General features: G+C 67.0%; 52 protein-coding genes and 1 pseudogene (1 of these 53 only partly in view). 26 read left to right on the top strand and 27 right to left on the bottom strand.

Annotated elements, in window-relative coordinates; translation table 11 throughout:
- The 4 genes from CSW60_RS18395 to CSW60_RS18380 all read right to left on the bottom strand — a co-directional run.
- On the bottom strand, positions 1-1,624 hold the 5' end (the start) of the coding sequence (locus CSW60_RS18395; RefSeq protein WP_099538623.1) for an ice nucleation protein. It extends 5,777 nt beyond the left edge of the window; 1,624 of the gene's 7,401 nt are visible here — the first part of the coding sequence; the start codon lies at positions 1,622-1,624; its stop codon lies off the left edge, out of view.
- A gap of 382 nt (positions 1,625-2,006) precedes the next feature.
- Positions 2,007-4,301, bottom strand: a complete 2,295-nt coding sequence (locus tag CSW60_RS18390; RefSeq protein WP_099538622.1) for a glycoside hydrolase family 3 N-terminal domain-containing protein — start codon at positions 4,299-4,301, stop codon at positions 2,007-2,009.
- A gap of 71 nt (positions 4,302-4,372) precedes the next feature.
- Positions 4,373-5,719: a dicarboxylate/amino acid:cation symporter gene (locus CSW60_RS18385; RefSeq protein ID WP_099538621.1), complete on the bottom strand. Its 1,347-nt coding sequence runs from the start codon at positions 5,717-5,719 to the stop codon at positions 4,373-4,375.
- 156 nt (positions 5,720-5,875) lie between these two features.
- Entirely contained in the window at positions 5,876-7,234 is a 1,359-nt protein-coding gene (locus CSW60_RS18380; protein WP_099538620.1) for a sugar MFS transporter, read from the bottom strand.
- A gap of 210 nt (positions 7,235-7,444) precedes the next feature.
- Between CSW60_RS18380 and CSW60_RS23515 the strand changes: the two genes are divergently transcribed.
- Positions 7,445-7,597, top strand: coding sequence for a hypothetical protein (locus CSW60_RS23515; protein ID WP_161495660.1), 153 nt, complete (start codon positions 7,445-7,447; stop codon positions 7,595-7,597).
- A gap of 24 nt (positions 7,598-7,621) precedes the next feature.
- Here the strand turns inward: CSW60_RS23515 and CSW60_RS18375 are convergent, their stop codons facing one another.
- Together CSW60_RS18375 and CSW60_RS18370 are read right to left on the bottom strand one after the other, a co-directional pair.
- Positions 7,622-9,103 (bottom strand): NAD(P)/FAD-dependent oxidoreductase, encoded by a 1,482-nt coding sequence (locus CSW60_RS18375; RefSeq protein WP_099538619.1) that lies wholly within the window; start codon positions 9,101-9,103, stop codon positions 7,622-7,624.
- A gap of 120 nt (positions 9,104-9,223) precedes the next feature.
- Positions 9,224-9,853 carry a glutathione S-transferase family protein gene (locus CSW60_RS18370; protein WP_099538618.1) on the bottom strand — a complete coding sequence of 210 codons (630 nt, stop codon included), beginning with the start codon at positions 9,851-9,853 and terminating at the stop codon, positions 9,224-9,226.
- A gap of 145 nt (positions 9,854-9,998) precedes the next feature.
- On the opposite strand from CSW60_RS18370, the gene CSW60_RS18365 reads away from it, so the two are divergent.
- From CSW60_RS18365 to CSW60_RS18345, 4 genes are all read left to right on the top strand, one after another.
- A complete protein-coding gene (locus CSW60_RS18365; RefSeq protein WP_099538617.1) occupies positions 9,999-11,501 on the top strand; it encodes an MFS transporter in 1,503 nt (500 codons plus the stop codon).
- 193 nt (positions 11,502-11,694) lie between these two features.
- On the top strand, positions 11,695-13,005 hold the full coding sequence (gene purB / locus CSW60_RS18355; protein WP_099538616.1) for an adenylosuccinate lyase: 1,311 nt from the start codon (positions 11,695-11,697) through the stop codon (positions 13,003-13,005).
- A gap of 4 nt (positions 13,006-13,009) precedes the next feature.
- On the top strand, positions 13,010-13,753 hold the full coding sequence (locus CSW60_RS18350) for a 2OG-Fe(II) oxygenase family protein (RefSeq protein ID WP_099538615.1): 744 nt from the start codon (positions 13,010-13,012) through the stop codon (positions 13,751-13,753).
- Complete coding sequence (locus CSW60_RS18345) at positions 13,740-14,243, top strand: DNA-deoxyinosine glycosylase (RefSeq protein ID WP_099538614.1); 504 nt, start codon at positions 13,740-13,742, stop codon at positions 14,241-14,243. Before CSW60_RS18350 ends, CSW60_RS18345 begins: the two co-directional genes overlap by 14 nt.
- A 51-nt stretch (positions 14,244-14,294) precedes the next feature.
- Here the strand turns inward: CSW60_RS18345 and CSW60_RS18340 are convergent, their stop codons facing one another.
- Positions 14,295-14,717: a DUF1842 domain-containing protein gene (locus CSW60_RS18340; protein ID WP_099538613.1), complete on the bottom strand. Its 423-nt coding sequence runs from the start codon at positions 14,715-14,717 to the stop codon at positions 14,295-14,297.
- A 308-nt stretch (positions 14,718-15,025) separates the two neighbouring features.
- Positions 15,026-15,343 (bottom strand): DUF1476 domain-containing protein, encoded by a 318-nt coding sequence (locus CSW60_RS18335; RefSeq protein ID WP_041538493.1) that lies wholly within the window; start codon positions 15,341-15,343, stop codon positions 15,026-15,028.
- A gap of 284 nt (positions 15,344-15,627) precedes the next feature.
- Between CSW60_RS18335 and purC the strand changes: the two genes are divergently transcribed.
- Both purC and purS read left to right on the top strand, forming a co-directional pair.
- Positions 15,628-16,386 (top strand): phosphoribosylaminoimidazolesuccinocarboxamide synthase, encoded by a 759-nt coding sequence (gene purC, locus CSW60_RS18330; RefSeq protein ID WP_099538612.1) that lies wholly within the window; start codon positions 15,628-15,630, stop codon positions 16,384-16,386.
- 54 nt (positions 16,387-16,440) lie between these two features.
- On the top strand, positions 16,441-16,680 hold the full coding sequence (gene purS, locus CSW60_RS18325) for a phosphoribosylformylglycinamidine synthase subunit PurS (protein ID WP_099538611.1): 240 nt from the start codon (positions 16,441-16,443) through the stop codon (positions 16,678-16,680).
- Positions 16,681-16,692: 12 nt separating this feature from the next.
- Here the strand turns inward: purS and CSW60_RS18320 are convergent, their stop codons facing one another.
- On the bottom strand, positions 16,693-17,316 hold the full coding sequence (locus CSW60_RS18320) for a TetR/AcrR family transcriptional regulator (RefSeq protein ID WP_099538610.1): 624 nt from the start codon (positions 17,314-17,316) through the stop codon (positions 16,693-16,695).
- Between the two features lie 85 nt (positions 17,317-17,401).
- On the opposite strand from CSW60_RS18320, the gene CSW60_RS18315 reads away from it, so the two are divergent.
- The 6 genes and pseudogenes from CSW60_RS18315 to CSW60_RS18295 all read left to right on the top strand — a co-directional run bounded on the left by CSW60_RS18315 (position 17,402) and on the right by CSW60_RS18295 (position 22,325).
- On the top strand, positions 17,402-18,676 hold the full coding sequence (locus tag CSW60_RS18315) for a cytochrome P450 (RefSeq protein ID WP_099538609.1): 1,275 nt from the start codon (positions 17,402-17,404) through the stop codon (positions 18,674-18,676).
- A 7-nt stretch (positions 18,677-18,683) separates the two neighbouring features.
- Positions 18,684-18,863: a rubredoxin gene (locus CSW60_RS18310; protein WP_099538608.1), complete on the top strand. Its 180-nt coding sequence runs from the start codon at positions 18,684-18,686 to the stop codon at positions 18,861-18,863.
- A gap of 74 nt (positions 18,864-18,937) precedes the next feature.
- Positions 18,938-19,423, top strand: coding sequence for a DUF3291 domain-containing protein (locus CSW60_RS18305; protein ID WP_099538607.1), 486 nt, complete (start codon positions 18,938-18,940; stop codon positions 19,421-19,423).
- Positions 19,424-19,430: 7 nt separating this feature from the next.
- Positions 19,431-19,548, top strand: a pseudogene (locus tag CSW60_RS23240) (hypothetical protein); the annotation flags it as partial.
- Positions 19,549-19,624: 76 nt separating this feature from the next.
- A complete protein-coding gene (gene purQ / locus CSW60_RS18300) occupies positions 19,625-20,287 on the top strand; it encodes a phosphoribosylformylglycinamidine synthase subunit PurQ (RefSeq protein ID WP_099538606.1) in 663 nt (220 codons plus the stop codon).
- A gap of 106 nt (positions 20,288-20,393) precedes the next feature.
- Complete coding sequence (locus CSW60_RS18295) at positions 20,394-22,325, top strand: CocE/NonD family hydrolase (RefSeq protein ID WP_099538605.1); 1,932 nt, start codon at positions 20,394-20,396, stop codon at positions 22,323-22,325.
- A gap of 101 nt (positions 22,326-22,426) precedes the next feature.
- Here CSW60_RS18295 and CSW60_RS23730 read toward each other — a convergent pair whose 3' ends face one another.
- The gene (locus CSW60_RS23730) at positions 22,427-22,594 is read right to left on the bottom strand and encodes a hypothetical protein (protein ID WP_201723087.1); all 168 of its coding nucleotides are present in this window, start codon (positions 22,592-22,594) and stop codon (positions 22,427-22,429) included.
- Between the two features lie 226 nt (positions 22,595-22,820).
- Here CSW60_RS23730 and purL point away from each other — a divergent pair, with 226 nt between their 5' ends.
- Positions 22,821-25,028 (top strand): phosphoribosylformylglycinamidine synthase subunit PurL, encoded by a 2,208-nt coding sequence (gene purL, locus CSW60_RS18290; RefSeq protein WP_099538604.1) that lies wholly within the window; start codon positions 22,821-22,823, stop codon positions 25,026-25,028.
- 51 nt (positions 25,029-25,079) lie between these two features.
- Here purL and CSW60_RS18285 read toward each other — a convergent pair whose 3' ends face one another.
- From CSW60_RS18285 to CSW60_RS18275, 3 genes are all read right to left on the bottom strand, one after another.
- Positions 25,080-25,997 (bottom strand): sensor histidine kinase, encoded by a 918-nt coding sequence (locus tag CSW60_RS18285; protein ID WP_161495659.1) that lies wholly within the window; start codon positions 25,995-25,997, stop codon positions 25,080-25,082.
- A gap of 212 nt (positions 25,998-26,209) precedes the next feature.
- Complete coding sequence (locus CSW60_RS18280) at positions 26,210-28,027, bottom strand: ATP-binding protein (protein ID WP_099538602.1); 1,818 nt, start codon at positions 28,025-28,027, stop codon at positions 26,210-26,212.
- 104 nt (positions 28,028-28,131) lie between these two features.
- Positions 28,132-29,067 carry a M20/M25/M40 family metallo-hydrolase gene (locus tag CSW60_RS18275; protein WP_099538601.1) on the bottom strand — a complete coding sequence of 312 codons (936 nt, stop codon included), beginning with the start codon at positions 29,065-29,067 and terminating at the stop codon, positions 28,132-28,134.
- 123 nt (positions 29,068-29,190) lie between these two features.
- Here CSW60_RS18275 and CSW60_RS18270 point away from each other — a divergent pair, with 123 nt between their 5' ends.
- The 4 genes from CSW60_RS18270 (at position 29,191) to CSW60_RS18255 (ending at position 31,100) form a co-directional block, all read left to right on the top strand.
- Positions 29,191-29,427 carry a BolA/IbaG family iron-sulfur metabolism protein gene (locus CSW60_RS18270; protein WP_066685791.1) on the top strand — a complete coding sequence of 79 codons (237 nt, stop codon included), beginning with the start codon at positions 29,191-29,193 and terminating at the stop codon, positions 29,425-29,427.
- A gap of 11 nt (positions 29,428-29,438) precedes the next feature.
- Positions 29,439-30,281 (top strand): hypothetical protein, encoded by an 843-nt coding sequence (locus tag CSW60_RS18265; protein WP_099538600.1) that lies wholly within the window; start codon positions 29,439-29,441, stop codon positions 30,279-30,281.
- A 64-nt stretch (positions 30,282-30,345) separates the two neighbouring features.
- Positions 30,346-30,687 carry a Grx4 family monothiol glutaredoxin gene (gene grxD / locus CSW60_RS18260; RefSeq protein WP_099538599.1) on the top strand — a complete coding sequence of 114 codons (342 nt, stop codon included), beginning with the start codon at positions 30,346-30,348 and terminating at the stop codon, positions 30,685-30,687.
- Complete coding sequence (locus CSW60_RS18255; protein WP_099538598.1) at positions 30,684-31,100, top strand: thioesterase family protein; 417 nt, start codon at positions 30,684-30,686, stop codon at positions 31,098-31,100. Before grxD ends, CSW60_RS18255 begins: the two co-directional genes overlap by 4 nt.
- Here the strand turns inward: CSW60_RS18255 and CSW60_RS18250 are convergent.
- Complete coding sequence (locus tag CSW60_RS18250) at positions 31,084-31,455, bottom strand: hypothetical protein (RefSeq protein WP_099538597.1); 372 nt, start codon at positions 31,453-31,455, stop codon at positions 31,084-31,086. The two genes, CSW60_RS18255 and CSW60_RS18250, sit on opposite strands and share 17 nt — an antisense overlap.
- Positions 31,456-31,534: 79 nt before the next feature.
- On the opposite strand from CSW60_RS18250, the gene CSW60_RS18245 reads away from it, so the two are divergent.
- Positions 31,535-32,686, top strand: a complete 1,152-nt coding sequence (locus CSW60_RS18245; RefSeq protein WP_099538596.1) for a serine hydrolase — start codon at positions 31,535-31,537, stop codon at positions 32,684-32,686.
- Here CSW60_RS18245 and htpX read toward each other — a convergent pair.
- The 9 genes from htpX to CSW60_RS18200 all read right to left on the bottom strand — a co-directional run bounded on the left by htpX (position 32,683) and on the right by CSW60_RS18200 (position 40,337).
- Positions 32,683-33,636: a zinc metalloprotease HtpX gene (htpX, locus tag CSW60_RS18240; RefSeq protein WP_099538595.1), complete on the bottom strand. Its 954-nt coding sequence runs from the start codon at positions 33,634-33,636 to the stop codon at positions 32,683-32,685. The two genes, CSW60_RS18245 and htpX, sit on opposite strands and share 4 nt — an antisense overlap.
- An 11-nt stretch (positions 33,637-33,647) precedes the next feature.
- Positions 33,648-33,956 carry a zf-TFIIB domain-containing protein gene (locus CSW60_RS18235; protein ID WP_099538594.1) on the bottom strand — a complete coding sequence of 103 codons (309 nt, stop codon included), beginning with the start codon at positions 33,954-33,956 and terminating at the stop codon, positions 33,648-33,650.
- Positions 33,957-34,220: 264 nt separating this feature from the next.
- Positions 34,221-34,838, bottom strand: coding sequence for a 30S ribosomal protein S4 (gene rpsD / locus CSW60_RS18230; protein ID WP_013078362.1), 618 nt, complete (start codon positions 34,836-34,838; stop codon positions 34,221-34,223).
- A gap of 175 nt (positions 34,839-35,013) precedes the next feature.
- Positions 35,014-35,394 (bottom strand): hypothetical protein, encoded by a 381-nt coding sequence (locus CSW60_RS18225; RefSeq protein WP_099538593.1) that lies wholly within the window; start codon positions 35,392-35,394, stop codon positions 35,014-35,016.
- Positions 35,395-35,467: 73 nt separating this feature from the next.
- Positions 35,468-36,301 carry an S-formylglutathione hydrolase gene (fghA, locus tag CSW60_RS18220; RefSeq protein WP_099538592.1) on the bottom strand — a complete coding sequence of 278 codons (834 nt, stop codon included), beginning with the start codon at positions 36,299-36,301 and terminating at the stop codon, positions 35,468-35,470.
- Between the two features lie 135 nt (positions 36,302-36,436).
- Positions 36,437-37,546, bottom strand: a complete 1,110-nt coding sequence (locus tag CSW60_RS18215) for an S-(hydroxymethyl)glutathione dehydrogenase/class III alcohol dehydrogenase (RefSeq protein ID WP_099538591.1) — start codon at positions 37,544-37,546, stop codon at positions 36,437-36,439.
- Between the two features lie 67 nt (positions 37,547-37,613).
- Complete coding sequence (locus CSW60_RS18210) at positions 37,614-38,897, bottom strand: DUF1254 domain-containing protein (protein WP_099538590.1); 1,284 nt, start codon at positions 38,895-38,897, stop codon at positions 37,614-37,616.
- A gap of 123 nt (positions 38,898-39,020) precedes the next feature.
- Positions 39,021-39,437, bottom strand: a complete 417-nt coding sequence (locus CSW60_RS18205) for a host attachment protein (protein ID WP_099539181.1) — start codon at positions 39,435-39,437, stop codon at positions 39,021-39,023.
- Between the two features lie 93 nt (positions 39,438-39,530).
- A complete protein-coding gene (locus CSW60_RS18200; protein WP_099538589.1) occupies positions 39,531-40,337 on the bottom strand; it encodes an RNA methyltransferase in 807 nt (268 codons plus the stop codon).
- 76 nt (positions 40,338-40,413) lie between these two features.
- Here CSW60_RS18200 and CSW60_RS18195 point away from each other — a divergent pair, with 76 nt between their 5' ends.
- Positions 40,414-41,409, top strand: coding sequence for a serine hydrolase (locus tag CSW60_RS18195; protein ID WP_099538588.1), 996 nt, complete (start codon positions 40,414-40,416; stop codon positions 41,407-41,409).
- A gap of 44 nt (positions 41,410-41,453) precedes the next feature.
- On the opposite strand, the gene CSW60_RS18190 is transcribed toward CSW60_RS18195, so the two are convergent.
- Positions 41,454-43,880 (bottom strand): ATP-binding protein, encoded by a 2,427-nt coding sequence (locus tag CSW60_RS18190; RefSeq protein WP_099539180.1) that lies wholly within the window; start codon positions 43,878-43,880, stop codon positions 41,454-41,456.
- A gap of 337 nt (positions 43,881-44,217) precedes the next feature.
- Between CSW60_RS18190 and CSW60_RS18185 the strand changes: the two genes are divergently transcribed.
- From CSW60_RS18185 to CSW60_RS18160, 6 genes are all read left to right on the top strand, one after another.
- A complete protein-coding gene (locus CSW60_RS18185) occupies positions 44,218-45,432 on the top strand; it encodes an NADP-dependent isocitrate dehydrogenase (RefSeq protein ID WP_099538587.1) in 1,215 nt (404 codons plus the stop codon).
- Between the two features lie 210 nt (positions 45,433-45,642).
- Entirely contained in the window at positions 45,643-46,704 is a 1,062-nt protein-coding gene (locus CSW60_RS18180) for a type I restriction endonuclease (protein WP_099538586.1), read from the top strand.
- Positions 46,705-46,843: 139 nt separating this feature from the next.
- Positions 46,844-47,410: a DUF2939 domain-containing protein gene (locus CSW60_RS18175; RefSeq protein ID WP_201723086.1), complete on the top strand. Its 567-nt coding sequence runs from the start codon at positions 46,844-46,846 to the stop codon at positions 47,408-47,410.
- A gap of 12 nt (positions 47,411-47,422) precedes the next feature.
- Positions 47,423-48,367 (top strand): AEC family transporter, encoded by a 945-nt coding sequence (locus CSW60_RS18170; protein WP_099538584.1) that lies wholly within the window; start codon positions 47,423-47,425, stop codon positions 48,365-48,367.
- Positions 48,368-48,446: 79 nt separating this feature from the next.
- Positions 48,447-50,534: a TonB-dependent siderophore receptor gene (locus tag CSW60_RS18165; protein ID WP_099538583.1), complete on the top strand. Its 2,088-nt coding sequence runs from the start codon at positions 48,447-48,449 to the stop codon at positions 50,532-50,534.
- A 74-nt stretch (positions 50,535-50,608) separates the two neighbouring features.
- Positions 50,609-51,829 carry a PepSY domain-containing protein gene (locus CSW60_RS18160; RefSeq protein WP_236634311.1) on the top strand — a complete coding sequence of 407 codons (1,221 nt, stop codon included), beginning with the start codon at positions 50,609-50,611 and terminating at the stop codon, positions 51,827-51,829.
- 1 nt (position 51,830) lies between these two features.
- Here CSW60_RS18160 and CSW60_RS18155 read toward each other — a convergent pair whose 3' ends face one another.
- From CSW60_RS18155 to CSW60_RS18145, 3 genes are all read right to left on the bottom strand, one after another.
- Positions 51,831-52,349, bottom strand: coding sequence for a hypothetical protein (locus CSW60_RS18155; protein WP_099538581.1), 519 nt, complete (start codon positions 52,347-52,349; stop codon positions 51,831-51,833).
- A gap of 126 nt (positions 52,350-52,475) precedes the next feature.
- Complete coding sequence (gene alaS, locus CSW60_RS18150) at positions 52,476-55,118, bottom strand: alanine--tRNA ligase (protein WP_099538580.1); 2,643 nt, start codon at positions 55,116-55,118, stop codon at positions 52,476-52,478.
- Between the two features lie 223 nt (positions 55,119-55,341).
- On the bottom strand, positions 55,342-56,388 hold the full coding sequence (locus CSW60_RS18145; RefSeq protein ID WP_143324207.1) for a hypothetical protein: 1,047 nt from the start codon (positions 56,386-56,388) through the stop codon (positions 55,342-55,344).
- Positions 56,389-56,457: the final 69 nt, after the last annotated feature.

Genomic DNA, 56,457 nt, shown 5'->3' with positions numbered 1-56,457 from the left:
CCGAAAGCTGTTGCGCCTGAGGCTGGCTCAAGGCGCCGACCTGAGCGGCCGTCAGGGCCCCGACCTGGGTGGCCGACAGCTCGCCGATATCGGTCGTCGTCAGGTTCTTGACCTGCGTCGTCGTGATCGCGGCGATCTGGGTGTTGTTGAGGGCGCCGACCTGGGTGGCCGACAGCGCCGACAGGTTGGTGGTCGACAGATTCTTGATCTGATCGGCGGTCAGAGCTCCGACCTGGGTCTCTGACAGTTCGCCGATGTCGGTGGCGGTCAGGTTGGAGACCTGGCCGGTCGTCAGACCCTTGATCTGGGTCGTCGACAGCGCGCCCACCTGGGTCGCGTTCAGGGCCGAAACAGCCGCCGTGCTGAGAGAGCCCAGCTGCGACGCGCTCAGCGCCCCGACCTGGGTCTCGGATAGCTCACCGATATCGGTGGTCGAGAAATTCTTCAGCTGGGCCGCCGTCAGACCCTTGATCTGGGTCGTCGACAGAGCCCCGACTTGTGTCGCGTCCAGGGCCGAGACGGCGGTGGTCGTCAGGGCGCCCAGTTGGCCGGCGCTCAGCGCGCTCACCTGCGTCGCGGACAGCTCGCCGACGTCGGCCGCCGACAGCCCGCCCAGTTGCGCGGTCGTCAGACCCTTGATCTGCGTCTCGCTTAGCGCGCCGACTTGCGTCGCGTCCAGAACCGAGAAGTTCGCCGCGCCCAACGCCCCGACCTGGGTAGAGGACAGGACGGAGAGCTGGCCGGTGGAAAGCTGCTGAACCTGGGCGGTGGCCAGGGCGCCGATCTGCGCGACGGTCAGGGCGCCGACCTGGGTGTCGGTCAGTTCGCCGATATCGGTGGTGTTGAGACCCTTGATCTGGGTGGTCGTGATCCCCTTGATCTGAGTCGTCGAAAGGCCGCCCACCTGCGTGGAGTTGAGGGCCGAGACGTTCGCCGCCGACAAGGCGCCAAGCTGAACCGTCGAGAGCGCGCCAACCTGCGTGGCCGACAGCTCGCCGATATCCGTGGCGGTCAAGTCCTTGAGCTGGGTGGTCGTCAGCGCCGCGATCTGGGTGTTGCTCAGCGCCCCGACCTGGGTGGCGTTCAGGGCCGACAGGTTGGCGGCGGACAGAGCCGCGAGGCGGTCGGCGGCGAGCGCGCCGACCTGGGTGGCGGAAAGCTCGCCGATATCGTTGGTCGAGACGCCCTTCAGCTGGGTCGCGGTGATGCCCTTGACCTGGGTCTCGCTCAGTTGGCCGACCTGGGTGGCGTCCAGGCCCGAGAAGTTAGCGGCCGACAGCGAGCCGATCTGCGTGGCGCTGAGGACGGCGATATGGGAGGTGTCGAGCCCCGCAAGCTGGGTCGAGGTAAGCGCCGAGACCTGCTGGCTGGAGAATTGGGTGAGCTGGGTGACGTCGAAGGTCACCGATGCCGAGAACTTCGGGATCTGGGTGGCGGTAAGCGCCTTGACCTGGGTCGTGCTGAGCGCGGCGACCTGCGTGGTGTCCAGCGCGCCGATCCCGGTCACGCTGATCGCGGCGACCTGAGTTCCATTGAGGGACTGGATGTCCGTCGTCGTCAGTCCCTGGATCGCGGTGACCGACAGGTTCGAGATCTGAGCGGCGGAAAGACTCGAGATCGGCATACATCCATCCCCTGCTGTGCAGACGCGCCTTTTGCGCGCCACGAAGCAACATGGAGACGCCCCCCCAAACGCAAGCGCCTCGGCAACAAGCCACACTACGGCCCGTCGGGCATAACCTTATTTCGTTTCCAAGTCCTTTCAACGAGACATCCGGACGCAGGTCCGCGCCAGCCGAGGGCAGTTAATCGCCTACCTATGCCCCGGCCAACAGAATTGGATTTAAAACCTTTCAAGACAAAGACATGTCCTGAACCTGAATATTCCGTACACCGACCGGGCGCAGAGACCAGATTCGCTTGTCAGGCGAGTAAAAGCGGCCGTGAGGAACTGCGCGACGCCCCAATACGCCCGCAATCCAGCACGAAATGATTCGCGCTTCGCCTTATGCCGCCAGGAGTTCGAAGCTGGCGACGAGGCCGTCGGTCGCGCAATTGGCCAGCCAGACGTCGAATACGCCAGGCTCGGCGCCCCAATAGTCGTGATCGCCGACAAACATCAGGTTCTCGCGCCGCAGCTCGAACCGGACCTCGCGTTCGTTGCCGGGCGCCAGCGAGACGCGCTGGAAGCCCTTCAACTCGCGCACGGGGCGGGTGCGGCTGGCCACGCGGTCGCGAATGTAGAGCTGGACCACATGCTCGCCGTGGACCGACCCGGTGTTACGGACCTTGGCGGTGACATGGAGCGTCTGGTCCCAGCCGAGCTTTTCCGTGCTGAGACGCAGGTCGGTCACCGCGAACGGCGCATAACCAAGGCCGAAACCGAACGGATAGAGCGCGTCATTGCGGATCGACCGCCAGCGAGACTTGTACTCCTGGGCGTTGGGATCGGCCGGCGCGGGGCGGCCCGTGGGGCGGCCGTTGTAGAAGAACGGCTCCTGGCCGCTGTCGAGCGGGAAGCTGACCGGCAAGCGGCCGGACGGATTGACCGCGCCGAACAGCACGTCGGCGACGGCGTGGCCCATTTCGCTGCCGAGGAACCAGGTCGCCAGGATCGCCGGCGCGTCGCGGACCGGCCCTTCCAGCGCCAGGGCGCGACCGTGGCGCAGCAGCACGACGACCGGCTTGCCCGTGGCGGCGATCGCCTCGGCCAGACGCTGCTGGGCCGGCGGAATGCGGATGTCGGTGCGGGACTTGGCCTCGCCGGTCATGGTCTCGCTTTCGCCAATCGCCAGCAGCACGACATCGGCGGCCTGGGCGGCGGCGACCGCCCGCTCGATCCCGCCCGCGATCGGCGCTTCGACGTCGCAGCCGCGCTCGACCACAAGGCTGCCCGGATCGGCGAGCTGGCCCCGCAGGCCCGTGGCGAGGTCGACGTTCAGCGACTTGTCGGCGAAGAAACCGCCCCAGGCGCCCAGAACATTGTCGCGATCGTCGCCGAAGGGGCCGATCAGAGCCAAGCGCTTGCCCGCCTTGGGCAAGGGCAGCAGGCCGCCGTCGTTCTTGAGGAGGACGATCGAGCGCGCGCCGGCCTCGCGGCTCAGGGCGCGCAGGGCGGGCGTGGCGGTGCGCGCCTTCTCGGCGACCGGGTCCAGCGAGCGATAGGGGTTGTCGAAGAGGCCGATCGCCTCCTTCAGCGCCAGCACCCGGCGCACCGAAGCGTCGACCACCGCCATCGGCACGGCGCCCGAGGCGACCAGTTCGGGCAGATAGCGGACGTAGAGGCCGCTCTGCATGCTGATGTCGACACCGGCCAGGATCGCCAGGCGCGCGGCGTCGCGATCATCGGCGGCGTAGCCGTGGGCGACCAGCTCCTGGTCGGAGGTGTAGTCGGAGATGACCACGCCCTTGAAGCCCCACTCCTCGCGCAGCACGCCCGTCAGCAGGCGCTTGTTGGCGGTGGACGGGACGCCATTCACGTCGTTGAAGGCCGACATCACCGTCATCGCCCCCGCCGCGAAGGCGGCCTGGAACGGCGGGAGATGGACCTCGCGCAGGGTCGCCTCGGACAACTCGACTGAATTGTACTCGAGGCCGGCCGTCACCGCGCCGTAGGCGGCGAAGTGCTTGGGCGTGGCCAGCATGCTGTCGTCGGCCTTCAGGTCCTTGCCCTGGAAGCCGCGGACGCGGGCGGCGGCCATGACCTCGCCGAGATAGGGATCCTCGCCCGCCCCCTCGGCCACGCGGCCCCAGCGCTGGTCGCGGGCGACGTCGACCATCGGCGCGAAGGTCCAGTGCAGGCCCGAGGCGGAAGCTTCCGAGGCGGCGGCGCGGGCGGTGCGCTCGGCCAGATGCGGGTCGAAGCTGGCGGCCTCGGCCAACGGGATCGGGAAGACCGTGCGGAAGCCATGGATCACATCGGCGGCGAACAGCAGCGGGATCTTCAGGCGCGAGCCTTCGACAGCGGCCTTCTGCGTGTCGAGGGCGGCCTGGGCGCCCACGCCGTTCATCAGCACGCCGATCCGGCCGGCCTTGATCTCGGCGGTCAGGGTCTGGGCGTTGCGCAGATTGACCAGCGGGTTCATGTCGCCGATGGGCGGGCGGATCATGTCGGCGAAGCACGAGAGCTGACCCGCCTTCTCCTCGATCGTCATCTGGGCCAGCAGGGCCTCGACGCGGTCCGAAGCTCGGGCGAAGGCGCGGGGCGTGGCGACGGCCAGACCCGCGAGGGCGGCGGCGCCGGACAGGAATCCACGCCGGCTCGGCCCTTCCGGGCCGCCGTTCGCCGTCTTCAGAACCATGGAATCCCCCGGGGACGCTTTACGAGGCGCGCAAACTCGCCGCTAAAGCTTTCCGGCGCAACCGCGCAGACCTATTCCGCGGCGATCAGTCCCGCCTCGGCGGGGACCTGGCCGGCGTTGTAGGTCTCGAGGTCGAGGATGCCCTCACGCTTGGCGACAATGGTCGGGACCAGGGCCTGGCCGGCGACGTTCACGGCGGTGCGGCCCATGTCGAGGATCGGGTCGATCGCCAGCAGCAGGCCCGCGCCTTCCAGCGGCAGTCCCAGGGTCGACAGGGTCAGGGTCAGCATCACCGTGGCGCCGGTCAGACCGGCGGTGGCGGCCGAACCGATCACCGAGACGAAGACGATCAGGAAGTAGTCCGACAGCGCCAGATGCACGCCGAAGAACTGGGCCACGAAGATCGCCGAGATGGCCGGATAGATCGCCGCGCAGCCGTCCATCTTCGTCGTCGAGCCCAGCGGCACGGCGAAGGCGGCGTAGGCGCGCGGCACGCCAAGGCTCGTCTCGGTCACCGCCTCGGTCACCGGCAGGGTTCCGACCGAGGAGCGCGAGACGAAGCCCAGCTGGATCGCGGGCCAGGCGCCTTGGAAGAACTTGATCGGGTTGAGGCCGTTCAGGGCCAGGATGGTCGGATAGACGACCAGCAGCACCAGGCCGAGACCGATATAGATCGCGCCGGTGAAGGCGCCGAGCTGGCCCAGCGTCGTCCAGCCGTATTGCGCCACGGCGTTGCCGAACAGGCCGATGGTGCCGATCGGCGTCAGGCGGATCACCCACCACAGGACCTTGCGCACGATCGCCAGGGCCGAGGCGTTGAACTTCAGGAAGGCCTCGCCCGCCTCGCCGACCTTCAGAGCGGCGACGCCGGTGACCAGCGAGATGACGACGATCTGCAGCACGTTGAACGACAGCGAGGTCGTGGCCGCGCCGGCGTCGCTGATCTTGGTCGAGGCCGCCAGGCCCAGCACGTTGACGGGCACGAGGCCGGTCAGGAAGTCGAGCCACGAGCCATGGGTCTTGGGCGCCTTGGCGGCGGCGGCCTCGACCGTGGTGTGCAGGCCGGGCTGCAGGATCAGACCCAGGGCGATGCCGATCAGCACCGCGATCAGGGCGGTGACCGCGAACCAGAACAGCGTGCGCCAGACCAGGCGCGCGGCGTTCTGCAGCTGGGCGATATTGGCGACGCTAGCGACGATGGCGGTGAAGACCAGCGGCGGCACCAGGGTGCGCAGCAGCTGGACGAAGATCGCGCCGACCTGGTGCAGGGTCTCGGCCAGGGCGTAGCCGCCCTGCCCTTCCGCCGGCCCCAGCTGGCGGGCCAGCAGGCCAAGGCCCAGGCCGATCGCCATGGCGGCCAGGACCTGGACGCCAAAGCCGCTGATGAAGCGGCTGCTCTTGGGTTGGACGGCGGCCATGCGCGTTCCTTCGCTCGTGAGACCGCCAATGTCGTGCCGAGCACTGGGAATTACGACCGAGGTTTTTCGATAGACGCCTTCAGGAAAACTGATCGGCAAAAAGAAACCCCGGAAAGCCGAAGCCTTCCGGGGCGCTTGCAGGCGGGTCTCGAAAGGTCAGTGGCCGCCGGCCACCGCCTCGTCCTCGATCTCGTGGGTCGGGGCGTTCTTGGACACCAGCGCGAACCACAGGACGTAGACGTAGCAGATCAGCGGGGCGATGAAGGCCAGCGACTTGGAGCCGGTCATCTCCTCGATCTTGGCGAAGGCCAGCGGCAGGAAGGCGCCGCCGACGATGGCCATGCACAGCAGACCCGAGGTCGCCGAGGCCGGAGCCGACGAGCGCTGCAGGGTCAGGGTGAAGATGGTCGGGAACATGATCGAGTTGAACAGGCCGATCAGCAGGGCCGCGAAGGCCGGGATCAGGCCCGTCGTCATCGGGACCGTGGCCAGGAGCAGGTTGATGTCGCCGGTGTGGGCGCTCGGAACCATGTCCTTGGTCAGGATGACGACCAGGCTCAGCGCGATCGCGCCGACGGCCACGGCGGTCAGCAGCCAGTAGTCCTTGAATGACTTCAGCAGGGCCGAGCCGGCGAAGCGGCCGATCATGGCGAAGACCATGTAGAAGGTCGTCATCTTGCCGGCCTGTTCGGCCGGGATGTTCAGGATGTGCGCCTGCTCGATGAACAGCAGCAGGTTCAGCGAGATCGCGACCTCGGCGCCGACATAGAGGAAGATGCCGATCGCGCCCAGGTTCGCCCACTTCGACGACAGAGCCGCCAGCGGATTGATGAAGTGGCCGGTCTTGGGGGCCGCCTCGGTGATCTGGCGGCGCACGAAGAAGATGGCCAGGATGAACAGGGCCAGGCCCGCGCCGATCACGAAATAGACGTTGGACACGAAGCCCAGGGCCTGCTCGCGCATGGCCTCGGTGATCGTAATGCCCTTCTCGAAGATCTGGCCCTTGAGCAGGAAGTTGGCGCCGAACCACAGGCCGCAGGCCGCGCCCAGCGAGTTGAACGCCTGGGACAGGTTCAGCCGGAACGAGCTGTCCTCGGGACGGCCCATCGATGCGATCAGCGGGTTGGCCGCCACCTGCAGCAGGGTGATGCCCGAGGCCATGACGAACAGGGCCGTCAGCACCAGGGCGAAGGTGTGCAGCTTGGCCGCCGCGATGGCGATGAAGCAGCCGGCGACGATGCCGCCGAGACCCACCATCACCGACTTGGCGTAGCCGAACTTGGACAGGAAGGCGGCCGAGGGCATCGACATGACGCCATAGGCGATGAAGAAGGCGAAGCCGGTCAGGCTGGCTTCGACCGGGGTCAGGGTGAAGACCGTCTTCATGGTCTTCAGCAGCGGGTCCAGCAGATTGGTGACCAGCGCCCAGATGAAGAACAGGCACGTCACATAGACGATAGCCAGCTTGGAGCCCCCGCTCTTGGCCGGGGATTTGGCGATCGCGGCGTCACTCATCGAACGCCTCCGCGATTGAATTTGAGCACCGAAATCACTGGACCACTCCCTAGGCGACGATGTTCGCGAGTCCGTCTTTGCGCGGACGCGACATTCATTGGAAGCGCGACAACGTTGTCAACCATTTGTATGATTTTTTGCCGCGCCAACGGTCGTTTTCGGAACGGAAAACGCCCTCCCTCGCTTGGTCTTGAGAAGCGGGAGATTTCCATGTTGGCGTTGGCGGTTGTGGTGATTTCCGGGGTCTTCGTGCTGGCCGCGATGGCCGGACTCGCCGACGCGATCGTGTGCTTCGCCTGCGGCGGCGTGAGCCGGCTGATGAGCGAATCGAAGCGTCAAAAGCCGGAGCAGACGCCCGCCTAGAGAATCACCGCCCGGGACCCGAGCTCAGGCCGCGGCGCGTTGCGGCGCCGGTCGCTCGACGCGGACCATGGGACGGTCGTAGGCGGCGTTCTCGTCGACCTCCCAGACATCATGCACGCGCTCGCCGGCGATGATGTTCTCGGCGGTCAGAACGCCGGTCATCATGGCCCGGTCCTGGTCGCCATAGCGGTGCATGCCGTTGCGACCCACCAGGTGCAGGCCCGGATAGTGCATCTTCAGATCCAGGCGGATCATCCGGATGTGCTCGGCATAGGCCTCGTCATAGACCGGATAGGCCTTGCGCTGGCGGGCGACGCACGCGTCCTCGACCGCCTCGACATCCATCAGGCCTATGCGGGCGATCTCGGCCTTGGCCTTGGCGATCAGTTCGGCGTCCGAAAGGCTCCAGAGGGCGTCCCCCTCGAAGCAGAAATATTCCAGGCCCAGCGCCGCCTCGACGCCGTCGGGGATCATCTCGGGCGACCAGGCCCGCAGGTCGCGCACGCGGCCGACCTGCACCGAGGCGTCATGGACGTAGATCCAGGTGTCCGGCGGCGCCTTGCGCGGCTTGCCGATCAGCACGACCGTCAGGAAGTCGCGGTACATCAGCTCGCCGGCGTGGAAGACGCTCATCGGAGTCGGGCTGATCGACTGCATCAGCTCGCGGATCGGCGCCGAGGAGACCACGTTGTCGGCGGTGTAGATCTCCTTGCGGCCGTCGGCGCAGGCGACCGAGACGGTCCAGAGGCGCGCGAGCTTGTCGTAGTGCAGACCATCGACCCGTCGTCCCAGGCGGACGTCGCCGCCCAGCGCGACGATCTTCTCGGCGCAAGCCTCCCAGACCATGCCCGCGCCCTGGCGGGGATAGAGAAAGCGCTCGCTCAGGGTCTTGGTCGGCGCGGCGACCGGCGCCTTGCGTTGCAAGCCCAGCGACCGGCGGACGCCGTCCGCGATCGCGGTCCCCAGATGCAGCCCCCGGATCCGCTGGCGCGCCCAGTCGGCCGACAGGTCATCGCAGCTCATGCCCCACACCTTCTCGGCGTAGGACTTGAAGAAGGTCGTGAACAGCGTCTCGCCGAAATGATTGCGGACCCAGTCGCGGAAGCTCTCGGGCTGCTTGATCGGCTTGACCTTGGCCCAGGCGAACGACGCCAGGCACCTGGTCGCCATCCAGGGGCCAAGATTGGCCAGCGCCTGGAAAGCCCGCAGCGGAAACGCGTAGAACCGCCCTTGATAGTAGATGCGCGAGCGGCGCGACCGTTCGACGAAGCCCTCGGGCAGCATCTCGCGCCACAGGTCGAGAACCTCGGGATTGCGCGAGAAGAACCGATGGCCGCCGATGTCGAACTTCAAGCCCTTGTAGTCGAGCGTCCGAGCGACGCCGCCCACGCGGGCCGCATCCATCTCGAGCACGGTCACGCCCCGCCCGGCCTTGGCGAGGGTGTAGGCGGTCGTCAGACCGGCCGGCCCGCCGCCGATCACCAGGGTCTCCACGTGCTGGCCCATCCGCCCCTCCAAGGTCCCGTTTCGATACAGGATGGAGCGGCTTGGTTAAGGCCCTCTCGCGAGGCGTGGTGAAATGGGCGTTAATCGTGAATCGGGACGATTGGCCGCGCCTTCGCCGTTTCACCCCGCCCGCGCCGCCCGCTCCCACTCCAGGAACTCCGGCGTCTCGAGCAGGCGTTCGGCATAGGCCCCGGCCGCGCCGGCGTCGCCATAGTCGGACGGGTGGATCTCGTAGGTCCGGAAGCGCGTCGCCACCGGCGTGAAGAAGGCGTCGGCGATTGACCATTCGCCCAGCAGGAACGGCCCGCCCGAGCGCTTGAGCAGCTGGTTCCAGCGCTCGACGATCTTGCGCACGTCCTTCTGGGTGGCTTCGGAGATGTCCAGCTTGCGCGGTGCCTCGTCCAAGGCCATCGGGCACTCGCCGCGGAGGGACTGGAACCCCGAGTGCATCTCGGCGGCCGCCGAGCGCCCCAGCGCCCGCAACGCGGGATCAGCGGGCCAGAGCTTAGCCTCGGGAAATTTCTCGGCCAGATACTCGCAGATCGCCAGCGAGTCCCAGACCACCAGGTCGCCATCGCGCAACACGGGTACGAGCTTGCTCGGCGAATAGGCGGCGATCTCGGCCGTCGTGGCGTCACCCCAGCGCAACCCGATCACGGTCTCCTTGAAAGACTGGCCGGTGCGCTTCAGCGCCAGCCACGGGCGCAGCGACCAGCTTGACCACCGCTTGGTGCCGATCACGAGTTCCATGGCGCGCTCCTCTCGACGAAAGCCTTTACAATAACGCTTTAGCGCCTGGATCAGCGCGAGGAAATTAGCCTCTGGCGCTTTGGCTTCCGCTCCGTCACAGTCCCCTCAAAGAACTAGAACAAATGTTTGAAGGGAGAGAGTCAGGATGGCCGACGCGCGTGCGTCCGGCGGCGATCGGCCGCGTTATTCCAATGGTTACAAGGCCGCGGTGCTAAGCCTGCTGCTGGCGACCTACACCTTCAACTTCATCGACCGGACGATCATCGCCACCATCGGCCAGGCCATCAAGGTCGACCTCAAGCTGACCGACACCCAGCTAGGCCTGCTGGGCGGGCTCTACTTCGCCCTGCTCTACACGATCCTGGGCATCCCGATCGCCAGGCTGGCCGAGCGCTACAACCGCGTTACGATCATCTCGGTGTCGCTGGTGATCTGGTCGGGCTTCACCGCCCTGTGCGGCGCGGCCGCCAGCTTCGCGCAGCTTGCCCTGTTCCGCTTCGGCGTCGGGGTCGGCGAGGCCGGCTGCTCGCCGCCCAGCCACTCGCTGATCAGCGACTATTTCGAGCCCAAGAAGCGCGCCTCGGCCCTGTCGATCTACTCGTTCGGCATCCCGCTGGGCACCATGTTCGGCGCCGTCGCCGGCGGGTGGCTGGCGCAGGAGTTCAGCTGGCGCGTGGCCTTCGTGATCGTCGGCCTGCCCGGCATCCTGCTGGCCCTGCTGGTCAAGCTGGTGGTCAAGGAGCCCCCGCGCGGCCACTCCGAAATCGTCGAGCGCCCGATCGAGGCCGAGGACCTCGTGGTCGAGCCGGCCGCCAAGCCCCGGTTCTCGCTCGCCCAAGAGTTCTCCGAGCTCTGGGCGGTGACCAAGATCCTGTTTGGCAAGTGGCCCGTGCTGCACATGGTGCTGGGCGTCACCATCGCCTCGTTCGGCTCCTATGGCTCCGGCGCGTTCGTGCCGCCGTACTTCGTGCGGACCTATGGATTGGGCTTGGCGCAAGTCGGCCTGATCGTCGGCCTGATCGGCGGATTCTCGGCGGGGGTGGGCACCCTGGTCGGCGGCTTCCTCTCGGACTGGGCGGGTAAGAAGAGCGCCCGCTGGTACGCCCTGACCCCGGCGATCGGTCTGCTGATCTGCACGCCGATCTATATAGCCGCCTATCTGCAGACCAGCTGGCAGGCTACGGCCCTGATCCTGCTGATCCCGGGCATCTTCCACTATACCTATCTGGCCCCGACCTTCGGCGTGGTGCAGAACTCGGTCGAGCCGCGCCGGCGGGCCACGGCCACGGCCCTGCTGTTCTTCTTCCTGAACCTGATCGCCCTGGGCGGCGGGCCGGTCTTCACCGGCTGGCTGATCGACCACCTGGCGCAGTTCAACTTCAACCATCCGGGCTCGACCGGCATCGTCCACGCCCTGGCCGGATCGTTCGGCGACCCCGGCGCGGCCAGCTTCTCGGCCGAGTGCCCCGGCGGCCTGGCGCCCAAGGGCTCCGCGCCCGAACTCGCCAAGGCCTGCGCCGGCGCCATGGCCCGTTCGACGCAACAAGGCATTGTCATCTCGCTGTGCTTCTACGCCTGGGCCGGCGTCCACTACGCCTTGGCGGCCATCGGGCTGGTCAAGCACATGAAGGAGCGGGCGGGGGCGTAGGGCCAAAGATGCTCCCCCGCGTTGCGGGGGAGCTGCCGCGGAGCGGCTGAGGGGGCTAGCTGGACACCGGCCGCGCTCGCCCCCTCCGGCCCTCTGGGCCACCTCCCCCGCATCGCGGGGGAGGATCCATTTCGCGCCAAGTAATAACCCTCTTCCCTTGACTCCCCGGCTCGCCCGGCCGAAACGCCCGCCCATGATCAGCCGCTACGCCCGCCCCGAAGCCGCCGCCATCTGGTCCAGCCAGACCAAGTACAAGATCTGGTTCGAGATCGAGGCCCACGCCGCAGACGCCATGGCCGAGCTTGGGGTCATCCCCAAGATCGCCGCCGAGACGATCTGGGAGAAGGGCCGCGACGCGGTCTGGGACAGCGACCGCATCGACGAGATCGAGCGCGTCACCAAGCACGATGTCATCGCCTTCCTGACCCATGTCGCCGAGATCGTCGGTCCGGAAGCCCGCTTCCTGCACCAGGGCATGACCAGCTCGGACGTGCTGGACACCTGCTTCGCCGTGCAGCTGTCGCGCGCCACCGATCTGCTGCTGGAAGACGTCGATCTGGTTCTGGCCGCGCTGAAGCGCCGGGCGCTTGAGCACAAGATGACCGTCTGCGTGGGCCGCAGCCACGGCATCCACGCCGAACCGATCACCTTTGGCCTGAAGCTGGCCGGCTACTACGCCGAGTTCCAGCGCGCCAAGGAGCGCCTGGCGATGGCCAAGTTCGAGATCGCCACCTGCGCGATCTCGGGCGCCGTGGGCACCTTCGCCAATGTCGATCCGCGCGTCGAACAGCATGTGGCCGACAAGATGGGCCTGGCCGTCGAGCCGGTCTCGACCCAGGTCATCCCGCGCGACCGCCACGCGGCCTATTTCGCGGCCCTGGGCGTGGTCGCCTCGTCGGTCGAGCGTCTCGCCACCGAGATCCGCCACCTGCAGCGCACCGAGGTGCTGGAAGCCGAGGAGCCCTTCGATCCGGGCCAGAAGGGCAGCTCGGCCATGCCGCACAAGCGCAACCCGATCCTGACCGAGAACCTCACGGGCCTTGCCCGCCTGGTCCGCTCGGCCGTGGTGCCGGCGATGGAGAACGTCGCCCTCTGGCACGAGCGCGACATCAGCCACTCGTCGGTCGAGCGCGGCATCGGCCCGGACGCCACCATCCACCTCGACTTCGCCCTGCGCCGCCTGGCCGGCGTCATCGAGCGCTTCAATATCTATCCCGACAACATGGCCAAGAACCTGGACAAGCTGGGGGGCCTCGTCTTCTCGCAGCGCGTCATGCTGGCCCTGACCCAGGAAGGCGTGTCGCGCGAAGACGCCTACGCCGCCGTCCAGGGCAACGCCATGAAGGTCTGGCGCGGCGAAGGCCGGTTCATCGACTTCCTGAAGGCCGATCCGGTGGTGTCCAAGGCCCTGTCGGACAGCGTGCTCGAGGAGCTGTTCGACTACGGCTATCACACCAAGAACGTCGACGTGATCTTCAAGCGCGTCTTCGGCCAGGACGCGTAAGACCTTGGACGACGCGCCGATCCTGCGCCTGAACCCGGCGCTTGATCCGGCCGCCTTCGCGGCGGCCTACGCTCGCGAGGGCGTGGCGCGTATTCCGGACGTCTTCGAGCCCGCCGTGGTCGATCGGCTGGCCGGCATTCTCGAACAGACCATCGACTGGGACATCATCTGCTCGGACGAGCGCGGCAAGGCCGAGGTCCTGGACCGCGCGCGCCGGCAGGCCCTGGGCGGCGAAGCGGTGGCTCAGCGGCTGCACGCGGCCACGACCCGGGCCCGCGACGGCTTCGCCTATGTCTATCTCGGCTATCCGATGATCGACGCCTATCTGGCCGGCCGCGATCCGGGCCATCCGATCCACGCCCTGACCGAGTTCCTGAACAGCGAGGCCTTCATCGGCTTCTGCTCGGCGGTGACGGTAGAGACGAGCGTCACCAAGATCGACGGCCAGGCCACCTGCTACCGCCCCGGCGACTTTCTGACCCTGCACGACGACACCGGCGTGGGCGAGCGCCTTGCGGCCTACACCCTGGGCCTGACGCGGACCTGGCGACCGGATTGGGGCGGCCAACTGCTGTTTCATGACGCCAAGGGCGACGTCGAGCGCGGCTATGCGCCGGCCTGGAACACCCTGACCCTGTTCCGCGTGCCCCGCGTCCACTCGGTCGCGCCGGTCGCGCCCTACGCCGGCGCGGCGCGGTTGATGGTCACCGGCTGGCTGCGCAACGACCCGCCCCATGGCGGCGGTTAAGCGGGGCTTTCCCCCGGTCGTCGACGCGAACGTCCGCGTCCTGATCCTGGGCAGCCTGCCCGGCGAGGCCTCGCTGGCCGCGCGCCAGTACTACGGCAATCCCAGGAACGCCTTCTGGCGGTTGATGGAGCGGGTGCTGGACGTCTCGCTGACGCCCCTGCCCTATGAAGAACGCCTCGCCGCGCTGCTGGCCCGCGGCGTCGGCCTGTGGGACGTGATCGCGGAGGCCCAGCGCCCCGGCAGCCTGGACGCGGCCATCCGCGATCCGGCGGCCAACGACCTGCTGGCGCTGATCGAAACCCTGCCAAGCCTGAAAGGCGTGGCCTTCAACGGCGGGACCGCGGCCAAGCTGGGCGGCAAGCTGCTGGGCGACCGCGTCCCGACGCTGGCCCTGCCCTCCTCGAGTCCAGCCCACGCGGCGCGGACGTTCGAGCAGAAGCTGGAGGCTTGGCGGTCCTTGGCGTCGTTCCTCCAGCCCCACGGATCATAAGAAAGCCCGCGCCGCCGATCGAGGCGACGCGGGCCAAGCGCCTTGGAAGGGTCAGGCGATATTCTTGACCGGCACGTTCTCGACGTGGGTGGTCACGTAGTTGAAGCCGCCAGAACCGTTCCACTGCTGATCGACCGACAGGGCCGCGGTGAACTTGGCCAGGAACGAGCCGATCGCCGGCGGCGGCACCGTGTAGACGAACTCGCCCTGCAGCGAGACCAGTTGGTGATTGGGGCCAAGGCCGGTCTGATAGATCTGGCCGGTGACCGGGAACCGGTGATTGCCGCCAGGCACCGCCTGGGTGATCTCGGCGATGCCGGCGACGTGACCCGAGGCGGCCTGGACCGACAGCGCCAGATTGACCAGCGGCGCGCCGGGCGTCCCGGCGTTGCCGACCACGGCCTTGACGAAATAGAGGCCCAGCACATCGCTGGCGGTTTTTTGGGTATGAAGCGTACCGACATCAGCAGTCATTGGACGTTCTCCCTGCTCGAAGGCGACCGTCACGGCCGCCGGGCGGCACATTGATCCTCCGCGCCGGGGACGCCAGATAAAACCTGGGCGAAAATTTGAATTTCTAACAGCCTATGCTTGCATATCGATCCGGAACTCGCCTATCGCCATTAACCAAGTCCGGACATGGCAAGGCCTCGCGGAAAGCGGGCCGCGCCAGCTCCACCCCAGGTATTTTTAGAATAAATCGAACGCGGCGGGCGGCCGATCGCGCACGAAAAAGGCCGCCCCGAAGGGCGGCCTCATTCAATCGGCGATCAGGCCCGTGCTTACTCGCCGGCCTTGATCTGCTCGCGGGCCTGAGCCAGCAACTCGGCCATCTTCATGCGGACCTCGCCCTCGCCGATCGAGACGCCCGAGCCCTTCAAGTCCTCGTAAACCTTGCGGAAAACGTCGTCGTCGCCCGGCTGTTCGAAATCGGACTTGACCACGGCGCGCGCGTATTCCTCGGCGGTCGCCAGGCCCATCAGGCCGGCCGCCCATTCGCCCAGAAGGCGGTTGCGGCGCGCGGCCGCCTTGAATTCCAGTTCCTGGTCCAGCGCGAACTTACGTTCGAAACCCTGCTCGCGTTCGTCGAAGGTGGTCATGAAGGCCCCAAAGTCGTCTGAGCCGGCTGCATATATCGTGCCGCTTCGGTCCGCAATCTCGGGATCGTCCCGAGCGGCGTTTATAGTCCTTAGCATAAACCAAATTCGCCCGCCTTTGTTTGCGCCATCGCGCTCATTCGGGTAGGTTCCGACGGACATTTTTTAGTGAGCGGCCTTGAGTCGAAAGCCGCGCGCAGCTATCCGCCGCGCGCGCTTTTCGTTTCTCGGGAAGTTTTTCCGGGTATGGGCGGCGCGCGCTTCCAAAAAGGGCCTCGACGAGAGCCATGACGACCCGTCGCAAGAAGATCTACGAAGGCAAGGCCAAGATCCTGTACGAGGGCCCCGAGCCCGGCACCCTGATCCAGTACTTCAAGGACGACGCCACCGCGTTCAACGCGCAGAAGAAGGCGGTCCTGGAAGGCAAGGGCGTGATCAACAACCGGATCAGCGAGTACATCATGACTCGCCTGAACTCGATCGGCGTGCAGAACCACTTCATCCGCCGCCTGAACCTGCGCGAGCAGCTGATCAAGGAAGTCGAGATCGTTCCGCTCGAGGTCGTGGTGCGCAACATCGCCGCCGGCTCGATCGCCACGCGCCTGGGTCTGACCGAGGGCCAGCCCCTGCCCCGCTCGATCATCGAGTTCTACTACAAGGACGACAAGCTCGGCGACCCGATGGTCTCCGAGGAGCACATCACCGCGTTCAACTGGGCCGCGACCCAGGAGATCGACGACATGATGGCCATGGCCCTGCGCGTGAACGACTACCTGTCGGGCCTATTCAGCGGCGTCGGCATCACGCTGGTGGACTTCAAGATCGAGTTCGGCCGCGTCTACGAAGGCGACTTCTCGCGCATCATCCTGGCCGACGAGATCAGCCCCGACAGCTGCCGCCTGTGGGACGCCGCGACCAACGAGAAGCTGGACAAGGATCGCTTCCGCCGCGACCTCGGCAACGTCATCGAGAGCTATACCGAGGTGGCCCGCCGCCTGGGGATCATGAAGGAAATGCCGACCGTCATCCAAGGCGGCGTGCACTAAGCCTTCGGTCGGAAGTCGTCGCGACGCCCGGCGTCGCGAAGGGAGAGTTTGTCAGTGAAAGCCACCGTCCACGTGTTCCTGAAGCCCGGCGTGCTCGACGTCCAGGGCAAGGCCGTCGAGAACGCTCTGCACGGCCTGGGCTGGGCTGGCGTCAAGGACGCCCGGGTCGGCCGCGTCATCGAGTTCGACCTGGCCGAGACCGACGCCGAAAAGGCCAAGGCCGAGGTCAAGGCCATGTGCGAGAAGCTGCTGGCCAACACCGTGATCGAAAGCTACCGCATCGACGTCGCCTGAGTTGACTTGGGCCTAAGCGGCGAAGCTCGTCCTGAGCATCGCCAGGCTGGTCTCCCGGATGGGCTCCAGGTCCATGCCGGGATCGATCAGCAGCTGGGTCGAGAGGCCCAGCAGCAACGACCCCACCATCAGCGCCGTCGCATCGGCGTTCAGGCCTTCGCGGATCACGCCCTCGGCCTGCCCCCGCAGCACCATGGCCTCCAGACGCTCCTCGGCGCCCTTGTGCGCCAGGGCGAAGGGCGCGCGCAGGTCAGAGACGTCGGCCACCGCGCCGGCCAGCAGCACGAAATACGCCCGCATCTCGCCGTCCCGCGACAGGTTCGTCAGGAAGGCGTCGACGAAGCCCAGCACCGCCTCCAGCCCGTCGAGCTGGTCCAGGCGGCGGTCATCCATCACCGCTTCAAGCCGCGTCTGCAGCCGGGCGATCAGCGCCTCGATCAGCCCTTGCTTGGATCCGAACCGCTGGGTCACCAGCCCCCGGCTGTAACCCGCCCGCAGTCCGATGTTCTCGAAAGTGGCCGCGGCCACGCCCTGCTCGGCGATCAGCTCGGCCGCGGCGCGCAGCAGCTCGGCCTCCGACTGCTGGCGGCGGTCTGACTGGGTGCGGCGCTCGGGAACCTTAAGGGACGACGTCATCTTGCCGAACTTAGTTATTTGTTGGACAACAAGCAAATAATTGAGATGGCCGGAGAGCCATCCTTGGGAGAACCAGGAGGCCTGCATGACAATCCCCGCCGACATCGCCAAGGACATTGTCGATCCCACCGCCTATGCCGACGGCGACCGCGTCGATCAGGCCTTCGCCTGGCTGCGCAAGGAGGCGCCGCTGGATGTGGCCCAGCCCGAGGGCTTCGATCCGTTCTGGGTGGTCACGCGCCACGCCGACATCCTGGAGGTCGAGCGCCAGAACGAGCTCTTTCACAACGGCGACCGCGCCACGGTGCTGACCACGATCGAGGCCGATCGCAAGGTGCGCGAGATGATGGGCGGGTCCCCTCACCTGGTCCGCTCGCTGGTGCAGATGGATAATCCGGACCACTTCGCCTATCGGAAGGTCACGCAAGGCTCGCTGCTGCCGCAGAACCTGCGCGCGCTGGAAGCCCGCGTCCGCGAGATCGCCCGCGGCTTCGTCGACCGTATGGCCGAGCACGGCGACCGCTGTGACTTCGCCCGGGACGTCGCCTTCCTCTATCCCCTGCACGTGATCATGGAGGTGTTGGGCGTCCCCGAGAGCGACGAGCCCCGGATGCTCAAACTGACCCAGGAGCTGTTCGGCAACGCCGACCCGGACCTGAACCGCAGCGGCAAGACGATCACCGACGCCGGCGAAGGCGTCGACAGCATCCAGTCCGTGGTCATGGACTTCATGATGTATTTCAACGCCATGACCGAGGACCGTCGCGCCAAGCCGCGCGACGACCTGGCCAGCATCATCGCCAACGGCAAGATCAACGGCGAGCCGATGGGGCACCTGGAGGCGATGAGCAACTACATCATCGCCGCCACGGCGGGCCACGACACCACGTCCTCGACCACCGCCGGGGCGCTGTGGGCTCTGGCCGAGAACCCCGAGCAGTTCGCCAAGGTGAAAGCCGACCCCTCGTTGATCTCGGGCCTGATCGAGGAATCGATCCGCTGGGTCACGCCGGTGAAGCACTTCATGCGCACCGCCACGGCCGACGCCGAGCTGGCGGGTAAGAAAATCGCCAAGGGCGACTGGCTGTTCCTGTCCTACCCCTCGGGCAACCGCGACGAGACGGTGTTCGAGGACCCTTTCAGCTTCAAGGTCGACCGCACGCCCAACAAGCACATCGCCTTCGGCTACGGCGCGCACATCTGCCTGGGCCAGCACCTGGCGCGGATGGAGATGCGGGTGCTGTGGGAGGAGCTGTTCGCCCGTCTCGAGAGCGTCGAGCTGGACGGAACGCCGACGCGCATGACCGCCAACTTCGTCTGCGGCCCCAAGGCTGTGCCGATCCGCTTCAAGATGCACTGAGGCGACGATGAGCGCGGAACCCTTCAAGGTCTGGCAGTGCCGCACCTGCGGCTACATCTACGACGAGGAACAGGGCGATCCGACCGAGGGCCTCGCCCCCGGCACGCGCTGGGCCGACATCCCCGCCGGCTGGATCTGCCCGATGTGCGGCACGCCGAAGTCCGACTTCGACATGATCGAGCTGTAGAAAAGCGCGTCCGGCCCCTTCCGCTCGAAGCTTCGCAACACGATGTTCGTCGGCGAGCGGAAGGGAGACCATCAATGAGCGCGAAGTTCCACCTGGCCGAGGTCAATGTCGGGCGGCTGAAGGCGCCGATCGATCATCCGATGATCAAGGACTTCGCCGGCAACCTCGACCGCATCAACGCGCTGGCCGAAGGCTCCCCCGGCTTCGTCTGGCGGCTGAAGGGCGATGGCAACAACGCCACGGACCTGGCCATCGGCGGCGATCCGCTGTTCATCCCGAACCTGTCGGTCTGGGAGGATATTCCCTCGCTCGGCGCCTACGTCTATCGCAGCGGCCACGTCGAGATCATGCGCCGCCGCCGCGAGTGGTTCGAACACATGGACCTCTACATGGCGCTATGGTGGGTCCCGGCCGGCCACACGCCGACTGTCGAGGAAGCGCTGGAGAAGCTGGCGCACCTGGAAGCGCATGGCCCGACACCCGCCGCCTTCACTTTCAAGGCGCCCTTCCCGCCGCCCAGCGGCGAGGCGGTGGAGCCGGAATTGGACGCGTGCGCTTGAGCTTGAAAAGCGCCCCCTCCGTCACGATGCGTATCCGCATCGCGCCACCTCCCCCGTTGCACGGGTGAGGAGGACGGGGTCTTCCTCCTGCTCCGCTTGCGGGGGAGGTGGCGCGGCGCCGATAGGCGACGTGACGGAGGGGGCGCTTTAAACGGCTCGCCCCACTGACATTCCGTCCGAACGGTGATACAGGCCCGCGCCATGAAAGCCGCCGTCATCGTTTTTCCGGGTTCGAACTGCGATCGTGACTGCAAGGTCGCCATCGAGCGCTCCGCTGGGGCGCGTGTCGAAATGGTCTGGCACCAGGAGACGGCCCTGCCGGACGATCTGGACCTGATCGTCCTGCCCGGCGGCTTCTCGTACGGCGATTACCTGCGCTGCGGCGCCATGGCGGCGCTCAGCCCCGTGATGAAGGAAGTCGTCGCCGCCGCCGACAAGGGCGTCGCGGTCGTCGGTATCTGCAACGGCTTCCAGGTGCTGACCGAGGTCGGCCTGTTGCCCGGCGCCCTGCTGCGCAACGCCGGCCTCAAGTACGTCTGCAAGCCCGTCGAGCTGGACATCGTCAATGGCCAGACCCGCTTCACGGCCGGCTATGGCGAGCAGCGCCAGGCGGTGATGACCGTCGGCAACGGCGAGGGCAACTACTTCGCCGACGAAGAGACGCTGGACCGTCTCGAGGGCGAGGGCCAGGTGGTGTTCCGCTACAAGGAAAACCCCAACGGCTCGGCCCGCGACATCGCCGGCATCATCAACGACAAGGGCAACGTCCTGGGCCTCATGCCCCACCCCGACCGCGCCTTCGACGCCGATCTTGGCTCGGAAGACGGCGCGATCCTGTTCCGCAGCATCTTCCAGAGCGCCTAGAGCCTCTCCGTTCGCGGATAAAAATGGGCTGACCGGTGCTGTTACACCGTAGCAGCCGGCAAATCCCGGTCCTAAGGTGCCGCCCTCTGTAGGAGGGCCCACCATCATGCGTTTTGCTTCCGTCTTGCGCGCCGGCTTGCTCGCCGCCGCGGCCGCTTCGGTGTTCACTGCCGCCGCCCAGGCGCAGATCTCGGCGATGACGCCGGACATCGACGGCAAGTATGTCGCCGCCAAGGTCAATTACGATTACGAAAAGCGTGTCGTGATGATCCCGATGCGCGACGGCACCAAGCTCTACACCGTCATCGTCGTGCCCAAGGGCGGCAAGAACCTGCCGATCCTGCTGACCCGCACCCCCTACAACGCCACCAAGCGCGCGGCCCGCGCCGACAGCTCGCGCATGGTGGCGGCCATGCCGCAGGGCGACGAGCCCTTCGTGGCCGACGGCGGCTACATCCGCGTCTTCCAGGACATCCGCGGCAAGTACGGCTCGGAAGGCGACTATGTGATGACGCGGCCGCTGAAGGGCCCGCTGAACAGCTCCGAGGTCGACCACTCCACCGACGCCTACGACACCATCGACTGGCTGGTGAAGAACGTGCCCGAGACCAACGGCAAGGTCGGCATGCTGGGCAGCTCGTACGAAGGCTTCACGGTGGTGATGGCCCTGGTCAATCCGCACCCGGCCTTGAAGGCGGCGGCGCCGATGAGCCCGATGGTCGACGGCTGGATGGGCGACGACTGGTTCCAGTTCGGCGCCTTCCGCCAGATCAACTTCGACTACTTCACCGGCCAGACGACGGTGCGCGGCGCGGGCGAGAGCGTCCAACGCCAGGGCTATGACGACTATTCGAACTTCCTGCGCGAGGGGTCGGCCGGCGACTACGCCAAGAACCACGGCCTGGACCAACTGCCCTGGTTCAAGAAGCTGGCCGAGCACACGGCCTATGACAGCTTCTGGAGCGAGCAGGCCCTCGACAAGACCATGGAGAAGACGCCGCTCAAGGTGCCGACCATGTGGATCCAGGGCCTGTGGGACCAGGAGGACATCTGGGGCGCGGTGCACTCGTACCCGGCGCTGGAGTCCAAGGACAAGAACAATGACATGAACTACCTGGTGCTGGGCCCGTGGCGGCACAGCCAAGTGAATTACGACGGCTACAACCTCGGCCCGTTCAAGTGGGACGGCGACACCGCCCTGCAGTTCCGCCGCGACGTGCTCAAGCCCTTCTTCGACCAGCACCTGAAGGACGGCCCCAAGGCCGACACCCCGCCGGTGCTGATCTACGATCCGGGCCAGAACAAGTGGAACCGCTACGCCAGCTGGCCCCAAGGCGGGACCAACGCCCAGACGACCAAGAACCTCTATCTGGAAGCCAAGGGCGGTCTCGACTTCACCGCACCGGCGCCGGCCAAGGGCGACGCGGCCTATGACGAATATGTCTCGGATCCGGCCAAGCCCGTGCCGTACATCCCGCGTCCGCTGCAGTTCGCTGATCGCAGCCGCTGGACGCCCTGGCTGGTCACCGACCAGCGCAGCGTCGATGGCCGTCCGGACGTCCTGACCTATACGTCCGAGCCGCTCAAGGAACCGCTGAAGATCGCCGGCGTGCCGAAGGTGAACCTGGTGGCCTCGACCAGCGGGACCGACAGCGACTGGGTCATCAAGCTGATCGACGTCTATCCGGATGAGGTCCCCAGCCAGCCCGAGCTAGGCGGCTATCAGCTGCCGGTCGGCATGACCATCTTCCGCGGCCGCTATCGCGAGAGCTTCAGCCAGCCCAAGGCCCTGACGCCGAACAAGGCGCTGAAGTACCAGTTCATCCTGCCGACCGCGAACTACACCTTCAAGCCGGGGCACCGGATCATGGTGCAGGTCCAGTCCAGCTGGTTCCCGCTCTATGATCGCAACCCGCAGACCTTCGTGCCGAACATCTTCTTCGCCAAGCCCGGCGACTATGTGAAGGCCACGCAGCGGGTGTTCCACGCGGGCGATACGGCCAGCTTCATCGAGCTGCCGGTCGTCGACGCCAAGTAGACGCCGACCAACAAATCCTGCCCCGCTGGGGGAGGGATTTCAAAGCAAGAAGGGCCGGCGGATCACCGCCGGCCCTTCCTTCTACGGAGAGTTCTTGCAGGTCAGCGCTGGTCGCGCCGTTCCTCGGTCTGTTCGGCCTGTCCGGCCTCGCCGCCCGGATTTTGGCCCTGCTCGTTCTGACGCGGCTGGCCTTGTTGCTGTTGCTGGCCCGGAGCGGGACGTTGCTGGTCGTTCTGCTGCTGCTGCGGATTGCGGTCTTGTTCGGCCATTGGGCTTTCCTTCGGTTCACAGCGCGCTCTTGACGCACGCAAGAACAACGAACCCGGAGTCCCGACGTTCCTCCGGTCAAGCCGCCTTAATTCCAGCTAAGCTCACGATTTTCCAAAACTTTCCCAACAGCGTCGGGAGAGACGGCTCTCCGGTCGGCCGTTCTCGCGGCGAAGAAATCCGCTGGGCTGTGGCGGAATCCCGGGGACCGGGTTAGAAGGCGCGCCCATGAGCACGCCCCAAAAGCCCATGGCCGAATTGGCCGCCGAGTTCGGCCTGAAACCCGCCGAATATGACGTTGTCCTCAAGCGCTTGGGCCGCGAGCCCAACCTCGTCGAGTTGGGCGTCTTTTCGGTGATGTGGTCCGAGCATTGCTCGTACAAGTCCTCGAAGAACCAGCTGAAGAAGTTCCCGATCAGCGGCCCCCGCGTGATCTGCGGCCCAGGCGAGAACGCCGGCGTGATCGACATCGGCGACGGCGACGCGATCATCTTCAAGATGGAGAGCCACAACCACCCCTCGTACATCGAGCCCTATCAGGGCGCGGCGACGGGCGTGGGCGGCATCATGCGCGACGTCTTCACGATGGGCGCGCGGCCGATCGCGCTGCTGAACGCTCTGCGCTTCGGTGATCCGGAGCATCCGAAGACCAAGCGCCTGGTGGACGGCGTGGTCGCCGGCATCGCCGGCTATGGCAACTGCGTGGGCGTGCCCACCGTCGCCGGCGAGACCAACTTCCACAAGGGCTACAACGGCAACATCCTGGTCAACGCCATGTGCGTGGGCCTGGCCAAGGCCGACAGCATCTTCTACTCGGCCGCCCCGGGCCCGGGCCTGGCGGTCGTCTATTTCGGCTCCAAGACCGGCCGCGACGGCATCCATGGCGCGACCATGTCCTCGGCCGAGTTCTCGGAGGACTCCGAGGAGAAGCGCCCCACCGTCCAGGTCGGCGACCCCTTCGCCGAGAAGCTGCTGATCGAAGCCACGCTGGAGCTGATGGCCACCGGCGCGGTCGCCGCCATCCAGGATATGGGCGCGGCGGGCCTGACCTCCTCGTCGGTCGAGATGGCCGGCAAGGGCGGCGTCGGCATCGAGCTGAACATGGACATGGTCCCTCAGCGCGAAGAGGGCATGAGCGCCTACGAGATGATGCTGTCGGAAAGCCAGGAGCGCATGCTGGCGGTCCTGAAGCCCGGCCGCGAGCAGGACGGCCACGCCATCTTCGAGAAGTGGGGCCTGGACGCCGCCGTCATCGGCTACACCACCGACACCGGCCGCCTGGTGCTGAAGCATCACGGCGAGACGGTCTGCGACGTGCCGCTGGCCCCGCTGTTCGACGACGCGCCGCTGTATGACCGTCCCTGGGTCCAGCCCAAGCTCGACCCGCGCCTGGATCCGGCCACCATCCCCGCGCCCACCGACTGGACGAAGGCCGTGCTGACCGTCGTCGGCTGCCCCGATATGGCCTCCAAGCGCTGGCTGTGGGAGCAGTACGACCGCCACGTCATGGCCGACACGCTGGAAGACAGCGCTACCGGCTGCGACGCCGGCATCGTGCGCATCCATGGCGCCGGCAAGGCCATCGCCGTCACCAGCGACTGCACCCCGCGCTATGTCCAGGCCGACCCCTACGAAGGCGGCAAGCAGGCCGTCGCGGAAGCCTGGCGTAACCTGACGGCCGCCGGCGCCCTGCCGATCGCCATCACCGACAACCTCAACTTCGGCAGCCCCGAAAAGCCCGAGACCATGGGCCAGATCGTCCGGGCCACCGACGGCATGGCCGAGGCCTGCCGCGCGCTGGACTTCCCGGTCGTGTCGGGCAACGTCAGCCTCTACAACGAGACCAACGGCGTCGCCATTCCGCCGACCCCGACCGTCGGGGCCGTGGGCCTGCTCGAGGACTACGACCTGCGCACGGGCTTCGGCGCCGTCGCCGAGGGCGACACCCTGGTGTTGGTCGGCGATACGCACGGCGAACTGGGCGCTTCCATCTATCTGCGTGAGATCCTGGGCCGCGAGGACGGCGCCCCGCCGCCGGTCGACCTGGCGGTCGAGCGCAAGAACGGCGACTTCGTGCGCGGCCTGATCGCCTCAGGCCTGGTCGCCGGCGTCCACGACCTGTCGGACGGCGGCCTGTTGGTCGCCGCGGCCGACGTGGCCCTGGCCAGCAAGGTCGGGATCACCCTGAACGCGACCAGCCAGACCCACGCTCACCCGTACCTCTTCGGCGAAGACCAAGCCCGCTACCTGATCGCCACGCCCGATCCCGACGCCGTGCTGGACGCGGCCAAGGAGGCCGGCGTCCAAGCCAGCGTCGCGGGCGTCGCCGGCGGCGAGACCTTCGCCTCGGATGGCCTGTTCAGCATTCCGCTGGAGACCCTGCGCACCGCGCACGAAGCCTGGCTGCCGGGCTATATGAACGCGCCCAAGGCCTGATCGGCTAAAGACCGTCGCGGAGCATCGCCGTCCGCGACGGACTTCGCGCCGCTAGGCCTCCAGCAGACTTTCGACCGATGCGGTCAGGCGGACCGTCAGTCCCTCCGGTCCGAAATCCTTCTCGACGCCGCCCGCGCCCGTCAGTCCCAGACTGACGAGCCGGGAGCCGAAGCCCTTGCGCTTCGGCGTGACCGCGGGCGGTCCGCCCCGCTCGCGCCACTCCATCCGGACATGCTCGCCCTCGCGCGCCCAGCTGACGGACACCCTTCCAGTCCCCTCCGTCAGTGCGCCGTACTTGATCGCATTGGTCGCCAGCTCGTGGACCAGCAGCGATACGGTCTGGGCGATCGGCGCCTTGACCACCAGTTGCGGTCCTTCAACGTCGAAGCGAGACGGATCGGCCACCCGCGCCAGAGCCGTCTCGATCAGCTCCTTGAGGTCCGCGCCGTTCCAGTCGTGTTGCAGCAGCACGTCGTGGGCGCTGGCCAGGGCGTGCAGACGATCATCAAAGGTTTGCACCCGCTCCCGGTCAGGGACATCGCGAAGGGTCTGCTGGGCGATGGCCTGAACCAGGGCCAGAGTGTTCTTCAGCCGATGGGTGGTTTCGGCCATCACCAGCGCCCGCTCGCGCTCGGCCACGACCTGCCCCGTCGTCTCGATGGCGATGTCGAGAATGCCCTCGACGCGGTCCCCGTCGCGCAGGGGGCTGTAGGAGAAGGTCCAATAGGTGTCTTCGGGAGCCCCGTTCCTGGTCATCACCAGGCGCATGTTCTCCATGTAGACGCGCTCCCCCGCCCTGGCCCTGGCGATCAGCGGCGCGATATCGCCCCAGACGTCCGACCAGACCTCGTGGATCGGCTGGCCCAAGGCGTCGGGATGCCTTGCGCCCAGAAAGGGAATATAGGCGGCGTTGTAGATGAGGGTCTGCTCAGGACCCCAGGTTGCACAGGTCGCGAACTCTGTGCCCATCATGATGTCGTATGTCGTCCTGAGCGCAGCAGGCCAGGATTCCTTCGCCCCCAAAGGGGTCTGCGCCCAATCGAACTCATCTATGCTCTTGGGCAATCGGCGATCCCACGCGTCTTTGGGACCTGCATTTACCATGAAGGCCGAGGCATGCCCAACAACGTACCGGTTGTCATCGCCAATAGCCCCAGCGAAGTCGCATGACTTGTCGCCAGCTAGGCCGCGTGGCTCCTGCCCGCCCAGCGCGCCACCGCCTCCAGCAGCTTCGACGGACTGATCGGCTTGCCCAGATGGTCGTCCATGCCGGCGGCCAGGCAGTTGGCGACCTGTTCGGGCAGGACGTTGGCGGTCATGGCGATGATCGGTGTCGCCGCGCCGCGCGCGCCTTCCAGCGCCCGGATTTCCCGCGTGGCGGTCAGGCCGTCCTTGACCGGCATCTGCACGTCCATCAGCACAAGGTCGAACTCGCCCTGTCGCATGGCCTCGACGCCGGCGACGCCATCGTTGGCGGTCTCCACGATCACGCCGAACGGCTCCAGCATCGCCTTGACCAGTTCGCGGTTCACGGCGTTGTCCTCGACCAGCAGCAGCCGTACGCCCGCCTCGGCGTTCAGGGGTTCTGCCGCGTCGACCGGGGGCGAGGGCGCGTCGGCCAAGGGGCCCCGCACCTCGAACCAGAAGGTCGACCCCTCGCCCTCGACGCTGTCGACGCCAATCTTGCCGCCCATATGTTCGATGATGCGGCGCGAGATCGCCAGGCCCAGACCCGTGCCCCCAAACCGCCGCGACACAGCCGCGTCGGCCTGCGAGAACCGGTCGAAGATCGCCTCGCGGTTTTCGGGCGCGATCCCGATCCCGGTGTCGACCACCTCGGCGCGCAGCAGGGCCTGATCCCCCTCGATCATCTGACGGAGCTTGACGGTGATCGCGCCCCGCGCGGTGAACTTCACGGCGTTGGACAGGAAGTTCAGCAGCACCTGCGAAAGGCGGGAGCCGTCCAGGTTCATCGGCGCGATGGCCTCTCCGGCCTCGACGATGACGGATAGCCCCTTGGCGTCGGCGCGCTCCTCGACCAGGGCCGCGCACGACGAGGCCATGGCGGCCGGATCGAACGGCGCGGGATCCAGCTCCAGGCCGGCGGCCTCCAGACGCGAGAAATCCAGCACGTCGTTGACGACGCTGAGCAGGGTGTTGCTGGCGTCGAGGATATGTCCCGCCTGACGCGCGGACGTCTCGTCCAGCCTTCCCGACCGCCGCAGCACCTCGGCGAAGCCGATGATCGCCGTCAGGGGCGTGCGCAGCTCGTGGGTCATATTGGCCAGGAAATCGGACTTGGCCGCCGAGGCCGCCTCGGCCAGCTCCAGCGCGTGCGCGATGTCCAGCTCAAGGCGCTTGCGTTCGGTGATGTCGCGCGAGGTGACGAGCAGAATGCCCGACCCGTCGCCCAGCCGCGAATAGGAGCTTTCCAGCCAGATGATCGAGCCGTCCTTGCGGATGCACTCGTAGTCCAGGCTCGCGGGCGGACCGCCGGGCGTACGGCTCATGATCACCTTTTGCGCCCGACGGAAATCGGACTCGCTGACCATGGCCGTCGGCGGCAGGTTCAGGAACTCCTCCACGCTATAGCCCGTGATCGGTTCGATGCTGGGGGAGCTGTAGAGCCGTTCGCCCTTGCGGCTCCAAAGCGCCACGTGGTCGGTCAGATTGTCGCCCAGCAGTCGGTACAGGCGGTCCGCCTCGCGGTACTTGGCCAAGGCCTCCTCGGCCTCCTCGATGGCCTTCTGCTTGCTCTCGAGGCTGGCCGACAGGGCGTGGTGCAGTTCCTCCAGGCGCAAGCGTTGACTGCTCAGCCATAAGGCCAGCGGGGTCGCGATAACCGAGGCGATGATCAAGGTCGTCGCCGGCGTGAAGTCCGATGGAACACCGCGGATCAGGACGTTGAGGACGTAGTCCGCCGCCAAGGCCGCGCCCACGGTCAGGGCGACCGTGGGAATGGCCCGCAAAATCCGGTCCTTCAAGCCGACGATGTCGATCTTATGCCTCCCCCCGCCTTGCCGACAGGATGCCCCCGTATAGGTTTAAGGAGAAACGAGAATTTCCGCCAAGGGCCGCCGACTCGGTTCGGGTTTCAGCAAGACTAGCGCCCGGAAGCCTTGCTCACGTCGTCCAGCTGCCGCTCAAGGGCGAGGCTCGCCTGGACCACAGTCGCCACCGAACGCTTGAAGAAGTCCTGCGGCACGGTCGCGAAGTCGTCGGTGGGCTTGTGATACTCGGGGTGGTCCTCCACGCCGAAATAGACCCACGGCACGCCCTTCTCGCCAAAGGCGTAGTGGTCGGACTGGTTGCTCCAGTTGTTCTCCTTGCCGTCCGCGTCGGTGTCGTGGCCGAGCTTCAGGGACACGGGCGCGGTCGCCGCCACCTTGACCAGGATCGGCTTCAGATACGGGAACGGCGCGGTTCCGGAGACATAGAGCTCGTTCTTCGGGTTCTTGCTGAGCATGTCGAAATTGACGTCCAGCACGAGGGTCTCCAGCGGAACCGGCGGCGCGGCCGCGAAGGCCCGAGCGCCGCGCAGGCCGCTCTCCTCGGCGTCGACGACGGCGAAGATCACGTCGTGCTTCGGCGGCTTGGCCTTGAAGGCCTCGGCCACCGCCAGCAGGCCCGCCACGCCCGAGGCGTTGTCGTCCGCGCCGTTGTAGATCTCGCCGTTCCGGACGCCCAGGTGGTCGTAGTGGGCCGAAACGACCATCGCCTTGCCCCCTTCGGTCCCCTTGATGCGCGCGATCAGGTTCACGCCCTGAACGGTCGAGCCATCGCGCTTGGCGAAGCTGAACGGCTGCTCGAACCGCTCGCCGACAGGCGAGAGGCCGATCTGGGCGAAACGGGACAGGATGTAGGCCCTGGCCTTCTCCGACCCCGGCGTCCCAGGCGCGCGCCCTTGCATGTCGTCGGCCGACAGGATGCGGACATCCTCCAGCGCCTTGTCTCCAGGGCCCGCAAAGGCGGGATGGGCGGCGCTGGCGGCGAGAACGATGGCGAAGAGGACGGAGCGAGCAGGTGAAAGCTTGATCATGCCGCTTACATGCCGTGCGCGGCGCGGCGAATTCAATTAAATCTCACGGCGGTCAGGATCGCGTACGGCTGTTCTTAAGACATCCTGCCCCAGTGAAGCTTTCGTAGAACGGAGTTCTCCGCCGTGCCCATGTCCCACGCCGAGCTCGAAGCCCGCCTGACCGCGGCCTTCCCCGATTCCGAGATCGTGCTGACCGATCTGGCCGGCGACAACGACCACTGGAAGGCGCGCATCGTCTCGCCGGCCTTCAAGGGCCTGCCGCGCGTGCGCCAGCACCAACTGGTCAACAAGGCGCTGGCCGACGTGCTGGGCGGAACCTTGCACGCCTTGGCGCTCGAAACCGCCGCCCCCGCCGACTAGGCCGCTCCCGCGTGCGGTATCGTCCCCTGGGCAAATCTGGCGTAGCGATCTCGGCGCTGACCCTGCGCCTGGGCGACGCCGCGCAGGACGCTCGCGCGCTGGTGCTGAAGGCGCTGGAGCAGGGGATCAACAGCTTCCAGGTGGACGGCGTCTCCGAAGCCCTGCGTCAGGGCGCGAAGAAGGCCTTCGCCTCGGTCGAGCGCGGGCGCCTGTTCGTGATCTTGCGCGTGCGCGGCGAACCCCAGCAAGGCTTGGCCGCGTCCTTCGAAGCGCTGGGCCTGGAGCGCGCGGATCTTGTGCTGATCAATGATCCCCTGGGCCCTACCCTGCCGCCCGCTCTCGAAAACGATCTGCGCGGAATGAGCGATAGGCCAGGCCTTGGCGTCGCGACGCGCGGCGAGGTCGATCCCGCCGTACTGGACAATGACTTGCTGGTCGCCATCGCCTCGCCTTTCAACCTGACCTCCGGCCTTCCAGATCGTCATCGTCTTCGCGACGCCGAGCGCCGGAACCTGGCCGTCTTCGGCGAGGACTTCTGGCCGCAAACACTGCGGAACAGCGGCCAGGTCCTGCCCCGGCCCTCGCTGTGGCGGCGGCGCACCGATCCCCTGGCCGGGATAGGCGGCTACGACTTCCTGCACGATACGCCGGACTGGAGCGCCGAGGACATCTGCCTGGCCTACGCCCTGACGGAGCCCGCGGTGACCTCGGTCTGCGCCTCCATCGACGATCCCGCCCACATCGCGCGTCTGGCCGCCATGGTCGATCGCGAGTTGCCCGACAGCGTCCGCGCCCAGATCGAGCTGGCCCGGTTCTCGGCCCAGGAACGCGAGAAGGCCGTCAGCCGGGCCTGATCGTCGCACTTGACCCCACCCGCGAGGGCGCCTAGCTGAGGGCCTTCGCCAAGGATCCATCTCCATGACCGACGCCGCCGCCTCCCCCGCCATCGACTTCATCGCCAAGACCATCGCCGAGCATCCGGTCGTGGTGTTCATGAAGGGCGTGCCGGATCAGCCGCGCTGCGGCTTCTCGTCGGTCGTCGTGCAGATCCTCGACCATCTGGGCGTTGAGTTCGTCGGCGTCGACGTCCTGCAGGACGACGAGCTGCGTCAGGGCATCAAGACCTTCACCGACTGGCCGACCATCCCGCAGCTCTATGTGAAGGGCGAATTCGTCGGCGGCAGCGACATCGTGCGCGAGATGTTCCAGTCGGGCGAGCTGAAGACGTTCCTGGCCGAACAGGGCGTCCTGGCCGCGTGAAGCTCTTCGAGCCCCCGCGCGACGCCTTTTCCCTGACCTTCCAGCCCAAGGCGTCGGACATCGACGCCAACGGCCACGTCAACAACGTGGTCTATCTCTCCTGGGCGCAGGACCTGGCCATCGCCCACTGGGAGGCCTGGGCTGACGAAGCACAGCGCGCACCCTGGAGCTGGGTCGCGCGCCGCCACGAGATCGACTATCGCCGCGAACTGCTGCTGGGCGAGATCGCCACGGGCTACACCTGGGTCGGCGAGCTCAAGGGCCCGCGCTTCGAGCGCTATGTCCGCATCGACGGCCCCGACGGCGAAATGTGCGCCCAGAGCCGCACCGACTGGGTCCTGATCGACATCGCCGCCAAGCGCCCCGCGCGCGTCCTGCCCTGGATGGTCGAGCGGTTCACGCCGAAGGGCTGAGCACCGGGTTGGCGATCACGACGCGTTCGCCGCGCTTCAGTCCCAGCTCGTCATAGCTGAACGTCATCTCCGCCCAGCCCTTGGGCCCCTTGCAGGTCTCCAGGCGACGACGGGCGAAGGCGACCACGGCCCGCCCGACCTGGCGATCCACCCGGAACACCATGTTGGCGCGGTCGGCGCAGCCCCTGCTTTCGATCCGGATCGTGACCTCATATCGCCCGAGGGAGACCGCGAGCAGAGGCTCAAGCTCGGGCCAAGTCTCGCCCGCGACCAGGCGAGGCGTCGTCGCGCAACCGGCCAAGGTGAAAACCGCCCCGGCCAGGACGAAACCTCTGCGTGAATACTGCGCGCCCATCGACCTCTATGCGAACGAACCGAATTGGGCTGAAGATCGCGCGCCGCTGGCCGCCTGACCAGCCTTGGGGAGAGGGTCCGTGCACGTTCGTTCCGCTTTTCTGTCTCTGAGCCTGATCACACTTATGGCCAGCGCATCGATCTCCCCAGCTTTCGCGGCCGCCGACTATCGAAAGCTCGACGCGGAGATCGATCGGTTGAGAGAGGTCGGCAAAGTCCCCGGCGTGGCGGTCGCGGTCGTCGAGGGCGGCAAGCCCAGCCATCTCAAGACTAGCGGTTTCCGCAACGCCAAGGGCGATCCGCTGACCGCCGACACGATCATGTACGCGGCGTCGCTCACCAAGGCGGCCTTCGCCTACTACGTCATGATGCTGGTCGACGAGGGCAAGCTGGATCTGGACAAGCCCATCGCGACCTATCTTCCCAAGCCCCTGCCCGACTACGAGGCCTACGCCGACCTAGCCAATGATCCGCGCTGGCGCGAGATCACGCCGCGGATGCTGATGACTCATTCGGCCGGCTTTCCAAACTTCCGCTGGCTGAACCCCGACGAGAAACTAGACATCAAGTTCAAGCCGGGAAGCCGCTACGCCTACGCCGGCGAAGGCATCAACCTGATGCAGTTCGTCATAGAACAGGGCCTGGACCTGAAGGTCGGCGAAGACATGAACCGCAGGCTTTTCCAGCCGCTTGGCATGACCCGGTCCAGCATGATCTGGCGCGCCGACTTCGCCGGAAATCTCGCCGACGGCCAGGACGAGAACGGCAAGTGGGAGCCGCACGACGACCGGTCCAGCGTCAAGGCGGCCGGCTCGCTGGACACTACGATCGGCGACATGGGCAAGCTCGCGACCGCCATGGCCTCAGGCTGGGGGCTTTCGGCGAAGGCGCGCGCCGAGTTCGTCAGACCCAGCCTGCCGATCAAGAGCGCCCATGAGTTCCCGACCTTGACGACCGAGGAAAACCCCGACAACGCCAAGATCGGTCTGGCGGCCGGCGTGGGCGTCGTCGTCCACGATGCCCCCCAGGGCCACGCCTTCCTAAAAGGCGGGCACAACGACATCACCGACAACATGCTGGTCTGTGTCGAAAAAGGCCGACGGTGCGTCGTCATTCTGACCAATAGCGGCGTGGGCCAACGCATCATTCCAGCCCTAGTGAAGGCGGCCCTGGGAGAGACCGGAACGCCTTGGTCATGGGAATATAGCCGCCTGCCGCCGCTTGTTCCCTAGCCCCAGGGCCCCGCTTTCGAGCTAGCGCCGCTGGGACGCACCGCGGGTTCCGACATTGGAACCGCGGCGCGTCGCGCGCCCTGCCTGACGCCGAGCTTCATCAGGGCCTCGACGCGGTTGTGGGTCGCGGGGTGGGTCGAGAACAGACTGTCGGCGCCCTTCCCGGCCAGCGGGTTGATGATGAACATGTGGGCCGTGGCCGGATTGCGCTCGGCCTGGACGTTCTCGTAACCGCCCCGGGCATAGGCCTCGATCTTCTCCAGCGCGCGCGCCAGGGAGTCGGGATCGCCAGCGATCTGGGCGCCGACGCGGTCGGCCTCGTACTCGCGCGAGCGGCTGATGGCCATCTGCACCAGCATGGCGGCGATGGGCGCCAGGATGGCGATGGCGATCGCGCCGATCATCCCGCCAAGCCCGCCGCCGTTGCCTTCCTCGTCGCGCGAGCCGCCGAAGAAGAAGGCGAAGTTGGCCAGGGCCGAGATCGCGCCGGCGATCGTCGCCGTCACGGTCATGGTCAGGGTGTCGCGGTTCTTCACGTGGGCCAGCTCGTGGGCCATGACGCCCCGGATCTCATCGCGGGTCAGCAGCGACAGCAGCCCCGTGGTCGCGGCCACGGCCGCGTGGGCCGGGTCACGGCCAGTGGCGAAGGCGTTGGGCTGCACGCTGTCGATCACCGTGATGCGCGGACGCGGCAGGCCGGCCTTGGCGGCCATCTCCGCCACGTCGGCGGCGTAGTTGCGGATCAGCGGCTCGGGATGGCTCTCATCGACCTCGACCGCGCCATAGGTGCGCAGCACGATCTTGTCGGCGTTCCAGTATGAGAAGGCGTTCATCGCCACGGCGAAGACGAGGGCGATCGCCATGCCGGTCGGGCCGCCGATCAGGTAGCCAGCGCCGGCGAACAGGGCCGTCAGGCCCGCGAGCAGAATATAGGTCTTGAGGTGGTTCATCGGTCTGGCTGTCAGTCGAAGATGTCGAACAGGTCGAAGCGCTTTTTCTTCTTATAGCCGTAGGCGCCGCCGCGATGGTCGTCATCGTCGTCGCGGCGGTATCCGGACGGCCTGTGATCGTGATGGTGATCGGGGCGGCTGTAGGGTTTCGGCTGGCCATAGATGGCCTGCGTCTCTTCCCGCTCCAGCGTCATCAGCTTCTCGAGCTCCCCGCGATCCAGCCACACGCCACGGCAACGCGGACACATGTCGAACTCGACGCCGGCGCGTTGCACGGTCTGCATGGAGCCGTCGCAGTTGGGGCACATCAGAAGCGGCATAAGGAACCTCCGGTCCAGAAAGGATGGATCGGGTGTTCCCGGCCAGATACGGCGCCTTTCGGGGAGGGGGGCTAGGCGGCCGGACCCAAGACATCGAGAACACCCGATGCGGTCCGACATCACGAGCGCTTGCATCGCTCGCCAGAGGGGCCCGGTCCCGCTGTTCTAGAGCTAGGCAGCCGGTTGTTGGGGTTCAAGGGGCGGGAAACAAAAAAGGCCCCGGATCGCTCCGGGGCCTTTTCCGTATCGTGTCTGGTCCGACGCTTACGAAGCGTAGAATTCGACGACGAGGTTCGGTTCCATCTTCACCGGATACGGAACTTCCGACAGTTCCGGAGCGCGGACGAAGGTGGCGGTCATCGACTTGGCTTCGACCGAGACGTACTCGCAGAAGTCACGTTCGTTCGAGGCCAGCGACTCCAGAACCAGAGCCATGTTGCGCGACTTTTCGCGAACGCTGATCACGTCGCCCGGCTTGCAGCGGTACGACGGGATGTTGACGCGCTTGCCGTTCACCAGGACGTGGCCGTGGTTGACGAACTGACGCGCGGCGAACGGGGTCGGCACGAACTTGGCGCGATAGACGATGGCGTCCAGGCGCGATTCGAGCAGGCCGATCAGGTTCTCCGAGGTGTTACCCTTGCGGCGGGCGGCTTCCTCGTAGGTGCGCGAGAATTGCTTCTCGGTCAGGTTACCGTAGTAGCCCTTCAGCTTTTGCTTGGCGCGCAGCTGCAGACCGAAGTCCGAAACCTTGCTCTTGCGGCGCTGGCCGTGTTGGCCCGGGCCGTACGAGCGCGAGTTGACCGGGGACTTCGGACGGCCCCACAGGTTTTCACCCATGCGGCGGTCGATTTTGTACTTGGCGCTATGGCGCTTCGACATAGTCGTTCTTTCTAACGATCCGGGCCGGCTCCCCTTAAAAAGAGGCGCGATTGCAACGGCGGCTTCGGGTCAATCCGTCATAAGGTCATCGCGCCGCGCGGCGAGCCGGCGGCGTGAAGGCGCGGTTTATGAGCGAAGGCGGGCGGGGAGTCAATCTTCCCCGCCCTTTCCGGGATCAGGGCCGCACCAGCGGATTGCGCACGCGGATCTGGCCGCCGCGCTGGACGCCGAAGTCGTCCAGCGGATAGCGCAACTCCACACCCTCGGCGATCAGGGCCCGGCAGTTGTCCGGACGCTTGCGAATGAAGCTGAAGGCCGTCAGGCCGTCGCGCCGCTGGCTCTCGACCGAGAAGTCGTCCTGGCGCGTGCAGCCGTTGGAGGAGACCCGGATCACCAAGTCTCCGCCCTCGACCCGCGCCCCTTGCAGGCGTTCCAGGCTGTCCGAAACGCCGCGGGTCTGAGCGTAGTCGGTATGGAGCTCATCGGCGTCGATGATCACGCAGGCCGAGGTGCTCAGGCCCAGGGCGATCACGGCGGCGAGCGGTGCGAGTTTCATGGATTTCCCCTCCAGTCAGCTTGACCGTGAGAGGACCGCCCGCCGCCTGAACCCAGGATGAATTACGAAAGAGTCACAACCGGGCGGCGTGGAACGCCAGGTGGTCTCCGATGAAGGTCGTGATGAAGAAGTAGCTGTGGTTATAGCCTTCCTGGCGGCGGACCGTGACCTTGCGGCCGGCCTTAGCGGCGGCGGCCTCGATCAGTTCCGGCTTCAGCTGGCTCTCCAGGAAATTGTCGGCGAGGCCCTGGTCGATCAGGATATCGTCGAAGCCCTCGCCCTTCCCGTCCTCGATCAGGGCGCAGGCGTCGTATGGGCGCCACGCCGCGCGATCGGTACCGAGATAGGCGGTCAGCGCCTTGTCGCCCCACGGGCAGTTCAGCGGCGAGACTATGGGCGCGAAGGCGCTGACCGACTTGAAGAGCTCGGGGTGCTTCAGCGCGATGATCAGGGCGCCGTGGCCGCCCATCGAGTGGCCGAAGATTCCCTTGCGCGCGCCGTCCAGCGGGAACGCGCCCTCGACCGCCGCCAGGAGATCGCCAGTGACGTAGGAGTGCATCATGAAGTGCGGCGCCCACGGCGCCTGGGTGGCGTCGACATAGAAGCCGGCGCCCTGCCCCAGGTCGTAGGCCGGATCGTCGGCGACGCCCTCGCCGCGCGGCGAGGTGTCGGGCGCGACAATGGCGATCCCGTGCTTGGCGGCGTGCGCATAGACGCCCGACTTCACCGTGAAATTGTCCTCCGTGCAGGTCAGGCCCGACAGCCAGACGAGATAGGGGAAAGGCCCCTGCCCGTCCGGAGTCCACACCGTGAACTTCATCGGCGTGCCCGTGCTGGTGGAGGCGTGCTTGCAGTAGCGGAGCGTGCCGCCGTGGACGCGGTGGGTGGAGAGGGTTTCGACGGTCATTCGCAATCTCCTCCCCTCCCCCTTGCGGGGAGGGGCTGGGGGTGGGGGTGTCAGCCCCGCCATCGCCGAGCCGACACCCCCAATCCGACCGCTTCGCGGCCACCTTTCCCAGCAAGAGGGAAAGGAACTGAAATCTTAGAACGTCACCACCGTCCGGATGCTCTCGCCCGCATGCATCAGGTCGAAGGCCTTGTTGATCTCTTCCAGCGGCAGGACGTGGGTGATCATCGGGTCGATCTGGATCTTTCCGTCCATGTACCAGTCGACGATCTTGGGCGTGTCGGTGCGGCCGCGCGCGCCGCCAAAGGCCGTGCCGCGCCACACGCGGCCGGTGACCAGCTGGAACGGACGGGTGGAGATCTCCTTGCCCGCCTCGGCCACGCCGATGATGATGCTCTCGCCCCAGCCGCGGTGGCAGGCTTCCAGCGCCGTGCGCATGATGCCGGTGTTGCCGGTGGCGTCGAAGGTGTAGTCCGCGCCGCCGTCGGTCAGGGCCACCAGGTGCGCGACGAGGTCGCCCTGCACGTCATTGGGATTGACGAAGTGGGTCATGCCGAACTTGCGGCCCCATTCCTCGCGGGCCGGGTTCAGATCGACGCCGACGATCATGTTGGCGCCGACCAGCTTCAGGCCCTGGATCACGTTCAGGCCGATGCCGCCCAGGCCAAAGACGATGCAGTTGGCGCCCGGCTCCACCTTGGCGGTGTTGGTGACGGCGCCGACGCCGGTGGTCACGCCGCAGCCGCAGTAGCAGGCGGTCTTGAACGGCGCATCGCGGCGGATCTTGGCCACGGCGATCTCGGGCAGGACCGTGTAGTTCGAAAAGGTCGAGCAGCCCATGTAATGATAGATCGGCTGGCCTTTGTACGAGAAGCGGCTGGTGCCGTCCGGCATCAGGCCCTTGCCCTGGGTCGCGCGGATCGCCGTGCACAGATTGGTCTTGCCCGACAGGCAGCTTTTGCACTGGCGGCATTCGGGCGTGTAGAGCGGGATCACGTGGTCGCCGACGGCCACGCTGGTCACGCCCGCCCCGACCTCGACCACCACGCCCGCGCCCTCGTGGCCCAGGATCGAGGGGAAGATGCCCTCGCTGTCGAAACCGTCCAGCGTATAGGCGTCGGTGTGGCAGACGCCCGTCGCCTTGATCTCGACCATCACCTCGCCGGCCTTGGGCCCTTCGAGGTCGACCTCGACGATCTCCAGCGGCTTCTTGGCTTCGAAGGCGACGGCGGCGCGGGTCTTCATCGGGAGGTCTCCTCAGGAACGAGTCGGCGCGACTTTGCCGCCGCGCGCCGTCCGGGTCGAGCCCTGATCAGGCCTTGACGACCGGCGGCAGGCGGTAGCGGCCGTCCAGGAGTTCGGCCCGGGGCAGATAGGCGCGCAGGTACATCGCGAAAGGCCCCGTCTTGGGCGCGGGCAGCCAGTTGGCCGAGCGTTCGCCGCCAGGGTCGGTTCGGCTGATCCAGATATCCAACCCGCCATCGGCGTTGCGTTTCAGGCCCTTAGTGCGGTCGCCGATCGTGTAGCGCTTGAGAGGATTGTCGGTGAAGAAGAACTGGCCGTCGGCCGTGGCCTCGTACATCGACAGCGACCAGAAGCCGTCCAGCGGCAGTTTGGCAGGCAGGCTCAGGCGGTAGACATCATCGCCCGTGAACAGGCCCGCCCCGTCGTCGCCGGCCGCCTTCATGTACATCGCCTCGGCCACCGGCAGGGCGCCCAGGCCCTGCAAGGCGACGATCGCGCGGTAGAGATAGTCCTGGCCGTAGTCGCCAAGCGTCGGACGCGGATAGGACCAGCCGCCGGTGAAGGTCTGCCGCCCCTTGGCGAACACGGTGATCAGCTTCGCCTCATCGACACCGCCCGCGGCCGTGGCGGCGTCGAAGGGACCCGCGCCCAGGAAGGCGGCGGTGCGGCGCAGGATGCGCAGGTCGGTCGGCGGCGCGGGATCGCTGGCCAGCAGGGCGCGGGCGGCGGCGAAATAGGCTTCCGGCGCGGCGTCGCGCGTGGCGTAGCCCGGAACCGGCGCGGCGGCCGCCCCCTTCAGCCCAAACCCGTCCTGCGCCTTGTGCGCGGCGGCCAGGTCATCGCCGCCGTCGGTCAGCACCCGCAGCAACAGCCAGGCGTGCGGCGTCGCGATCCGGACGGGGTTGGGCCCCGTCGAAGCCTGCCCCGGTCCGACCAGGGTGAAGGTTCCGCCCTCCCCGCCGATCGTGCGCGTCCCCAACACCACGTTGTTGTTGGTGAACATGTCCATGACCGCCGCCGAGTAGTAGCGCTGGCCCATCGGCGGGATGGTCAGGATCGCCGGCCCGCTGGTCAGGTCTAGGAAGGCGTAGGAATAGAGGGTGTCGTTGTTGGGCGTGGTCACCCGGCGCGACGTGTGGTCCGACAGGGTCCGCGCATGGTCCAGCTTGTTGATCGCCGCGCCGGGCGCCTTCAGCATCCGGGCGCGGGTGGTCGCCATCTCGATCAGCGGCAGGGCGTAGAGATAGGCGTCGCGCGCCGCCGTCGTGTCTGTCGGCGTAGCGGCGCGGGCTTGGAAGGCGGGCGTAAAGCCCAGCGCGCTGGCCATGGCCAGCAGCTCTCGACGGTTCATGGCGCTCTCTCCCCAACGCTGTTTGGCCAACGTTTGTTTGGAGGCGAGTGAACGCGGGAAAGACGAGCGGCGCAAGGCCGCTCGCCTCCCGTCTACCGCTCCCGGGGAGCCGCCGGGCGCGTATCAGGCCGCGTTGGCGTAGCGCGCGGCGTGGACCGCGGCTTCCAGCGTGATGATGGTGGCGTCGACGCGCTCGTGCGGATCCGAGCCGACGACCTTCTTGGCGAGGCCCGGCGACAGCGCCTCGCGCAGATGGCCCAGCGCGCGCGGCGGCGCGACCAGGATGATCTGGTCGAAGTGATGCTTAGCGCCGAGGCTTTCCAGCCGCTTGGCCAGGTCGGTCAGGAACGCCTTTTCGGCGCGGTCCCGAGCATCGCCCGAGTGGGTGATGTGGCTGGGGGCAGCGTGATCGTGATGTTCCTTTACGTCGGCCAGCCATTCGGGACGGTCATGCAGCGGACCGTCGATGCGCGGCTGCTCAAGCAGGCGAGCGCGGCGACCGTCAGCGACGACGACGAGGGTGATGGCGTCTGGGTTCATGGAGAGGCTCCTTTTTGACCACTTGAACGCAGCCTGCGCCTCGCCGATCCGGCGGCGGATGATCCAGGTCAAATCCGCCGCGGGATCTCGTCCTTAAGGAGCGGGCTTCTTGGCCGCCTTTTCCGCCAGTTTGGCCAGAACGCGGCCCCGTCCCTTGCTGAGCGCGGTGATCACGCCCCGGAAGGTGCGGACCTCCTGGTCGGTCAGGCGGGCGCGCGCCAGCGGGACCCGCAGGTTGCGGACCATCGACGGCTTCTTCTCGGGCGGATGGTAGAAGCCGGCCTTCTCCAGCTCGTCCTCCAGATGCTCATAGAGGCCCAGAAGGGCGGCCTGGTCGGCGGGCTCCTCGACATTGTGCTCGAACTTCTTCCAGGGCCGGTCGTCCTGGGTCATCTTCCATTCGTAGGCGTTGATCGACACGGCCTGGGCCAGATTCAGCGATCGGAACCGCTCGTCGATCGGGATCGAGACGATGGCCTGGCAAAGGGCGATGTCGTGGGTCTCCAGCCCCGCGCGCTCGCCGCCGAACAGCAGCCCGACCTTGCGGCCCTGGGCGACTTCCTCGGCCAGATGGGCGGCGCTCTCGCGCGGCGTGTAGACCGGCAGGCGTGTCTCGCGCGGACGGGCCGTGGTGGCGTAGACCAGCTTCAGGTCGGCGATCGCCGCCTCCAGGCTGTCGAACACCTTGGCGTCGTCCAGCGGCCAGCTGGCGCCCGAGGCGCTGGCCCAGGCGCGCTCCTGCGGCCAGCCGTCGCGGGGCCGCACCAGGCGCAGGTCATAAAGGCCGAAATTGGCCATGACCCGCGCGACCGAGCCGATGTTCTCGGCCAGCTGGGGTTCGTTCAGGATCACGCAGGGCGGCGCGGGTCGCGCCGCGGCGGACGGGTTTTCATCGGTCATCCGCTCCCTTTGCCGCCGACCGCGCACAAGACGCAAGAGGGCAGGAGCTTAACCACTAGGGGCGCGTTTAGACGGGATGTACCGACGCGCCTTCCTGACCGCCCTCGCCGCCGCGCCCTTTCTCTACGCCTGTGGGGAAAAACCGATGCTGGGCCAGGAGGATCCAGCCATGGATCCCAAGGACCTGCGCAAGTCGATAGACCCCATCGCCGCGCGCGCCGATCCGGGCGTGCTGGGCGTCGCCGCCGAGGACCTGGGCACGCGCCAGCTTTGGGATTTCAACGGCGATCACCCCTTCATGCTGGGCGCGGCCGCCCGTATCCCGATCCTAGCCGCGGTGCTGGCCGATCAGGCGGCCGGCCGCCTTGATCCGAACGAGACGATCACGGTGCGCGATGTCGATCTCTCGCCGCCGCCCAGCGCGGTGGCGGACGCTTGGCCTGGCCGACGATCGTATACGGTGGCGGCGCTGGAGGCGCTGGCCAGGGCCGGCGACAACACCGCTCTCGACCTGCTCGCCAAGCGGATCGGCGGTCCGGGCGCCGTCAACGGCTGGCTGGGCGTGCGACAGCTGACCGGAATCTCGGTCGACCGCTATCGCCGCCAGGTCGAGACCGAGGCTGCGGGTCTGGCTTCGTTTCGCGCCGACTGGAAAGGCGAGACGGCCTGGCGGCGCGCCATCACGAGCGTCTCGACGAACGAACGCGCCAGCGCGATCCGTCGGCGCGCGGCCGACGACCGCGACACGGCCACGCCCGTGGGACTGGTCCGTCTACTCGAAGCATTCAACACCCGCGAAGCCTTCGCGAGCGCCGATCCGCGCCTGCTGACCGGAGATGATCCTGGCTATCTCGCCACGGGCCTGCCTAAAGGCGCCAAGATCTGGCAGGCGGCCGGCGCGAACCGCGTCGACCTCGGCGTAACGCCCGAAAGCCACGCCGTCGCGTTGATCGAACTCGAGGACGGTCGGCGCATCGCCCTGGCGGTCTTCCTGTCCGGCTCGACCGCCGACACCGCGGCCCGCGAGGCGATCATCGCCGAGACGGGTCGGACCGTCTTGAAGTCGTTCTAGAACACTGTCTGACGACGAACCGGGCCTGCTCGTCGAGAAATGCTCTAGCCCTGTCGCGCCCGCGCCAGCGCCTCGATGAGCTGTCCCGGATGCAGGGGCTTGGCCAAATGCAGGTCGGCGCCGGCGGCCTGGGCGGCGGCGATGTGCTCCTCCATGGCGTTGGCGGTCAGCATGATGACCAGCATCGGCCGCGCGCCGGAGGCGGCTTCGCGAGCGCGAATGGCGCGGGTGGCCGACAGGCCGTCCATCACCGGCATCTGCATGTCCATCAGCACCGCGTCGAACGTCTTCGCGTCCAGCGCGGCGAGCGCCGCCTCGCCGTCGGCGACCAGGGTCAGGTCCACGCCGAATGACTCCAGCACGATCTCGACGACCTTGCGATTGGTCGGGTGGTCCTCGGCGACCAGCACGCGCAGCCCCTCCAGCGAGACCGCTTCGCCCCCCGCTTCCTCGGTCTCGGCCGGAAGCGCCTCGCAACGCGGCAGCGGTAGCACGACCTCGAAGCGCGCTCCCGCCCCCGGCGCGCCGTCGGCGCTGATCCGTCCGCCCATCTTCTCGGTCAGGGCCGCGCAGATCGACAGGCCCAGGCCCGTGCCGCCGTACTGGCGGGTGATCGACTGGTCGGCCTGGACGAAGCGCTTGAACAGGCGCGCGCGCACCGCCGCGTCGAAGCCGACACCCGTGTCTCGGACAACGAAGCGCACGCCGTCCTCGACCTGGTCGACATCCAACGCCACCTCGCCCGCGTCGGTGAACTTGACGGCGTTGGCCAGCAGGTTCGAGAGGATCTGACTGATGCGCCCGGCGTCGCCTTCGTAAGTCCCCGCCGTGTCAGGCGCGACCGACCAGCGGAAGGTCAGGGCCTTGGCCTGGGCGGCGGCGGCGTGCAGCTCGGCCATGCCCCGCACCAGGCGGGCCAGATCGAACGGCTCGGGCGTGAGCTGGAACTCGCCGGCCTCGATCTTCGAGACATCCAGGATGTCGCTGAGCACCTGCTCCAGCAATCGCCCGGAAGACGAGACCAGCGCCGCCAGCTCCCGACGGACGCTCAGGTCCTGCTCCTCGGCCAGGCGGTCGCCAATGGCGATGACGCCGTTCAGCGGCGTGCGCAGCTCATGGCTCATATTGGCGAGGAAAACCGACTTGGCCTGGTTGGCGCGCTGCAGCTCGGCCGTGCGCTCGGCGACCCGCTCCTCAAGCGACCGCAAGAGCTCCTCGTTGCGGTCCCGCTGGCCGCGCAGCGAGCGGGCCAGGGCGCCGATCTCGTCCTCGCGCGCCTCGATCGGTTCGGCCGCCGCGGGGTCGCCCAACCGCTGGGCCTCGGCCAAGTCGTGCAGGGGCGCGACCACCATCTGGTTCGTGAGGCGGTACAGCAGCAACACCTGGACAAGCACGCCCAAGAAACCGAACAACAGCACCCAAGAGGCGGTCTTCAGCGACGGACAGATGATATCCCCCGACGGGAAGGTCATCAGGAACCACCAGCCTGGCTCCACCAGGCGACCATAGGCCACCAGACGGTCGCCCCGCGGCGACAGCACCGCGCCCACCTTGCGGTTCTGCGCCCGGATCGTCTGGACCAGGCGCTTGAGGTCGCCGTCCGCCTCGAAGCGGCGCAGGGAGGCCGCGTCGACCGTTCCCTTGCGGGAAAGCCCCTGGGCGGCGATCAGGTCGCCATTGTCGGCGACGATCAGGTTACGCCCGCCCGGCAGAGCATCCCCCACCGCTCGCAGCAGATAAGAGTCCAGCGAGATGCTCGCCCCGAAGGCGCCGACGAACCGGTCCTTCAAATAGAAGGGCGTCAGGCAGGCGACGGTGAGCCGGCGTCCCGTCGGATCGGAAATCAACCGCCTCAGCTTGGTGCACTTCATCGCCCGTTCGGGGTTGTTCTCCGGCAGGGTCAGCAGGGTCATTTCCTCGCGAGCGATGCTGAGGTCCGGCGGCGCGTCCCGCCGGTAGAACTGCAGCTTGTCGGCCCGATGCGGCCCGAACATCACGAGACGCGAGTCCGGCGTGAAGAAGTAGAAGTTATCGTAGTGACGCAGCTGCGCCTCGCCGGTGGCCGCCACCACGTCCAGGGCCGAGACGAACAACGACTTGTCGGCCGGCGTCAGGGCGGCGGCGTTGGGCAGGTACGCCCCCACGCCATAGACGTACCTCTCGCCAATCCGAGCTCCGTCGAAGAGGCCGGGCGCCGAGCGGCGGGTGCCGTCGCCGTGGTCGGGGAACAGGGCGTCGAACCGCGCCAGGTCTCGCGCGCGGTCGCCATTCTCCAGGCGGCGCGTCAGCGCCTCGGCCGCGGCGTCGTGAACCTTCACCAGGTCGGAGAACAGCCGATCCTCGGTCTTGACCCGTTCGCCGACATAGGCGGCCAGGTGGCGGGTCTGGGTGTCGGCGGCGCTTTCGCGCACAAAGAAGAAAGCCGCGGCGGTCGCGACCCCCGTCACCGCGATCGACAGCATCGCGACCATGGTCAGCAGACGACGCGCCAAGGGCCGCGTCACCTGAGCATTCGTGGCTTGATCGCCGTTCACCGCGCCCCCGCGCCGGTCGCTTCTGCGGACCGGCCTTGCTCTGAAATGCCAATCCTCGCGCTACGAAGCGCCTTTCCGACCCGTCGCCCGCCCAGCGCCCCCGCCTGACGAACAACCCAAAACCGCGAACTCAAACCTCGAACGCGCGTCGCGCGCCAACCGATCCGCTTTTCCCTCGCCACGCAACAGTCTATAGCCACCCGGTCCGCGCCGCGTCCTGGCCCTGTGCGCCAGGCCGCTCCAGGCGCGCCACCGCCAGAGGAACTGCCCCGCAATGGCCAAGATCAAAGTCGCCAATCCCGTCGTCGACATGGACGGGGACGAAATGACCCGGATCATCTGGAAGCTCATCAAGGATAAGCTGATCTTCCCGTACCTGGACCTGGAACTGGATTACTACGACCTTTCGGTTGAAAATCGCGACGCCACCGACGACCAGGTGACGATCGACGCGGCGAACGCCACCAAGAAACACGGCGTCGCCGTCAAGTGCGCCACCATCACGCCGGACGAAGCCCGCGTGAAGGAATTCAATCTCAAGAAGATGTGGAAGTCGCCGAATGGCACGATCCGCAACATCCTGGGCGGCGTGATCTTCCGTGAACCGATCATCTGCCAGAACGTGCCGCGCCTGGTGCCGGGCTGGACCCAACCGATCATCGTCGGCCGCCACGCCTTTGGCGACCAGTACCGCGCCACCGACTTCCTCTTCCCCGGCAAGGGCACCCTGACGATCAAGTTCGTCGGCGAAGACGGCCAGACCATCGAGCACGAAGTGTTCAAGGCTCCGGGCTCCGGCGTCGCCATGGCGATGTACAACCTCGACGAGTCGATCCGCGAGTTCGCCCACGCCTCGTTCGCCTACGGCCTGAACCGCAAGTACCCGGTCTACCTGTCGACCAAGAACACGATCCTCAAGGCCTATGACGGTCGCTTCAAGGACATCTTCCAGGAAGTCTACGACGCGCACTACGCCGAGCAGTTCAAGGCTCTCGGCATCCACTACGAGCACCGCCTGATCGACGACATGGTCGCCTCGGCGCTGAAGTGGTCGGGCGGCTATGTCTGGGCTTGCAAGAACTACGACGGCGACGTGCAGTCGGACATCGTCGCCCAGGGCTTCGGTTCGCTGGGCCTGATGACCTCGGTGCTGATGACGCCGGACGGCAAGACGGTGGAAGCCGAAGCCGCCCACGGCACCGTCACCCGCCACTACCGCCAGCATCAGAAGGGCGAGAGCACCTCGACCAACTCGATCGCCTCGATCTTCGCCTGGACGCGTGGCCTGGCCCACCGCGCCAAGCTGGACAACAACGCCGAGCTGGCCAACTTCGCCGCCACCCTGGAAAAGGTCTGCGTCGACACTGTCGAGAGCGGCTACATGACCAAGGACCTGGCCCTGCTGGTCGGCGACAAGCAAGGCTGGCTGACCACCGAAGGCTTCCTCGACAAGATCGACGAGAACCTGAAGAAGGCCATGGCCGTCTAAGCCTTCGCCTCAAGCGAAGACGACTGCGAGAACGCCCCCGAGATCCCTCGGGGGCGTTTTTCGTATCAGGCTCAGCGCGGAGCCAGCATTCCCTCCCAAAATCACAGACCAAAAGCCAACCACGGCCCATCCGAGCTTCGTCAACGGTGTGGACGAAAGCGAGAACAGACGCCATTGTACCCTTGAAACGTGCATCGGGGAGGGCGCGGCATGGATTTAGCAACGCGATTAGCGGAACTTCAAAAGCGAACCATCGAACATCGAGAAGTTCTCCTGACCGAGGAGGCGGCCAAGACCGCGCTCGTCATGCCGTTCATTCAGGCACTCGGCTATGACGTCTTCAACCCGTCGGAGGTGATCCCGGAGTACACCTGTGACGTCGGTACGAAAAAGGGCGAGAAGGTCGACTACGCGATCTGCGATGCCGGCAAAGTAAAGATCCTGATCGAGTGCAAACCTGCCTCTTCGGCCTTAAATCTGAACCACGCCAGCCAACTGTTCCGCTATTTCAGCGTCACCGACGCTAGGCTGGCCATCCTAACAAACGGCGTCGTCTTCCAGTTCTATTCGGACGTCGAAGCGCCCAACAAAATGGACGACAAGCCGTTCTTTTCATTCAGCATGGACACGCTGAAACCTACCGATATTCGAACCATCGAAAAGTTCTCCAAGCACGCCTTCGATATCGAGAAAATCGTTCAGGAGGCGGGCTTTCTGAAACTTCAATCGCTACTCCGTAAGGAGTTAGAGAAGGAGTTTTCCGATCCATCGGAGGAATTCGTGCGAATGATGGCTAGCCGCGTTCACGACGGCCGCATCACATCGCAAGTGCGCGAGAACTTCTCCAAGCTGCTCACGAATACGATTGCGACGCTTATACGAGATTTAGTCAATGAAAGGCTCTCTTCGGCCCTGAATGCATCGACCATACCTGAGGAGGTCGCGGCGCCGTCCGAGGCGGAAGAGGCTGAAGTCATCACGACCGCCGAGGAAATTTCGGGCTTCCACATCGTCCAGGCAATCGCAGCTAAGCACGTTCATCCGAAGAGGATCGTCATGCGCGACGCAAAATCCTATTGCGCAATCCTACTCGATGACAACAACCGAAAGAGCATTGCTCGCCTACACTTTAATAGCGCCACTACTAAATACTTTGGGACTTTCACCGGAAAGGAAGAGACCCGTCATCACATCGGCGAACTGACCGATATCTATCAATTCTCCGACCTAATTGCGCAAAGGCTCAAGGAGCTGGATGGCGCTAGCGACTGAACCTCCAATGCGCGCCTAGCCGTAGGGAGGTCGGGGCTACTAGATCCTCAGCACGAGGAGGCGGTAGCCCCTGACGTGCGAGCGCCCTTGCGAGCCAGCCGGAGAACTGGTCTATCCGGTGCCAACCTTCGGAGCCGGCATGACCCTGCAGAAGCGGATCTGGGATCTGATCGTGCTGGCGATCTTCGTGTTCGCCGCCACGTTCGTTTCCGCGCCGTGGTTCGCGTTCCGGGCGCTGAAGGCGGCGGCGCAGTACGAGGACGTCCAGGCGATCGGCGAGCTCGTCGATTTCCCCGCTGTCCGCAGCAGTCTCACGGCGCAACTGGTCGCCGATGCGCCGGCCGCCAAGCCGGAGACTCCCTCGATCTGGCGCGACCCGATGGGGGTCTTCAAGAAGGCCGTGGAGCCGATCGCGCCGCCAGAGCCCAAGGTCGATCGCTATCTGACGGTGTCGGGCTTCAACGCCCTGACGCGCGGCTACGCCCCCGGCGCGCCGCCGCTGGAGCCGTCGTCCGGCGAAGCGCTGAAACGGGCCCTCAAGGGTCCCCACCCCACCATCGCCTATTGGGATCCGAACCGCGTCCGCATCGTGGTCAAGCGTCCTGGAGCCCCCGGCAAGGCGACCGTCTTCACCTTCGAGCGCCGGGCGCTGTTCACCTGGAGGCTGGTCCACATTCGCCTTCCGGCCGACGAGCGACAGGCCTGAGAGGTTTCGATCGTGATCGCTGTCGTCGCTGACGTCCTGGCCCGCGTCTGGCCGTTCTTTCTGCTGGTCGGGGCCGGGCTGGGGCTGACCCGGCTTCGCCTGCTGGACGCCGAGCAAGCCAGAGGCCTGTCGATCTATGTCTACTGGATTGGCTTCCCCGCTCTGCTGGTCCACTCGCTGTCGCGCGTGGGGCGACCAGGACCCGAGCTGACGGCCGGCCTGGCGGCCTACGCGGCCGTGGGCCTCGCGGTCATGGCGATGATCGTCATCCTGGGCCGGGCGTTGGGATGGACCAAGGCCGAACGGGCCGGCGCGGGGATCGCCAGCGGCGTCGGCAACAGCGCCTTCTTGGCCCTGCCCATCACCTCGGCGGTCCTGGGCGCCGAGACCGCGCGCCTGGTCGCGGGCGTGATCGCGGTCGACTTCGTGATCCTGTCGGCGGCGGGCGTGGGCCTGCTCGGCTGGGCGGCCGGGCGATCGGTGTGGCGTTCGGTCCTTCAGGCGTTCCGCAATCCCGTCGTCGCGGCCGCCTTCGCCGGCGTCGCCCTGGCGCTGCTAGAGGTCAGGCCGCCCGAGGCGCTGGATCGCGCCCTGGGCCTGGCCGCCGCCTCGGGCAGTCCGGTCGGCCTCGTGGCGCTGGGCGCGGCGCTGGGTCTGCGCGAAGCCGGGAGCGAGGCCACGCCCCGCAATGGCCCCATCGTCACGGCGACCGTCGCCAAGCTCGCGCTGTTTCCAGTGCTCGCCTGGCTGGTCATCGGCCTGACGCCCGCGCCGCCGGCCTTCCGCGCCGGAGCGACCCTGCTCGCGGCCGCCCCCACGGCCGTCAGCGTCTTTATCCAGACGCGCGCCTACGACGTCTTCGCGCGAGGCGCCGCCCGCACCGTGGCCCTGACCACGGCGGCGGCGCTGCTGACCCTCGCTGTGACGGTGCTTCTGCTTCCGGGTGCGAGGCCTTAAGGGCCGCGCTGGTTTGACACCGCCGATCTCGACCGATAGATGATTTTGAGAATCATTATCGTTCGCATTGAGATCTCCCATGCTTCCCACCTTCCGCGCCCTGCTGCTGGGCGGGGCCGCCTTGGCCTGCGCCGGCGCTTCGAGCCTCGCGGTCGCTGCGGAAACGAGCGCGGACGTCGCTGACGCCAATCAGGTGGATCGCGTGGTGATCACGGGAGCGCGGACGCGGACCTCGGCGGTGACCGGCCTCGACATGAGCCTGCGTGAAACGCCTCAATCGGTCAGCCTTGTCGGTCAGGACCGGATCCATGACTTCGCCCTGACCGACGTCCACCAGCTGCTGGCCCAGATCACGGGCGTGAACGTCGAACGGGTCGAGACCGACCGGACCTATTACAATTCCCGCGGCTTCGACATCACCAACTTCCAGGTCGACGGCATCGGCCTGCCGCTGATCTGGGGCATCCAGTTCGGCGAATTGGACACCGTGCTGTTCGACCGCGTCGAGGCCGTTCGCGGCGCCAACAGCATGATGACCGGCACGGGCAATCCGTCGGCGACGATCAACTATGTGCGCAAGCGCCCGACCAACACTTTCCAGGCCTCGGCCGCCGCGCAATACGGCTCCTGGCACGACTATCGCCTCGAAGCCGACGTTTCGGGCCCGCTGAACGCCTCGGGCACGCTGGCGGGCCGGCTGATCTACGCCAACGAGGACAGGGACAGCTACCTCGACCACTACAAGGTCAACCGCAACGTCTATGGCGCGCTGCTGGCCTGGGACGCCACGCCGAACCTGACGGCGACGGTCGGCTGGTCGATGCAGGACAACCGGGCGAAGGGCAACAACTGGGGCGCCCTGCCCCTGCTCTACAGCGACGGCTCCCGGATCGACTATCCGCGCTCGGCCTCGACCTCGGCCGACTGGACCCACTGGAACGTTCGCGACCAGACCGCCTTCGCCGAGCTCGCCTGGCGCTTCGACAACGGCTGGCAGGTCAAGACCATCGGCACCTACAAGCGCTTCGAGGAAAACGCGAAACTGCTTTACGCCTATGGCGCGCCTGACAAGACGACCGGGCTGGGCGTCCTGGGCATGGCGGGCGTCTATCCGTCCGTCTATGAGAACTACATTCTCGACGCCTACACCTCCGGCCCCTTCAAGCTGTTCGGACGCGAACACCAACTGGTGATCGGCGGGCAGACCTCGCGCTCCCACGGCCACGAGTACGAAGACTCCTCCGCCGACACGATCATCTACGGCCCGGTCTGGGACTGGGATAGCGCCCAGCTGGCCGAACCGACCTTCCCCGGCGCGTATCTGGCGGCGGACCAGATCGACCGCCTGAACCGCTTCTACGCGGCCGCCCACCTGAACGTGACGGATCAGCTGAAAATCGTCGGCGGCTTCAACGCCCTGTGGCTGAAATCCAAGGGCTTCTCGTACGGCGCCGACCAGGCGCGTGACGCCAGCAAGGTCAGCCCCTATCTCGGCGCGGTCTATGATCTGAACGAAAACGTCTCGCTGTACGCGAACTACACCGACATCTTCAATCCGCAGGCCGAGGTCGACGTCAATCACGTCAAGCTCGACCCGGCTCATGGCAAGAGCTACGAGGCCGGCTTCAAGAGCGAGTGGTTCAACAAGCGGCTTTATGTGACGGGCGCGGTCTTCACGTCGCGCCAAGCCGATCTGGCCGAGTACGCGGGGACCTTCGACGACGGCAAGAGCTACTACGCGGGCGTCGACACCAAGGCGACGGGTTACGAGCTGGAAGCAACCGGCGCCGTCAACGCCCAATGGCGCGTGAGCCTGGGCTGGACCGACATGTCGATCAAGGACGGCGATGGCGACGCCGCCCGCATCTACCTGCCGCGCAAGACGCTCAAGGCCTCGACCACCTATACGATCCCCACGCTGCGGAACCTGACCCTGGGCGCTCAATTCCGCTGGCAGGACGACATCCAGACCTCCGACCAGACGATCACCCAGAACGCTTATGGCGTGCTGGATCTGATGGCGGGCGTGGACGTGTCCGAAAAGGTGCGCGCGACGCTGAACGTCAAGAACGCGACCGACAAGGGCTACCTGACCAGCCTGATGTGGGGGCAATCCTACTACGCCGCGCCGCGCAGCGTCTCGCTGCGTCTGGACTACGCGTTCTAGGCCGGGATCCCATGGACGCGCGCACTCCGCCCCTCTTGGCCCGCAAATCCCGTCCGGCGTCGCCAAGGCCGGCCTTGCGGCCTTTCCTGGGCTTCCTGCACCGGTGGGGCGGGCTGGCGATCGCCGGCTTCCTGTTCATCTCGGGCGTGACGGGCGCGATCATCTCGTGGGACCACGAGCTGGACGACCTGCTCAATCCGCACCTCATGCACGCCCGCACGGACGGCCCGTCCCTGCCGCCCCTGGAGTTGGCCCGGCGCATCGAGGCGCGCGATCCCCGCGTGCAGGTCACCTATGTCCCGCTGACGCCCGAGCCTGGCGAAGCCTATGCCTTTGGCGTCGAGCCGAAGCGCGATCCCGCCACGGCCAAGCTGTTCGCGCCGGGCTACAACCAGGTTTTCATTGATCCGGCGACCGGCGACGAGCAAGGCCGTCGGCAGTGGGGCGCGGCCTGGCCGATCACCTCCGAGACCTTCGTCTCGTTCCTCTACGTCCTCCACTACAGCCTGCATATTCCGGCGATGTGGGGGATCGACCGCTGGGGCGTTTGGCTGATGGGCGTCATCGCCGTCATCTGGACGCTGGACTGCTTCGTCGGCTTCTACCTGACCCTGCCCTCTCGCGCCTCGGCCAAGACCGGCAAGAGCTTCTGGAGCCGGTGGAAGCCGGCCTGGCAGATCAAGACCAAGGCCAGCGCCTATCGGATCAACTTCGACATCCACCGCGCCTTTGGCCTGTGGTTGTGGGGCGTGTTGTTCACCGTGGCGTTCACGGCCTTCTCGCTGAACCTCTATAGCGAGGTGTTCTATCCGGCGCTCTCCAAGATCTCGAAGACCACGCCGGGCCCCTTCGAGCTGCGCGCGCCCGCGCCGCTGGACCAGCCGATCATCGCCCAGCGCGGCTATGCCGAGATCATCGCAACCGCCAAGGCCGAGGCCAAGGCGCGCGGCTGGAGCACGCCGGCGGGCGGAGCCTTCTATTCGCCGGCCTATGGGATCTATGGCGTCGGCTTCTTCGAGCCTGGCGGGGATCATGGCGCGGCGGGCGTCGGCCCGCCCTATCTCTACTACGACGGCCAGACCGGGAAGTTCGCGGGCCAGCGCCTGCCCTGGGTCGGGACCGCCGCCGACATCTTCGTCCAGGCGCAGTTCCCCCTGCACTCGGGCCGTATCCTGGGCTTGCCCGGCCGGATCCTAATCTCTCTCACCGGCCTCGTCGTCGCCGCGCTCAGCGTCACCGGCGTCGTCATCTGGTGGAAGAAACGCAAGGCGCGGGTCGGGCGGGCGCGACGCTGAGTTATCTGGCGGCCGCCACCTGCTTGCCGCTCAGGAGATTGGACGTCGGCTTTCCGCCTGGCGCGCCCTGGTCGCCGGCGGCCCAGCCGTCCGGACACGCGCCGAGCCGCTGGTAGCGCCGCGCCTGGACGATCTTGCCGCCAGGGTCCTGCAGAGGCTGAAGCGCGAAGCGGACCGTGAAGTCCTCTGGCGTCTTGCGCGTCGTCGTGACGTAGAGGCCATAGCGCGCGCCGCCCGCCTCGCAGCGGGTGATCCGCTCTTGCGCCGTGTCCTTGGCTGGCTTGCCGACGGGCAGACATGGCAGGCCGTCGACCTTAGGCTCCACGCGCGTAAACGAGGCCGCCAGCTCGGGATTGGCGCAGATGTCGATCGCCGCCCCGCCCTTGCCGCCGGAGTCCTCGACGACGGAAACCCGCCATAGGTCCGGAGGGGCGAAGTTGACCTGCGTCCTGGCGACCTCGCGCTCGCAGGCCCCCAGCGTCAGGACCAAGCCCAGGGCCGCCAGCTGGCGTGTCTTCATGTCGCTCCGCCCCAAAAGAATTACAACCGTAACTCAGTTGAGGGCCTGACCGCGCCGTCGTCAAGCGGATACGAGAAAGGGGACGCCTATTCGGCGTCCCCTTCATGTCTTCCCGCGAGGAAAGGATCAGCCGGCCAGCGCCGCCTTGACGGCCGCCAGGCCTTCCTGGGCCTTGCTGTCGTCGGGCGCGCCGCCCTGCGCGAAGTCGGCCTTGCCGCCTGCGCCCTGCCCGCCCATGGCGATCACGGCGGCCTTGGCGAGGTCCGCGGCGCTGAACTTGCCCGTCAGGTCGGCGGTGACCGCCACGGTGACGGCGGCCTTGCCCTCGGACGTGCCGACCAGGGCGACCACGCCCGAGGTCAGCTGTTTCTTGAACTCTTCCGCCACGCCGCGCAGCTCCTTGCCGCCGACGCCGTCCAGCACGCGGGCGATCAGGGCCACGCCATTGACGTCCTCAGGACCCGAGGCCGCGCCGCCGCCGCCCAAAGCCAGCTGCTTCTTGGCCTCGGCCAGTTCCTTCTCAAGGCGCTTGCGGTCGGCGATCAGGGCGTCGACGCGTGAGGCGACCTCGGCGACCGGAGTCTTGAACTGGTCGGCCAGCGACTTGGCCACGCCCGCCTGATCCAGCAGGAAGCGGCGGGCCGCCTCGCCGGTCAGGGCCTCGATGCGGCGCACGCCGGCGGCGACGCCCTGCTCCGAGACGATCTTGAACAGGGCGATGTCGCCGGTGCGGGCCACGTGGGTGCCGCCGCACAACTCCACCGAATAGGCCTTGGCCTCGTCGGTCAGCGACTTGCCCAGGGTCAGGACGCGGACGCTATCGCCGTACTTCTCGCCGAACAGCGCCACGGCGCCGGCCTCGATGGCCTCCTGCGGCGCCATTTCCTTGGTCTCGGCCGGGACGTTCTGGCGGATGACCGCATTGACCTCGGCCTCGATCTTGTCGAGCTCTTCCGGGGTCAGCGGGCCGCCGTGGCTGAAGTCGAAGCGCATGCGCTCGCCGTCGACCATCTGGCCCTTCTGGGCGACGTGCGGGCCCAGCACATGGTGCAGGGCGGCGTGCACCAGGTGGGCTGCCGAGTGGTTGGAGCGAGTGGTGTGGCGGCGCTCGGCGTCGACCGAAGCCACGACCTTGTCGCCGACCTTCAGATCGCCCGACAGCTCGACGCGGTGGACGTGCAGGTCGCCGGCCTGTTTCTGAGTGTCGATGACGCGGTTCTCGCGGCCGTTGGCCTCAAGCACGCCCTGGTCGCCGGCCTGGCCGCCGCTTTCGGCGTAGAAGCTGGTGCGGTCCAGCAGGACCTCGACAGTCGTCCCGCCGGTCGCGCTTTCGACCTCGGCGCCGTCCACGACGATCGCCTTGACGACGCCGGTCGTCTCGGTGGTCTCGTAGCCCACGAAGTCCGTCGCGCCGTTCTTTTCCTTGATCGCGAACCAGGCCGCAGCTGCGCCCTGCTGGCCCGAACCGGCCCAGTTGGCGCGCGCCATCTCGCGCTGCTTCTGCATGGCCGCGTCGAAGCCGTCGGTGTCGACCGTCAGGCCCTTGGCCCGCACCGCGTCCTGGGTCAGGTCCAGCGGGAAGCCGTAGGTGTCGTAGAGCTTGAAGGCGGTCTCGCCGTCCAGCACGCCGCCGGCCGAAAGGTTGGCGGTGGCCTCGTCCAGCAGGCCCATGCCGCGGCCCAGGGTGACGCGGAAGCGCTCTTCCTCCTGGCGCAGGGTCTCAACGATCGAGGCCTCGGCGCGGCGCAGTTCCGGATAGGCCTGGCCCATCTCGCGGACCAGGACCGGGGCCAGGCGGTGCATCAGCGGCTCGTTCGCGCCCAGCAGGTAGGCGTGGCGCATGGCGCGGCGCATGATCCGGCGCAGGACGTAGCCACGACCTTCGTTCGAGGGCGACACGCCGTCGGCCAGCAGGAACGAGGACGAGCGCAGGTGGTCGGCGATCACGCGGTGCGACGGCGCCTGGGCGCCTTCGGCCTTGACGCCGGTCAGCTCGACGCTGGCCGCGATCAGGGTCTTGAAGAGATCGATGTCGTAGTTGTCGTGCTGGCCCTGCAGCACGGCCGCGATCCGCTCCAGGCCCATGCCGGTGTCGATCGAGGGCTTGGGCAGCGAGACGCGCTCGCCGCCGGCCAGCTGCTCGAACTGCATGAACACGAGGTTCCAGATCTCGATGAAGCGGTCGCCGTCCTCATCGGGGCTGCCGGGAGGGCCGCCGGCGATCGACGGGCCATGGTCGTAAAAGATTTCCGAGCACGGACCGCAAGGGCCGGTGTCGCCCATGGACCAGAAGTTGTCGCTGGTCGGGATGCGGATGATCTTGTCGTCCGACAGGCCGGCGATCTTCTTCCACAGCGCGGCCGCCTCGTCGTCGGTGTGGTAAACCGTGACCAGCAGCTTGTCCTTGGGCAGCTTGAACTCGCCGGTCAGCAGGGTCCAGGCGTGATGGATCGCCTGCTCCTTGAAGTAGTCGCCGAACGAGAAGTTGCCCAGCATCTCGAAGAAGGTGTGGTGGCGGGCGGTGTAGCCGACATTGTCGAGGTCGTTGTGCTTGCCGCCGGCGCGGACGCACTTCTGCGAGCTGGCCGCGCGCGGATGGGCCGGGGTCTCGGCGCCGGTGAAGACGTTCTTGAACGGCACCATGCCGGCGTTGACGAACAGCAGCGTCGGATCGTTCTGCGGCACCAGCGGCGCGGACGGGACCACGGCGTGGTCGGCCTTGCCGAAGTAGTCGAGGAAGGTGCTGCGGATCTCGTTCAAGCTGGGCATGAGCGTCTCAAGTCTTAAGCGTCCGGCGAGCGGCCGGGAGTCGCGCGCTGCATAGCGCGGTTTTTAGCGAAGGGGAAACCGACTCGCAGATGGGAGCGCGGGTTAAGGCGGAAAAGGGCGGGTCCGGCGCGCCACGCAATTGGAGTTGGCCTCCCCGAAATCCGCGGGAGGACGGATCACGGCCCCGGCCAAATCGCGCTCGCCCTGTCCGGGCAAGCGCGGCTCATCGCGGGTTGTCCCAGGGCTTCGGAACCTCGGCCTTCGCGGAGAGGAGACCGGTCATGCTCTGCGTCACGACAAAGCTCGCGGCCGGTTCAAGGTCCTTCGCCCCCTGGCGGTAGAGGACAACGAGATAGTCGCCTATCGGTCGCCAACCGACGCCGCCGACGCCGACGCGCGCCACGAAGGGCTCGCCGTCGATGACGACGACCGCCGAGGTCACGGTGTCGCTGAAGTCGGTGAACTCGGTCTTAGCCGCCTCTCCAAACGTTGGAAGGCTATCGGCGCCGGTCATGTCGCGAGCGGCGAACCGCTTGGCGGCGACCATGAGCGCCGGATAGCGACGCGCCGCCGCGACGGGGGCCGCCGCGGCGACGGAGGGTTCCGAGACGCCAAGGGTTCGCGCGAGCGCCGTGGCGAGTTGCGTCGCGAGCGGGGCGGCGGACCGTCGAAGCGCCTGGCTCTCGCCAAAGGACTCGGTGACCTTGAAGGCGTCGCGATAGCGGACCGAGAGGCGGCAGGCGGGGCGCCAACCGCCTCGCCAGGGCGTGATCTCGACGTCGAATCCAGGAACGGGCCCATCCACGCTATCGCGCTGCACGAGCACGGCGGCTTTCTTCATGACGCCGACACGACGACTGGAGGTCCAGCATAGGTCCGTAAACGCCGGCGGGGCCGGCAAGGTCACCGGCTGTCCGCCCGCCATGCGAAAGAAGACGTCTCGCGTGCAATTCGCCGTGCCTTCCATGCGCTCGGCTCGCCAGACGCCAGGCGAGAGTATGGACAGCTCCAGGGCTCCGCCGGAGTCGACGTCGAGCAGACGCTCGGCGGCCGCTCGAACGGCGCGCGGCGGCGCGGCGACCGCTCCTCGGACGATCAAGGTGGGCGCAAGCAGGGCGTTGACGTCAAGCTTGACGAAATCGGAGTGGGTCCGAGCGCGCTGCCGCACTTGGTCGGCGAGCTGGCGACAGGGGGCCAGTTGATCCTGCGGCGCCGCCAGCAATGGCGTCGGCAGGCCGGCGATCACGACCGCCGTAAGGATCGAACGCATCATCTCTCCCTCCGCCTTCAGGTTGTGCCGCCCAGCTCCATCCAGGGCAAGGCGAAGATCATCCGCGAC

Origin of the sequence: Caulobacter sp. X (genome assembly GCF_002742635.1) — a bacterium.
In the GTDB taxonomy this organism is placed as follows: domain Bacteria; phylum Pseudomonadota; class Alphaproteobacteria; order Caulobacterales; family Caulobacteraceae; genus Caulobacter.
This window is presented reverse-complemented; position numbering and strand designations above follow the sequence as displayed.

Excerpts from the sequence above, each read along its gene's own strand:
- CSW60_RS18390 (WP_099538622.1), bottom strand. The coding sequence starts at position 4,301 with ATGGTTCTGAAGACGGCGAACGGCGGCCCGGAAGGGCCGAGCCGGCGT.
- CSW60_RS18385 (WP_099538621.1), bottom strand. The coding sequence starts at position 5,719 with ATGGCCGCCGTCCAACCCAAGAGCAGCCGCTTCATCAGCGGCTTTGGC.
- CSW60_RS18380 (WP_099538620.1), bottom strand. The coding sequence starts at position 7,234 with ATGAGTGACGCCGCGATCGCCAAATCCCCGGCCAAGAGCGGGGGCTCC.
- CSW60_RS23515 (WP_161495660.1), top strand. The coding sequence starts at position 7,445 with ATGTTGGCGTTGGCGGTTGTGGTGATTTCCGGGGTCTTCGTGCTGGCC.
- CSW60_RS18375 (WP_099538619.1), bottom strand. The coding sequence starts at position 9,103 with ATGGGCCAGCACGTGGAGACCCTGGTGATCGGCGGCGGGCCGGCCGGT.
- CSW60_RS18370 (WP_099538618.1), bottom strand. The coding sequence starts at position 9,853 with ATGGAACTCGTGATCGGCACCAAGCGGTGGTCAAGCTGGTCGCTGCGC.
- CSW60_RS18365 (WP_099538617.1), top strand. The coding sequence starts at position 9,999 with ATGGCCGACGCGCGTGCGTCCGGCGGCGATCGGCCGCGTTATTCCAAT.
- purB (WP_099538616.1), top strand. The coding sequence starts at position 11,695 with ATGATCAGCCGCTACGCCCGCCCCGAAGCCGCCGCCATCTGGTCCAGC.
- CSW60_RS18345 (WP_099538614.1), top strand. The coding sequence starts at position 13,740 with ATGGCGGCGGTTAAGCGGGGCTTTCCCCCGGTCGTCGACGCGAACGTC.
- CSW60_RS18340 (WP_099538613.1), bottom strand. The coding sequence starts at position 14,717 with ATGACTGCTGATGTCGGTACGCTTCATACCCAAAAAACCGCCAGCGAT.
- CSW60_RS18335 (WP_041538493.1), bottom strand. The coding sequence starts at position 15,343 with ATGACCACCTTCGACGAACGCGAGCAGGGTTTCGAACGTAAGTTCGCG.
- purC (WP_099538612.1), top strand. The coding sequence starts at position 15,628 with ATGACGACCCGTCGCAAGAAGATCTACGAAGGCAAGGCCAAGATCCTG.
- CSW60_RS18320 (WP_099538610.1), bottom strand. The coding sequence starts at position 17,316 with ATGACGTCGTCCCTTAAGGTTCCCGAGCGCCGCACCCAGTCAGACCGC.
- CSW60_RS18315 (WP_099538609.1), top strand. The coding sequence starts at position 17,402 with ATGACAATCCCCGCCGACATCGCCAAGGACATTGTCGATCCCACCGCC.
- CSW60_RS18310 (WP_099538608.1), top strand. The coding sequence starts at position 18,684 with ATGAGCGCGGAACCCTTCAAGGTCTGGCAGTGCCGCACCTGCGGCTAC.
- CSW60_RS18305 (WP_099538607.1), top strand. The coding sequence starts at position 18,938 with ATGAGCGCGAAGTTCCACCTGGCCGAGGTCAATGTCGGGCGGCTGAAG.
- purQ (WP_099538606.1), top strand. The coding sequence starts at position 19,625 with ATGAAAGCCGCCGTCATCGTTTTTCCGGGTTCGAACTGCGATCGTGAC.
- CSW60_RS18295 (WP_099538605.1), top strand. The coding sequence starts at position 20,394 with ATGCGTTTTGCTTCCGTCTTGCGCGCCGGCTTGCTCGCCGCCGCGGCC.
- CSW60_RS23730 (WP_201723087.1), bottom strand. The coding sequence starts at position 22,594 with ATGGCCGAACAAGACCGCAATCCGCAGCAGCAGCAGAACGACCAGCAA.
- purL (WP_099538604.1), top strand. The coding sequence starts at position 22,821 with ATGAGCACGCCCCAAAAGCCCATGGCCGAATTGGCCGCCGAGTTCGGC.
- CSW60_RS18285 (WP_161495659.1), bottom strand. The coding sequence starts at position 25,997 with ATGGGCACAGAGTTCGCGACCTGTGCAACCTGGGGTCCTGAGCAGACC.
- CSW60_RS18275 (WP_099538601.1), bottom strand. The coding sequence starts at position 29,067 with ATGATCAAGCTTTCACCTGCTCGCTCCGTCCTCTTCGCCATCGTTCTC.
- grxD (WP_099538599.1), top strand. The coding sequence starts at position 30,346 with ATGACCGACGCCGCCGCCTCCCCCGCCATCGACTTCATCGCCAAGACC.
- CSW60_RS18250 (WP_099538597.1), bottom strand. The coding sequence starts at position 31,455 with ATGGGCGCGCAGTATTCACGCAGAGGTTTCGTCCTGGCCGGGGCGGTT.
- htpX (WP_099538595.1), bottom strand. The coding sequence starts at position 33,636 with ATGAACCACCTCAAGACCTATATTCTGCTCGCGGGCCTGACGGCCCTG.
- CSW60_RS18235 (WP_099538594.1), bottom strand. The coding sequence starts at position 33,956 with ATGCCGCTTCTGATGTGCCCCAACTGCGACGGCTCCATGCAGACCGTG.
- rpsD (WP_013078362.1), bottom strand. The coding sequence starts at position 34,838 with ATGTCGAAGCGCCATAGCGCCAAGTACAAAATCGACCGCCGCATGGGT.
- CSW60_RS18225 (WP_099538593.1), bottom strand. The coding sequence starts at position 35,394 with ATGAAACTCGCACCGCTCGCCGCCGTGATCGCCCTGGGCCTGAGCACC.
- fghA (WP_099538592.1), bottom strand. The coding sequence starts at position 36,301 with ATGACCGTCGAAACCCTCTCCACCCACCGCGTCCACGGCGGCACGCTC.
- CSW60_RS18215 (WP_099538591.1), bottom strand. The coding sequence starts at position 37,546 with ATGAAGACCCGCGCCGCCGTCGCCTTCGAAGCCAAGAAGCCGCTGGAG.
- CSW60_RS18210 (WP_099538590.1), bottom strand. The coding sequence starts at position 38,897 with ATGAACCGTCGAGAGCTGCTGGCCATGGCCAGCGCGCTGGGCTTTACG.
- CSW60_RS18205 (WP_099539181.1), bottom strand. The coding sequence starts at position 39,437 with ATGAACCCAGACGCCATCACCCTCGTCGTCGTCGCTGACGGTCGCCGC.
- CSW60_RS18200 (WP_099538589.1), bottom strand. The coding sequence starts at position 40,337 with ATGACCGATGAAAACCCGTCCGCCGCGGCGCGACCCGCGCCGCCCTGC.
- CSW60_RS18195 (WP_099538588.1), top strand. The coding sequence starts at position 40,414 with ATGTACCGACGCGCCTTCCTGACCGCCCTCGCCGCCGCGCCCTTTCTC.
- CSW60_RS18190 (WP_099539180.1), bottom strand. The coding sequence starts at position 43,880 with ATGGTCGCGATGCTGTCGATCGCGGTGACGGGGGTCGCGACCGCCGCG.
- CSW60_RS18185 (WP_099538587.1), top strand. The coding sequence starts at position 44,218 with ATGGCCAAGATCAAAGTCGCCAATCCCGTCGTCGACATGGACGGGGAC.
- CSW60_RS18180 (WP_099538586.1), top strand. The coding sequence starts at position 45,643 with ATGGATTTAGCAACGCGATTAGCGGAACTTCAAAAGCGAACCATCGAA.
- CSW60_RS18175 (WP_201723086.1), top strand. The coding sequence starts at position 46,844 with ATGACCCTGCAGAAGCGGATCTGGGATCTGATCGTGCTGGCGATCTTC.
- CSW60_RS18165 (WP_099538583.1), top strand. The coding sequence starts at position 48,447 with ATGCTTCCCACCTTCCGCGCCCTGCTGCTGGGCGGGGCCGCCTTGGCC.
- CSW60_RS18155 (WP_099538581.1), bottom strand. The coding sequence starts at position 52,349 with ATGAAGACACGCCAGCTGGCGGCCCTGGGCTTGGTCCTGACGCTGGGG.
- alaS (WP_099538580.1), bottom strand. The coding sequence starts at position 55,118 with ATGCCCAGCTTGAACGAGATCCGCAGCACCTTCCTCGACTACTTCGGC.
- CSW60_RS18145 (WP_143324207.1), bottom strand. The coding sequence starts at position 56,388 with ATGCGTTCGATCCTTACGGCGGTCGTGATCGCCGGCCTGCCGACGCCA.